General features: G+C 63.3%; 47 protein-coding genes and 3 pseudogenes (2 of these 50 only partly in view). 24 read left to right on the top strand and 26 right to left on the bottom strand.

Going from position 1 to position 57,505, the window contains the following annotated elements; all coding sequences use genetic code 11:
- Both ACZ2HM_RS24160 and ACZ2HM_RS24155 read left to right on the top strand, forming a co-directional pair.
- Positions 1-1,694 carry the 3' portion of a nitric-oxide reductase large subunit gene (locus ACZ2HM_RS24160; protein WP_030089516.1) on the top strand. It extends 574 nt beyond the left edge of the window, so only the last 1,694 of its 2,268 coding nucleotides appear in the window; its start codon lies off the left edge, out of view; its stop codon occupies positions 1,692-1,694.
- Between the two features lie 458 nt (positions 1,695-2,152).
- Positions 2,153-2,338 (top strand): annotated as a pseudogene (locus tag ACZ2HM_RS24155) (helix-turn-helix domain-containing protein); the annotation flags it as partial.
- 33 nt (positions 2,339-2,371) lie between these two features.
- Here the strand turns inward: ACZ2HM_RS24155 and tnpC are convergent.
- Genes tnpC through tnpA form a run of 3 tightly spaced genes read right to left on the bottom strand, consistent with a single transcriptional unit; the run spans position 2,372 to position 4,791 of the window.
- Positions 2,372-4,036, bottom strand: a complete 1,665-nt coding sequence (tnpC, locus tag ACZ2HM_RS24150; RefSeq protein WP_145204637.1) for an IS66 family transposase — start codon at positions 4,034-4,036, stop codon at positions 2,372-2,374.
- A 60-nt stretch (positions 4,037-4,096) separates the two neighbouring features.
- The gene (gene tnpB / locus ACZ2HM_RS24145; protein WP_145204634.1) at positions 4,097-4,438 is read right to left on the bottom strand and encodes an IS66 family insertion sequence element accessory protein TnpB; all 342 of its coding nucleotides are present in this window, start codon (positions 4,436-4,438) and stop codon (positions 4,097-4,099) included.
- Entirely contained in the window at positions 4,435-4,791 is a 357-nt protein-coding gene (tnpA, locus tag ACZ2HM_RS24140) for an IS66-like element accessory protein TnpA (RefSeq protein WP_145204632.1), read from the bottom strand. Before tnpA ends, tnpB begins: the two co-directional genes overlap by 4 nt.
- Positions 4,792-4,883: 92 nt before the next feature.
- On the opposite strand from tnpA, the pseudogene istA (ACZ2HM_RS24135) reads away from it, so the two are divergent.
- From istA (ACZ2HM_RS24135) to ACZ2HM_RS24120, 4 genes and pseudogenes are all read left to right on the top strand, one after another.
- Positions 4,884-6,227 (top strand): annotated as a pseudogene (gene istA / locus ACZ2HM_RS24135) (IS21-like element ISRsp3 family transposase); the annotation flags it as partial.
- Complete coding sequence (istB, locus tag ACZ2HM_RS24130) at positions 6,217-6,996, top strand: IS21-like element ISRsp3 family helper ATPase IstB (RefSeq protein ID WP_006955904.1); 780 nt, start codon at positions 6,217-6,219, stop codon at positions 6,994-6,996. The pseudogene istA (ACZ2HM_RS24135) and the gene istB (ACZ2HM_RS24130), both read left to right, overlap by 11 nt.
- Before the next feature lie 102 nt (positions 6,997-7,098).
- The gene (locus tag ACZ2HM_RS24125) at positions 7,099-7,506 is read left to right on the top strand and encodes a MarR family winged helix-turn-helix transcriptional regulator (RefSeq protein ID WP_458225890.1); all 408 of its coding nucleotides are present in this window, start codon (positions 7,099-7,101) and stop codon (positions 7,504-7,506) included.
- Positions 7,507-7,763: 257 nt separating this feature from the next.
- Entirely contained in the window at positions 7,764-8,918 is a 1,155-nt protein-coding gene (locus tag ACZ2HM_RS24120; protein WP_130754871.1) for a serine hydrolase domain-containing protein, read from the top strand.
- A gap of 88 nt (positions 8,919-9,006) precedes the next feature.
- On the opposite strand, the gene ACZ2HM_RS24115 is transcribed toward ACZ2HM_RS24120, so the two are convergent.
- The 3 genes from ACZ2HM_RS24115 to istA (ACZ2HM_RS24105) all read right to left on the bottom strand — a co-directional run bounded on the left by ACZ2HM_RS24115 (position 9,007) and on the right by istA (ACZ2HM_RS24105) (position 12,705).
- The gene (locus tag ACZ2HM_RS24115) at positions 9,007-10,191 is read right to left on the bottom strand and encodes an alpha/beta fold hydrolase (RefSeq protein ID WP_107917714.1); all 1,185 of its coding nucleotides are present in this window, start codon (positions 10,189-10,191) and stop codon (positions 9,007-9,009) included.
- 178 nt (positions 10,192-10,369) lie between these two features.
- The gene (gene istB, locus ACZ2HM_RS24110; protein ID WP_037556858.1) at positions 10,370-11,185 is read right to left on the bottom strand and encodes an IS21-like element helper ATPase IstB; all 816 of its coding nucleotides are present in this window, start codon (positions 11,183-11,185) and stop codon (positions 10,370-10,372) included.
- Between the two features lie 20 nt (positions 11,186-11,205).
- Positions 11,206-12,705, bottom strand: coding sequence for an IS21 family transposase (gene istA / locus ACZ2HM_RS24105; protein WP_184081891.1), 1,500 nt, complete (start codon positions 12,703-12,705; stop codon positions 11,206-11,208).
- Positions 12,706-12,973: 268 nt separating this feature from the next.
- Between istA (ACZ2HM_RS24105) and ACZ2HM_RS24100 the strand changes: the two genes are divergently transcribed.
- The 3 genes from ACZ2HM_RS24100 to ACZ2HM_RS24090 all read left to right on the top strand — a co-directional run bounded on the left by ACZ2HM_RS24100 (position 12,974) and on the right by ACZ2HM_RS24090 (position 17,301).
- Complete coding sequence (locus tag ACZ2HM_RS24100) at positions 12,974-13,216, top strand: helix-turn-helix transcriptional regulator (RefSeq protein WP_065847379.1); 243 nt, start codon at positions 12,974-12,976, stop codon at positions 13,214-13,216.
- Between the two features lie 166 nt (positions 13,217-13,382).
- A complete protein-coding gene (locus tag ACZ2HM_RS24095; protein WP_066859914.1) occupies positions 13,383-16,292 on the top strand; it encodes a Tn3 family transposase in 2,910 nt (969 codons plus the stop codon).
- Positions 16,293-16,434: 142 nt separating this feature from the next.
- Positions 16,435-17,301, top strand: coding sequence for a recombinase family protein (locus ACZ2HM_RS24090; RefSeq protein WP_006961816.1), 867 nt, complete (start codon positions 16,435-16,437; stop codon positions 17,299-17,301).
- Here the strand turns inward: ACZ2HM_RS24090 and ACZ2HM_RS24085 are convergent.
- Complete coding sequence (locus tag ACZ2HM_RS24085) at positions 17,268-17,582, bottom strand: hypothetical protein (protein ID WP_470427345.1); 315 nt, start codon at positions 17,580-17,582, stop codon at positions 17,268-17,270. The genes ACZ2HM_RS24090 and ACZ2HM_RS24085 overlap by 34 nt on opposite strands.
- Positions 17,583-17,832: 250 nt before the next feature.
- On the opposite strand from ACZ2HM_RS24085, the gene ACZ2HM_RS24080 reads away from it, so the two are divergent.
- Positions 17,833-20,568, top strand: coding sequence for a winged helix-turn-helix domain-containing protein (locus ACZ2HM_RS24080; RefSeq protein ID WP_095687538.1), 2,736 nt, complete (start codon positions 17,833-17,835; stop codon positions 20,566-20,568).
- A gap of 235 nt (positions 20,569-20,803) precedes the next feature.
- On the opposite strand, the gene ACZ2HM_RS24075 is transcribed toward ACZ2HM_RS24080, so the two are convergent.
- The 3 genes from ACZ2HM_RS24075 to istA (ACZ2HM_RS24065) all read right to left on the bottom strand — a co-directional run bounded on the left by ACZ2HM_RS24075 (position 20,804) and on the right by istA (ACZ2HM_RS24065) (position 25,890).
- On the bottom strand, positions 20,804-23,203 hold the full coding sequence (locus ACZ2HM_RS24075; protein ID WP_213177505.1) for a TonB-dependent receptor: 2,400 nt from the start codon (positions 23,201-23,203) through the stop codon (positions 20,804-20,806).
- Between the two features lie 351 nt (positions 23,204-23,554).
- Positions 23,555-24,370 (bottom strand): IS21-like element helper ATPase IstB, encoded by an 816-nt coding sequence (gene istB / locus ACZ2HM_RS24070; protein ID WP_037556858.1) that lies wholly within the window; start codon positions 24,368-24,370, stop codon positions 23,555-23,557.
- Between the two features lie 20 nt (positions 24,371-24,390).
- Positions 24,391-25,890, bottom strand: a complete 1,500-nt coding sequence (istA, locus tag ACZ2HM_RS24065) for an IS21 family transposase (protein WP_184081891.1) — start codon at positions 25,888-25,890, stop codon at positions 24,391-24,393.
- 33 nt (positions 25,891-25,923) lie between these two features.
- Between istA (ACZ2HM_RS24065) and ACZ2HM_RS24060 the strand changes: the two genes are divergently transcribed.
- A complete protein-coding gene (locus tag ACZ2HM_RS24060) occupies positions 25,924-26,208 on the top strand; it encodes a hypothetical protein (RefSeq protein WP_213503726.1) in 285 nt (94 codons plus the stop codon).
- A gap of 71 nt (positions 26,209-26,279) precedes the next feature.
- On the opposite strand, the gene ACZ2HM_RS24055 is transcribed toward ACZ2HM_RS24060, so the two are convergent.
- From ACZ2HM_RS24055 to ACZ2HM_RS24020, 8 genes and pseudogenes are all read right to left on the bottom strand, one after another.
- Positions 26,280-26,726 (bottom strand): hypothetical protein, encoded by a 447-nt coding sequence (locus ACZ2HM_RS24055; protein WP_217373608.1) that lies wholly within the window; start codon positions 26,724-26,726, stop codon positions 26,280-26,282.
- The gene (locus ACZ2HM_RS24050) at positions 26,689-26,976 is read right to left on the bottom strand and encodes a hypothetical protein (protein ID WP_213503728.1); all 288 of its coding nucleotides are present in this window, start codon (positions 26,974-26,976) and stop codon (positions 26,689-26,691) included. Before ACZ2HM_RS24050 ends, ACZ2HM_RS24055 begins: the two co-directional genes overlap by 38 nt.
- Before the next feature lie 41 nt (positions 26,977-27,017).
- Positions 27,018-27,695: a transglycosylase SLT domain-containing protein gene (locus tag ACZ2HM_RS24045; protein ID WP_341897538.1), complete on the bottom strand. Its 678-nt coding sequence runs from the start codon at positions 27,693-27,695 to the stop codon at positions 27,018-27,020.
- Positions 27,692-29,602, bottom strand: a complete 1,911-nt coding sequence (gene trbL / locus ACZ2HM_RS24040; RefSeq protein WP_341897540.1) for a P-type conjugative transfer protein TrbL — start codon at positions 29,600-29,602, stop codon at positions 27,692-27,694. Before trbL ends, ACZ2HM_RS24045 begins: the two co-directional genes overlap by 4 nt.
- 133 nt (positions 29,603-29,735) lie before the next feature.
- Positions 29,736-29,939 (bottom strand): flagellar basal body L-ring protein FlgH, encoded by a 204-nt coding sequence (locus ACZ2HM_RS24035; RefSeq protein ID WP_299103697.1) that lies wholly within the window; start codon positions 29,937-29,939, stop codon positions 29,736-29,738.
- Positions 29,940-29,963: 24 nt separating this feature from the next.
- Complete coding sequence (gene trbJ / locus ACZ2HM_RS24030; RefSeq protein WP_341897542.1) at positions 29,964-30,746, bottom strand: P-type conjugative transfer protein TrbJ; 783 nt, start codon at positions 30,744-30,746, stop codon at positions 29,964-29,966.
- 18 nt (positions 30,747-30,764) lie between these two features.
- Positions 30,765-31,268, bottom strand: a pseudogene (locus ACZ2HM_RS24025) (TrbI/VirB10 family protein); the annotation flags it as partial.
- A gap of 76 nt (positions 31,269-31,344) precedes the next feature.
- The gene (locus ACZ2HM_RS24020; protein ID WP_030541452.1) at positions 31,345-32,586 is read right to left on the bottom strand and encodes a site-specific integrase; all 1,242 of its coding nucleotides are present in this window, start codon (positions 32,584-32,586) and stop codon (positions 31,345-31,347) included.
- Between the two features lie 172 nt (positions 32,587-32,758).
- Here ACZ2HM_RS24020 and ACZ2HM_RS24015 point away from each other — a divergent pair, with 172 nt between their 5' ends.
- The gene (locus ACZ2HM_RS24015; protein ID WP_030538460.1) at positions 32,759-33,964 is read left to right on the top strand and encodes a MarR family transcriptional regulator; all 1,206 of its coding nucleotides are present in this window, start codon (positions 32,759-32,761) and stop codon (positions 33,962-33,964) included.
- 254 nt (positions 33,965-34,218) lie between these two features.
- Here ACZ2HM_RS24015 and ACZ2HM_RS24010 read toward each other — a convergent pair whose 3' ends face one another.
- Genes ACZ2HM_RS24010 through ACZ2HM_RS24000 form a run of 3 tightly spaced genes read right to left on the bottom strand, consistent with a single transcriptional unit; the run spans position 34,219 to position 37,984 of the window.
- Entirely contained in the window at positions 34,219-35,481 is a 1,263-nt protein-coding gene (locus tag ACZ2HM_RS24010; RefSeq protein WP_048575061.1) for a TniQ family protein, read from the bottom strand.
- Positions 35,478-36,314: a TniB family NTP-binding protein gene (locus ACZ2HM_RS24005; protein ID WP_030540651.1), complete on the bottom strand. Its 837-nt coding sequence runs from the start codon at positions 36,312-36,314 to the stop codon at positions 35,478-35,480. Before ACZ2HM_RS24005 ends, ACZ2HM_RS24010 begins: the two co-directional genes overlap by 4 nt.
- Entirely contained in the window at positions 36,311-37,984 is a 1,674-nt protein-coding gene (locus ACZ2HM_RS24000; RefSeq protein WP_030540650.1) for a Mu transposase C-terminal domain-containing protein, read from the bottom strand. Before ACZ2HM_RS24000 ends, ACZ2HM_RS24005 begins: the two co-directional genes overlap by 4 nt.
- A 151-nt stretch (positions 37,985-38,135) precedes the next feature.
- Between ACZ2HM_RS24000 and ACZ2HM_RS23995 the strand changes: the two genes are divergently transcribed.
- Together ACZ2HM_RS23995 and ACZ2HM_RS23990 are read left to right on the top strand one after the other, a co-directional pair.
- Positions 38,136-38,525, top strand: a complete 390-nt coding sequence (locus ACZ2HM_RS23995; protein WP_470427344.1) for a hypothetical protein — start codon at positions 38,136-38,138, stop codon at positions 38,523-38,525.
- A gap of 485 nt (positions 38,526-39,010) precedes the next feature.
- Positions 39,011-39,484: a hypothetical protein gene (locus ACZ2HM_RS23990; protein ID WP_137903204.1), complete on the top strand. Its 474-nt coding sequence runs from the start codon at positions 39,011-39,013 to the stop codon at positions 39,482-39,484.
- A 958-nt stretch (positions 39,485-40,442) separates the two neighbouring features.
- On the opposite strand, the gene ACZ2HM_RS23985 is transcribed toward ACZ2HM_RS23990, so the two are convergent.
- The 3 genes from ACZ2HM_RS23985 to ACZ2HM_RS23975 all read right to left on the bottom strand — a co-directional run bounded on the left by ACZ2HM_RS23985 (position 40,443) and on the right by ACZ2HM_RS23975 (position 43,905).
- The gene (locus tag ACZ2HM_RS23985) at positions 40,443-41,561 is read right to left on the bottom strand and encodes a replication initiator protein A (RefSeq protein WP_017183331.1); all 1,119 of its coding nucleotides are present in this window, start codon (positions 41,559-41,561) and stop codon (positions 40,443-40,445) included.
- 83 nt (positions 41,562-41,644) lie between these two features.
- Complete coding sequence (locus ACZ2HM_RS23980) at positions 41,645-42,712, bottom strand: ParB/RepB/Spo0J family partition protein (protein ID WP_017183332.1); 1,068 nt, start codon at positions 42,710-42,712, stop codon at positions 41,645-41,647.
- A complete protein-coding gene (locus ACZ2HM_RS23975; protein WP_017183333.1) occupies positions 42,709-43,905 on the bottom strand; it encodes an AAA family ATPase in 1,197 nt (398 codons plus the stop codon). Before ACZ2HM_RS23975 ends, ACZ2HM_RS23980 begins: the two co-directional genes overlap by 4 nt.
- 542 nt (positions 43,906-44,447) lie before the next feature.
- Between ACZ2HM_RS23975 and ACZ2HM_RS23970 the strand changes: the two genes are divergently transcribed.
- Positions 44,448-45,293 (top strand): DUF7146 domain-containing protein, encoded by an 846-nt coding sequence (locus tag ACZ2HM_RS23970; RefSeq protein WP_026002420.1) that lies wholly within the window; start codon positions 44,448-44,450, stop codon positions 45,291-45,293.
- Positions 45,294-45,333: 40 nt separating this feature from the next.
- Here ACZ2HM_RS23970 and ACZ2HM_RS23965 read toward each other — a convergent pair whose 3' ends face one another.
- Complete coding sequence (locus ACZ2HM_RS23965) at positions 45,334-45,600, bottom strand: hypothetical protein (RefSeq protein WP_017183335.1); 267 nt, start codon at positions 45,598-45,600, stop codon at positions 45,334-45,336.
- Between the two features lie 327 nt (positions 45,601-45,927).
- Between ACZ2HM_RS23965 and ACZ2HM_RS23960 the strand changes: the two genes are divergently transcribed.
- From ACZ2HM_RS23960 to ACZ2HM_RS23935, 6 genes are all read left to right on the top strand, one after another.
- On the top strand, positions 45,928-50,148 hold the full coding sequence (locus ACZ2HM_RS23960; protein ID WP_129927276.1) for a strawberry notch-like NTP hydrolase domain-containing protein: 4,221 nt from the start codon (positions 45,928-45,930) through the stop codon (positions 50,146-50,148).
- Between the two features lie 214 nt (positions 50,149-50,362).
- Positions 50,363-52,441, top strand: a complete 2,079-nt coding sequence (locus tag ACZ2HM_RS23955; protein ID WP_017183287.1) for a ParB/RepB/Spo0J family partition protein — start codon at positions 50,363-50,365, stop codon at positions 52,439-52,441.
- 84 nt (positions 52,442-52,525) lie between these two features.
- Positions 52,526-53,467 carry an ArdC family protein gene (locus ACZ2HM_RS23950; protein ID WP_145206801.1) on the top strand — a complete coding sequence of 314 codons (942 nt, stop codon included), beginning with the start codon at positions 52,526-52,528 and terminating at the stop codon, positions 53,465-53,467.
- A gap of 53 nt (positions 53,468-53,520) precedes the next feature.
- Positions 53,521-54,132: a DUF6927 domain-containing protein gene (locus ACZ2HM_RS23945; RefSeq protein ID WP_017183280.1), complete on the top strand. Its 612-nt coding sequence runs from the start codon at positions 53,521-53,523 to the stop codon at positions 54,130-54,132.
- Positions 54,133-54,172: 40 nt separating this feature from the next.
- On the top strand, positions 54,173-54,379 hold the full coding sequence (locus ACZ2HM_RS23940; RefSeq protein WP_017183279.1) for a hypothetical protein: 207 nt from the start codon (positions 54,173-54,175) through the stop codon (positions 54,377-54,379).
- Positions 54,376-54,882 (top strand): thermonuclease family protein, encoded by a 507-nt coding sequence (locus ACZ2HM_RS23935; protein ID WP_017183278.1) that lies wholly within the window; start codon positions 54,376-54,378, stop codon positions 54,880-54,882. Before ACZ2HM_RS23940 ends, ACZ2HM_RS23935 begins: the two co-directional genes overlap by 4 nt.
- Positions 54,883-55,154: 272 nt before the next feature.
- On the opposite strand, the gene ACZ2HM_RS23930 is transcribed toward ACZ2HM_RS23935, so the two are convergent.
- Positions 55,155-55,649, bottom strand: coding sequence for a hypothetical protein (locus ACZ2HM_RS23930; protein ID WP_017183276.1), 495 nt, complete (start codon positions 55,647-55,649; stop codon positions 55,155-55,157).
- A gap of 28 nt (positions 55,650-55,677) precedes the next feature.
- Here ACZ2HM_RS23930 and ACZ2HM_RS23925 point away from each other — a divergent pair, with 28 nt between their 5' ends.
- The 3 genes from ACZ2HM_RS23925 to ACZ2HM_RS23915 form a co-directional block, all read left to right on the top strand.
- A complete protein-coding gene (locus ACZ2HM_RS23925; RefSeq protein ID WP_017183275.1) occupies positions 55,678-56,712 on the top strand; it encodes a deazapurine DNA modification protein DpdA family protein in 1,035 nt (344 codons plus the stop codon).
- Positions 56,713-56,825: 113 nt separating this feature from the next.
- On the top strand, positions 56,826-57,128 hold the full coding sequence (locus tag ACZ2HM_RS23920) for a hypothetical protein (protein WP_017183274.1): 303 nt from the start codon (positions 56,826-56,828) through the stop codon (positions 57,126-57,128).
- Positions 57,129-57,274: 146 nt separating this feature from the next.
- Positions 57,275-57,505, top strand: the 5' portion of a protein-coding gene (locus ACZ2HM_RS23915; protein ID WP_081490916.1) for a DUF4262 domain-containing protein. 210 nt of this gene lie beyond the right edge of the window; the window shows 231 of its 441 coding nt (coding positions 1-231); the start codon lies at positions 57,275-57,277; its stop codon lies beyond the right edge, outside the window.

Here is a 57,505-nt window from a genome sequence, read left to right as displayed (position 1 = left end):
TCTTCTGGTGGACGGCCTGGGCGGCCACAACGGAACGACAAGGGCGGACGACAACGTATACGAACAACTGGCCGAGCGAGCCGCTGGTCGGGAATCGCCCACCATCAAGTACATTCATCTGGTCGGCCTTCAGCGTCACCTTCCTGCTTGCCGGCATCGCGCTGTTGGGTTGGCACCATGCGGTGACGCACGGACGAAGGGAGAAGGAGCACGACCTCCCCGCGAAAGATCCGCTGCGCGAGATCGCGGTGACGCCTTCGATGCGGGCGACAGCCAAATATTTCTGGGTCGTTCTCGCACTGTTTCTCGCGCAGATCATGCTGGGTGCAATGACGGCCCACTATCAGGTCGAGGGGCAGCTGGTTTATGGCTATGAAGCGGCCGAGATCCTGCCCTATTCGATCACCCGCACCTGGCACACGCAGCTTGCCGTGCTGTGGATCGCGACAGCCTGGCTGGGAACGGGCCTCTACATAGCTCCTGCGATCTCGGGCCATGAACCGAGGTTCCAGGCTCTGGGTGCCAACATCCTCTGGGCCTGCCTCCTGATTATCGTCGTGGGCTCCTTTGCCGGGCAATGGCTCGCGGTGATGCAGAAACTGGGACTGGAGAGGAACTTCTGGTTCGGACACCAGGGCTGGGAATATGTCGATATGGGGCGCTTCTGGCAGTGGTTTCTCTTCATCGGCCTGATGCTCTGGCTTGTGCTCGTCGGCCGGGCGCTCTGGCCTGCGCTCAAAGAGAAGTCCGAATCCCGCCACATCACGATGCTGTTTTTCCTATCCGCCGTAGCCATCGGACTCTTCTACGGTGCCGGGCTGTTCTGGAATGAGCATACAGCGCTCTCCATGATTGAATATTGGCGTTGGTGGGTGGTCCATCTGTGGGTCGAAGGCTTTTTCGAGGTGTTCGCCACCGCGGTCATCGCCTTCCTCTTCACGCGCCTCGGCCTCATTCCGACACCCACCGCCACGGTCGCCGTCTTGTTTGCCACGATCATCTTCATGGCAGGCGGAGTGCTGGGAACGTTGCACCATCTCTACTTCGCGGGAACCTCGATCGCGGTGCTGGCGCTTGGCGCGAGCTTCTCAGCGCTCGAGGTCGTGCCGCTCGCCTATATTGGCTTCGAAGCTTATGAACACTGGAAGCTGAGCAGCGCGACACCCTGGATGCAGCGTTATAAATGGCCCGTCATGTTCTTCCTCGCGGTATCCTTCTGGAATCTCGTCGGAGCAGGCCTGTTCGGCTTCCTCATCAATCCGCCGCTGTCGCTCTATTACATGCAGGGTCTCAATCTGACGCCGCTGCACGGACACACCGCATTGTTCGGCGTATACGGCATGTTGGGCGTCGGGCTCGTCCTGTTCTGCCTGCGTGGCATGTTGCCGAACCTGATCTGGAACGAAGGCGTGCTGAAGACGAGCTTTTGGTGCTTCAACATCGGCCTTGCGTTGATGGCGCTCCTGACCTTGCTGCCACTTGGTACGCTTCAGCTGATCGCCGCGATTGACAAGGGCTACTGGTACGCTCGCTCGGCCGAGTTCATGCAGCAACCGGTGGTCGATCTGCTGGTGTGGCTGAGGGTTCCTGGAGATATCGTCTTTTCTGCCGGGGCGGTAGCGCTCGCCTGGTTTGTCGCCAGTCTTTGGCTCAGACCCCGGTCTGACGACAGCGAGGCGCAAATTGCACAGTGATCGATCGAGGAGTCCGATGCCGCGCAGTCCCAGCCAACCCTTGCTCGTGGGCTAGCCACGTTCTGTCGACAAACGCCACACTTGGATGCGAGTTTCGGTGAACCTTTTGTCCATGCGCACCAAACTTCTGTTCGCAGGTCTGGCAGCCGGGTCGATGGCTGCTCTATCCTCGCCCGCGATTGCTCAGATGCCGCCCGGCTCACGGGACTGTTCATTCCAGTCGCTATCGCCGGAGGAAAAGTCTCGGTACCAATCCCGTTACCGGCGCCGCGTGCGCGTCGATGAGCAAGCTTTTCCCGATAAATGGCTGTATGAACAGGTGTGCATGACAGCCTCTGAGCGCAAAGCTGTTGAGTTGCACTGAGAAGTGACCCGGGAGGGTTATAAGTTTTCACTGAGAATTGACCCATGTTTTCCTCGCCCCTGGCTGACAGTCAGGAGGCATCGGAGTGATCGACATGGACCTACTCAGTGTGATCCGCCGCTGGCATTTTCGGCAAGGCATCCCCATTCGCGAGATCCGGCGGCGGACTGGATTATCGCGCAACACGATCCGCAAATATCTGCGCGATGACGCGGTGGAGCCGACGTTCAAGGTTCCCAAACGGCCGAGCAAGCTTGATCAGTTTGCAGAAAAACTGAGTAAGCATACGCCGAGTACCGCGGCGCAGTTTGGATCAGGCGGCGAGCGCGACTTGGGCGGCCTTCCAATTCCACGGGAGCAGTTCGTCGAGGCGGCTGACGGGATGGTCGGCGATGCGGGCGAGGACGTAGGCGAGCCATGCCTGCGGATCGACGTTGTTGAGTCGACAGGTCAGGATCAGCGAATAGGCGACCGCCGCCCGCTGGCCACCGCGATCCGAGCCGCAAAACAGCCACGACTTGCGCCCGAGAGGCACGCAGCGCAGTGAACGCTCGGCGGCGTTGTTTGAGAGACAGACCTTGCCATCGCTGAGGAAGCGGGTGAACGCGTCCCAGCGGCGCAGCATATAGTTGATGGCCTTGGCGAGGTCGTGGTTGCGCGAGATCCGGGCCAGCTGCGCGTTCAGCCATTTGTGGAGCTCGGCCATCAACGGCGCGCTGAGTTCCTGACGGACGGCGAGGCGCTCGGCCGGGCTCTTGCCATTGATGTCGCGCTCGATCGCGAACAGGGCGTCGAGCTTCTGCACGGCCTCGAGCGCGATCGGATAGACGATCGGCGCCTTCTTGCCGCGGCTCTTCTTGCGTGCCGCGCCCTCGACGTCGGCGAGCTCGAAAAACTTCCTCCGCGCGTGCGCGAAGCATCCCGCCTCGAGGATCGGCCCGGGCTGCCGGTTGGGCGCATAGAGCTCATTGTAGCCGCTATAGGCGTCGGCTTGCAGAATCCCTGACCAGGCCGTGAGGTGGCGCCGTGGATGGTCGCCGCATCGGTCGCGGGAATAGTAGAAGACGACCGAGGGCGGATCATTGCCCCCGAAGGGTCGATCGTCATGCACATAGTTCCATAATCGACCGGTGACGGTCTTGCCCTTGGCCATGACCGGCACGGTGGTATCGTCGCCGTGCAGGCGCTCGGCGGCGAAGGTGTGGCCCTCCATCAGGTGGAAGACTGGCATGAGCGCCTGACAGGCCGCACCGATCTGGTCAGCCAGTGTTGACACGCTGAGCGGCACGCCTTCGCTGGCGAAGCGCTCGGCCTGGCGGTGGAGCGGCTGATGCTGGCCGTACTTGTCGAACAGCAGCATGGCGAGGAAGCTGGGGCCAGCCCATCCGCGCGGGGTGACGTGGAAGGGTGCGGGCGGCTGCGTGATCTTCTCGCAATCCCGGCAGGCGAACTTCTCACGCACCGTCTGGATGACCTTCCACGAACGCGGGATCACCTCGAGCGTCTCGGTTATATCTTCGCCGAGCTTCGACAGGCGCCCGCCCCCACAAGCCGGGCACGAGCACGGCGCGGGCACGACGACGCGCTCGCGCGGCAGGTGGTCGGGAAATGGCTTCCTGACCGGCTTCCTGCGCTGGAAAGCGGAAACGGTTGCCGTCATTGCCGCGGCGGCTTCGGCGGCGAGTTCGTCCTCGGCCGCGTCGGCTTCGAGGTCTTCGAGCCGGAGCTCAAACTGCGCGAGCAGCCGCTCCGTGCGTTCGGCACTGGGGCCGAACTGCTCACGCCTCAGCTTGGCGTTCTGCAGCTTGAGGTGTGCGATCAGCGCTTCGGTGGCGCTCGCGAGGGCGCGGGCGTTGGCCAGCTCGGCCTCGACGCTTGCGGCGCGTTGCTCAGCCTCGTCAGCCCTCAGAAGCGCCGTTGCGAGGAGCGCCTTGAGCGCATCGGCGTCGTCCGGAAAGGGCGAAACGGCGGCTTCCATGAACGAAGTGAATCATCCCCAGGCCCCGAGGGCAAGCCGAAAATGCGCGGTCTTGTGAAGTTATCCGGCACTCTGCGGACGCCAGCTATACTGCGGGTTGCGCCAGTCGATCCCGTCGAGCAGGCAGGCCAATTGCGAACTCGTCAGCGACACCACGCCGTCCTTCGCGGAGGGCCAGATGAACTTACCCTTCTCGAGCCGCCGTGTGTACAGCGACATGGCAATCCCATCATGCCAGATAATCTTTATCAGCGATCCGGAGCGGCCCCGGAAGACCCAGAGATCGCCGGCGAACGGGTCCCTGGTGAAGTGCTGCTGGACCATCGCCGCCAGGCTCTGCATCCCGCGCCGCATATCGGTATGGCCCATCGCGATCCACACCCGCGCACCCGACGGGATCATCGCACCGCCCTCAGCGCAGCCGCTGCCAACGCCGGCGGCGTCGATGCCGAAATGCGCATCCGCCGACCATCGGTCAGCTCCAGCACGATCGCCGCTTCCGGCTCGGTCGGTGCGGTGGGGACCACGGCCGGCTCCGGCGTATTGTCGATCACCGCCGGGACGAACGCCTCTTGCACCCGGCGCAGAGCCGCACGACGCCACTGATAGATCAGGCTACGAGAGACGTCGTACCGCCGCGCAACGTGCTGGACCTTGGCACCAGGCGAAAACGCCTCACGAAGAATCTCGAGCCGTTCCTCATCCGACCAATCCCGGCGGCGAGCAGCCCCCGTCAACACCGTCACCTGCGTCATGGCTGTCCTTAAGCGCGTCCTTATGTGCGACCTTAAGGACGTCCTGCGCACTCCTCTGCGCTTCGGCAAGCGGGTCAGGCCGGACGGTTACAAAACTGACGACGTGGCTGCGGGTGGAATCTGGCAAGTCGCGCAAACAGAAGCGAACAGCCAAGCAGCTACATGCAGATCTGGTTAAGCTGGGCTACGAGGGATCATACAGCCGTGTTGCCGCCTTCGCCCGCTCGTGGAAGACCGAACGCCAATATGAAAAGCAAACCAGTGGGCGCGGCACATTCGTACCGCTGATCTTCCAGCCCGGTGAGGCCTTTCAGTTCGATTGGAGTGAAGATTACGCCCTTCTGAATGGCCGGCCTACCAAGCTGCAGGTGGCCCATACCAAGCTCTCCCACAGTCGGGCGTTCATCACGCGAGCCTATCTGCTGCAAACGCACGAGATGTTGTTCGACGCACTGACGCAGGCCTTCCGGGTGCTGGGCGGCGTGCCTCAGCGTGGAATATTCGACAATATGAAGACGGCTGTAGACCGGATCGGCCAGGGCAAAGTCCGACAGGTCAATGCGCGGTTCGCTGCCATGGCCAGCCACTACCTGTTCGAAACGGATTTTTGCAATCCGGCCTCAGGCTGGGAGAAAGGTCAGGTCGAGAAAAACGTTCAGGATGCGCGTCGACGGTTATGGCAGCCAATGCCCAACTTCCCAGATCTTGATGCCCTCAATGCCTGGTTGGAAGAGCGGTGCATCGCACAATGGGGAGAAATCCAGCATGGCGTCCTCCCCGGCACAGTTGCCGATGTGCACGCCGTTGAGATTATCAGCCTGATGCCGATGGGGCGGGCCTTCGATGGCTTTGTCGAACATACCAAGCGCGTGTCGCCGACCTGCCTGATCGCGTTCGAGCGCAATCGCTATAGCGTTCCTGCATCCTTTGCGAACCGGCCAGTGAGCCTGCGGGTCTATCCTGATCGGTTGGTCATCGCGGCCGAGGGGCAAATCTTGTGCGAGCACAACCGGATTATCGACCGTTCTCACCAGAAGCCGGGGCAGACGATCTATGACTGGCGGCACTATCTGGCAGTTGTTCAGCGCAAGCCTGGCGCTTTGCGCAATGGGGCGCCATTCCTCGAAATGCCCGAAGCCTTCCGGCAACTGCAGGGGCATCTGCTCAAGCGGCTCGGTGGTGACAGGGAGATGGTCGAAATCCTCGCCCTTGTTCTACAGCATAACGAACAGGCTGTGCTCAGCGCCGTCGAACTGGCCCTCGAAGCTGGGGTGCCGACCAAAACCCACATCCTCAATGTTCTGCACCGCCTGATCGATGGCAAGGCTCCACCGGCATCCCCAATCGATGCCCCGCAGGCCCTGCGCCTCGCCCAGGAGCCTGTTGCCGATGTCGAACGCTACGACACGCTGAGGGCGTTACGCCATGCGTCATGATCCGGCCAGCGCCGCTGTGGTTGTCATGCTACGTGGCCTCAAAATGTATGGCATGGCGCAAGCCGCTGGTGATCTGATCGAGCAGGGCGCGCCAGCCTTTGATGCTGCCGTTCCGATCCTCTCACAGCTTCTCAAGGCGGAGATGTCCGAGCGGGAGGTCAGGTCCATTGCTTACCAGATCAAGGCAGCCCGGTTCCCGGCCTACAAGGATCTGGCAGGCTTCGACTTTGCCGTCAGTGAGGTCAACGAGGCGCTCGTGCGTCAACTTCACCGTGGTGACTTTATGGATAGCGCCGACAACGTCGTACTGATCGGCGGACCAGGCACCGGCAAAAGCCACATCGCGACGGCTTTGGGCGTCCAGGCGGTTGAGCATCACCGCAAAAAGATCCGCTTCTTCTCCACCGTCGATCTGGTCAATGCGTTGGAGCAGGAAAAGGCCGCAAACAGAGCGGGCCAGTTGGCCGAGCGTCTGTTGCGCCTCGACCTCGTCATCCTTGATGAGCTGGGATATCTACCCTTCAGCCCTTCAGGCGGGGCCATGCTGTTCCATCTGCTCAGCAAACTCTATGAGCGGACCAGCGTTGTTATCACCACCAACCTGAGCTTCAGCGAGTGGTCCAGTATCTTTGGCGATGCCAAAATGACCACCGCCCTGCTGGATCGCCTCACGCATCATTGCCATATCCTTGAAACCGGCAATGACAGCTTCCGCTTCAGAGCCAGTTCCGCCGCCCCAAAATCCAGAAAGGACAAATCACCCGCTTGACCCTGCTCGTCGCAGGCAGCACATCATCCACGCCCACCCGGGTCACTTCTCAATGAAAATCCCGGGTCACTTCTCAGTGCAACTCAACACTTGTGGTACTTCTTGCGCGTCCTGTGGGACCAGGACGGCTTAACCCAGAAGGAACTGTCCGACCTTGTTGGAACGATGGAGCCGACCACGCTTTCGGCGATCGCTTCCATGGAGCAACGGGGAATCGTTGCCCGGGTCCGCAACGCGGCGGACAAGCGGAAGATCAACATCTTCCTCACCCCTTACGGTCACGAGCTGAAAAGGAAGCTTCTGCCCATTGGCATCGAAGTTGGGGATATCGCTAAGACCGGCATTTCGCGCCGCGAAGCGGATCTCCAGATCGCCCTATTGGGCGAGCTGCAGACCAATCTAGAAGCTGCGATTCGGAGCCTCTCCCCCGAGGAGCCCGACGCGAAGCCGGGTCGGCGGCGCCGAGAGGACCGAGGGGTCGCCGGCATCACTCATGAGGCAGGCGACTGATGCGATAGTGGGTGTCCTCGCCACCATGGATGCCCCACATCAATGTTGCGCGCCGATACTTACATCACTAATGGTTAGATAACTAAGGAACTGCACGGTGGCGGTCTGCGACGTGAAGGTTGCGTGGAGAGGTGTGCTGATGGTCAGGCCTTGCCTCCGACCGAATCGTCGTCGCTCTCCACCGCGCGGTTGATGACTGCAATCGCTTAGGTGCGGGCCGCGTCCGGTCTGCGAGAGTATCGGGAGAGTTTGAACTTATGAGTTCATCAGCCTTTAAAGGCGCGGATGTGTCCGATCGCCTGGATCGCGCGATAGACAATGCTCTCGCCGACAATCGTTTGGTGGGAACGGTCGTGATCGTCGCCCGGGGCGGCAAGATCGCCTATCGCCGCGCGGCGGGATTTGCAGACCGTGAATCGCAAAAGCCGATGCAAACGGATAGCATTTTCCGATTTGCATCGGTGACCAAACCCTTTGTCACCGCCGCCGTGATGCGCCTGATCGAGGATGGTGTTGTGAGGCTGGACGATCCAGTGACGCGCTTCCTGCCCGACTTTCAGCCGCGCCTGTCCGATGGATCGGTTCCGGTCATCTCGATCCGCCATCTGCTCACGCACACATCGGGGCTCGGCTATCCGTTTCAGGAAGGGAGCGATGGCCATTATCGTCGCCTCGACGTCTCCGACGGGTTGGATCAACCGGGATTGTCGCTATCCGAGAATCTTCGGCGCCTGGCTGCCGCCCCGCTTACCGCCGCACCGGGGTCGGGTTTTCGCTATTCCCTTGGCATGGATGTGATGGGAGGGGTGGTTGAGAGCGTTACCGGTGGTTCGCTACGCGATGCTGTGCGCAAACTGGTCACGGATCCGCTGGGTATCGTCGATACCGGCTTTGCCGTTGCGGATGTTGAGCGGCTCGCGACGAATTACTTCAACAGCGAATCCGTTCCCGTCCGCATCACGGACGGCATGGTAGTGCCTCTGGATGCCTTCAACGGGTCGCTAACGTTCGCGCCGAGCCGTATCCTGGATCCAAACTCCTATCCGTCAGGCGGGGGTGGGATGGTGGGGACTGCGGGCGACGTCCTGCACTTTCTGGAAACCATCCGGCTCGGGGGTGGTCCGATCCTGAAGCCTGAAACAGTCGAGATGATGGCGACCGATCAGCTCGGACCTCAGGCTGCGGCCTGGGGGCCGGGTTGGGGCTTCGGCTTCGGCTGGGCAGTGCTTGCAGATCCGCACGCCGTCCCGTCGCCGCAGTCTCCCGGAACGCTTCACTGGACCGGCGGATACGGCAATAGCTGGTTCATCGATCGTGCAAACGCGCTGACGGTCGTGGCCATGACCAACACGGCCTTTGAGGGTATGTCGGGGAAGTTCGTGTCCGACATCCGGGACGCCGTCTACAACTGATCCCCGCAAGGAATCCGCGACCGGCCGGCGTAAGCCGGCCGCGCCGCAGCGAAAATGCGGAGGCGCCGCGTCGATCGCGGCGGCCAGATCACAAATCGTTGCGGTGGCTCCAGTCGATGATCCCGTCGATACAAGCGCTGATATGTTCGGGCTGGCCCTGGTAGAAATGGGTCGCGCCCTTGATGCTCACAAATTCCTTGTTCGCAACGGTGAGCGCGTTGTGAATGATCGGATTATGGCTCGCGGGAACCGCGTCGTCCGCTTCATTCTCGATCTGCAGCACAGGGGTCCGATGGATCTTTGTCGCGTTAACGGCAGCCTTGGAGTTGGATAGGTCGTAGGACCATTGCGACAGCCACGAGCGCAGGGTTGAGAATCGCGCCAAACCAGCGGGTCCCACGTTCACCGTGCGTGGATTGCCAAGATAGGATGCCCCCGGCGCGCGTCCATTGGGGTCGATCGTCGGATCAATCCAGCGCACGTCGCACATCGTGCGGTGCGTGACGAAGGCGCGTTCGGTTTCGCCGTCGTTGCGACGACGGAGCGTGGCAAGCATTTCCTCGGCCCAGGCGGTAATTCTGCGATTGCGGGCCCGCTGCCTCTCGCGGAAGGCGGCGATGAAGTCAGCGGTGAATGGTGGTTTGTTCGGGCAGTCCGGACTATAGATATCGAATTCGAGATCGCGCGTGTCCGGGTCGAATTCGTCGATGACGGAGGGGTCAAGCCATTCGGTCAGCACTTCCGCCCGGCTGAGGTGGGCGGCGATTAAGACTATTCCGTCAACCCGCTGCAGCCGCGCTGCTGTCAGGTCATAAAGGTCGCCGGCGGGCGTGTGGGTGATTGTCGGATGTTCAGACTGGGCCGCATAAAACAGCGATAGCGAGCCGCCGCCCGACCATCCCACCAGGATCACCTTTTCATAACCCAGCGACTCGCGCGCGTGGCGCACCCACTGGCCCATGTCGTAGGCGACCTTTTCCATAATCAGCGCACTATCGTTTCTCGGGTAGCGACTCGACGCGCAAAGTACGTGCAACCCCGCATCGGCAAGCGCCTCAGGCATTGGGAGCAGCTGGAGCGTGGCTGTGGGGTGCATGAACAAATAGACCGCCTTAGATGGCCGCGCTCTCTGCCGGAACAGCTGGCCTTCCAGCTCGGTCGTGCCCTCGGCGCCCGCAAAACTGTAGGTCTCCGTCATCCCCGGTTGATCGCGGAAGCGAACGATTTCGGGAAGGCGATCCCATAGCGCCTTTGTCGGCAATCCTCTCTCCATGGCCATATCCTTAGTTATCCAACTATAATTGCGTATTACCGTACTCCAGTCAGGTGTCAACGGCGGTCGGATTCCAGGCCATGATGGCGGAGTAAAAGCAGGCCATTGAAGATGAGCGCGGATGATATGCAAAGGGCCCCGATCGGGGCCCTTTGCATATTTGCCGTTTTGCGGCGGGTCAGTCGGTGGCGTGGGCGGGAGTGGCCTGGTTTTGCTCCGCCCCGGCAGCGCGGCGGCGGTGGGCGGACTGCTTGAGGCGGTAGCTGTCGCCGTTCATGGTGAGGATGCTGACGTGGTGGGTGAGCCGGTCGAGCAGCGCTCCGGTGAGCCGCTCGGACCCCAGAACTTGGGTCCAGTCCTCGAACGGCAGGTTGGAGGTGACGATCGTCGATCCCCGCTCGTAACGCTGCGAGAAGGTTTCGAACAACAGTTCCGCGCCCGTGGGCGAGAGCGGAACGTAGCCCAGTTCGTCAACGATCAGCAGCTTCACGGCGGCAAGGTCGCGCTGCATCTTGAGCAACCGCTTTTCGTCGCGGGCTTCCATCAACTGGTTCACCAGCGCCGCGGCGGTGGTGAACGCGACGGTGAAGCCCTTCTGGCAGGCCGCCAGGCCCAGCGCGAGCGCGACGTGGGTCTTGCCGGTGCCGCTGTTACCCAGCGCGATGATGTTTTCCCGCCGCAGGATGTATTCGCAACGCGCCAGCTCCAGGACGAGCATCTTGTTGAGGCTGGGGATGGCCGTGAAGTCGAAGGTATCGAGGCTCTTCACCGCCGGGAACCGGGCGGCACGGATCCGGCGCTCGACCGTGCGGCGTTCCCGGTCGATCAGCTCCAGTTCGATGAGGCGCAGCAGGTAGCGGGTATGATCGACGCCATCACGCGCGCATTCCCGGGCCAGCTTCTCATACTCGCGCAGTACCGTCGGCAGCTTGAGCTGCTTGAGGTGATGCGTCAGCAGAACCTGAGGCGTGCCTGCCGTGGTGCCGGCCGGCATCTTGTCGTCCGTTGCCCTGCTCATGCTGCCAGTTCCGGCAGGAGCGTGGCATAGTCGGCGGCGCGGGTCGTCTTTACCTCCATCTTGGGTAGGTGCGGATAGGAGGCCAGATCGAGCCGGGCGGGTCTGCGCTCGATGCGCGCCAGCGCGATCTGCTTGACCGCATCGAAGCCGATCGCGCCGATATGGATCGCCTCGTTTATCGCCAAGGTGACCACCTCCATCGGGATGGCCTCCAGAAGACGCAGCACCTGGATGAACTCGCGTTTGCCCTTGTTGCCCATCCGCGCCTCCAGGAGGTGACGCAGATGCTGGAACACCTCGGGCAAGTCCCAGCCCTGCAACGCGGCAGCTTGGTCGAGTGCTCCTGGCTTGGTCTCGATCAGCGCCAGATAATGGAGCGGGTTCGCCACGAACATGGCCTCGCCATAGCAGCGCGGGTGACGGGCGATCTCCTCGCTGCCGCACAGGATGACGACCTGATCGACGAAGCCCTTCACCACCACGTCCTGGAAGCCGTAGCGGGTCGGAACCGAGTAGTCGTTGGTCCGGTAGCGCACCAATGCTGTCGACGATACGCGGGCGATCCGCGTCTCGCACGGCTCGAACGTCCCTGACGGCAAGGGACGCATCGCAGCCAGGTCGGCCACGAGCCGCTCGCCGATCGTCTGGCTGTGCCGTCCGGCCCGCTCTTCCTGCCGAGCGCGGCAGCGGCGTTCCAATTCCGCGTTAAAGTCGTCGTAGCTCGCCGCCTGCGGGATCGGCACCATGAAGTGTGTCCGCGCGTGCTTGACCAGCCCTTCGACCTTTCCCTTGTCATTGCCCTTGCCGGGGCGCCCGAAGCGATCGGTGAACAGGTAGTGGCTGACCAGTCCGGTGAAGGCCTGGGTGCGCTCGCGCTTGCCGTCACCGCAGATCTTCGCGACCGCGATCTTCGTGTTGTCGTACAGGATCGAGCACGGCACGGCGCCGAAGAACGCACATGCCGAAACGTGCCCGTCGAGGAAAGCCTCGGTCGTCTCCGCCGGATAGGCCTTCACGAAGCAGGCATCCGACTGAGGCAGGTCCATGCAGAAGAAATGCACCTTCTGCCGGACGCCGCCGATCACCCCCACCGCCTCGCCAAAATCCACCTGCGCGTGGCCCGGTGGATGCGCCAGCGGTACGAACGTCTCGCGGCTGCGCGCTCGGCACTGCCGAACGTAATCCTTCACCACCGTGTAGCCACCGCCATAGCCATGCTCGTCGCGCAAACGCTCGAATATCCGCTTGGCCGTGTGCCGCTGCTTCACCGGCGCTATCCGGTCCTCCGCCAGGATCCGGTCAATCACCGGCAGCAACGGCCCCAGCTTCGGCTTCGCCACCGGCTTCGTGCGCGTGTAGCCCGGCGGCAGCGAGAACCGGCACATCTTGGCAATCGTATCACGGCTCAGGCCAAAGACCTTCGCCGCCTCACGCTGACTGTTCCCTTCCACAAACACAAAACGGCGAACCGCTGCGTAGACCTCCACGGCAAACATCCCTGGCCGCTCCAAAAAGAGCAACCTTATCCAATGGCCGGTTTTTACACCGCCGCGCTCAGCAAAACGCCGGCGCTCCATTGGCCTGGTTTGTCACCGCCATGCACAAAGGCTGCATAAACTGCGAGGTTCTGCCTATCATAGGCGATGACCTGACCACTTGGCGCTACATTTAGCAGCACAAAAAACTCCAAATGTGATGTTTACTCATCAATTTGAAGACCATACGCCATGGCGCAATTAGCTGCAACCAGGCTCAACAAGGCTCATGTCGAGCCGGAAAACCCTTGCCCATAATTTGCGTGTTCTTCGCGCTGCGAGAGGTTTGTCACAGGAGGCGCTGGCAGATGCAGCAAAGGTTGATCGGACCTACATCAGCGCGCTCGAACGACAGAAATACAGCGTGACCATTGATCGGCTCGATGAGATTGCAAAGGAGCTTGGCGTCGAAACCTACGTCTTGCTGATGAAAGATCTGCCACCTGAAGCGCTAAGCGGTGACCGAGCATAGGGCTGCAGGCGATCAGCCAAGCGACCTCGTCAACGCAACAGCTTGGCCCAGTCGGCCCGAAGCTGCGATTTTGGTCATCTTGGAGAACACGTCGGGAACGGGCTGGTTGTTGTTGACGATCGCCCATGCGAGGAACGACGTTCCGCTCCGATAAGGGAGCGGCGTTATGAGCCTTGGCGTTTCGAGTGGGGATCTGATCGGCTCCTGGAGCCTGAGTTTTTCGGACATCGCGTTCGTGACCGGCAAAGCGGAGACGGCACGACTGGGATTGGCGGTTCAGCTTAGATTTTTCGCCGGGCATGGCTTCTTTGTGCCGGATCATGCGTCGATACCCTCCGACGGTGTCTTGTATCTGGCGGAGCAACTTGGTCTCGATGCCAAATCCGTGAACCACTATGATTTTTCCGGGCGCACCGCCCGCCGGCATTGCGCGGAGATTTTGCGGCATCTCGGGTTCCGCCGTATGACGCAGACGGATCGCAGGGCGTTGTCGAGGTGGATTTCCGACGATCTTTGTGCGGGCGGGCAGCCGATCAATGCCATGCTCGAGCATGTTTTCCTGTGGTGCCGCGACCGCCGTATCTATGGGCCGTCGCGCAAGGAGCTGGAACGCCTCGTCCGTTCGCAACGACACCTCTATCTGGAGGCCCTGTTGGCCCGAGTCCGCGATCGGCTTGCGCCGGATGCGGTCGCCTTGCTGGAAGCCTCGCTCGCCGATCCCGATGGCCCGACCGGCTTCAACACGATGAAGGGGGATGCAGGTCAGGCGACGCTCGAAAACATTCTTGGCGTGACCGCCAAACTCGCCTTTATCCAACGGCTTGCTCTTCCCCGAGATTTCCTATCGGTCACGGGCAAGGCATGGGTCGATCAGATCGTTCGCCGGGTTGCCGGCGAGAAAGCCTCGGAGATGCGCCGGCATGTACCGGCGCGCCAGCTCGGGCTCTATGCCGTTTATCTGATGGCGCGGGAAGCTCAGCTTACGGATGCGATGGTCGACCTGCTGATCGAGACGGTCCATAAGATCGGATCGCGCTCGAAACGCAAGGTGGTGGGCGATATCGCGAAAGACATCGAGCGGGTCTATGGCAAGGAGCGACTCCTGGTCGAGATTGCCAGCGCTTCGATCGACGATCCATCCGGGCGCATCTGCGATGTCATTTTCCCAATCGCCGGCAAGGACAAACTGGCGGCGATCATCAAGGAAAGCCAGGCAAAGGGCGCCTTGGATCGGCGGATCTACAAGGTGATGCGGAGGTCATGGGCCAATCATTATCGCCGTATGCTGCCAAGCCTGCTTTCGGCACTGGAGTTCCGGTCGAACAACGCCGTGTGGCGTCCGGTGCTGGCGGCCCTGGACTGGATCAGAAGCAAAGTGGATGATGGATGCCGCTACGTGCCGCCGCACGCAGTGCCGGTCGACGAGGTCATTCCGGCGAGATGGCGCAGTTCCGTCATTGATGAAGAGGGGCGCGTAAACCGGATCAGTTATGAGCTTTGTGTCCTCGCGCAACTGCGCGATCGCATCCGTTCTAAGGAAATCTGGGTTGTCGGGGCGGACCGATACCGCAATCCCGATGACGATCTTCCCAAGGACTTCGATGCGCGGCGAGAAGCATATTACACAGGATTGAACCTGACGGCGGATGCGCGTGCATTTTCAAGCGCCATCCGGGAAGAGCTTGCTCAGGAACTGTTGCTCCTCAATGCCAATATTCCCCGGAACGACAAGGTTCGGCTGCTGTGGCGCGGCGAGAACCGTATATCTCTCACCCCGTTCAAACCCTTGCCCGAACCCAGGGGTCTCGCCTCGATCAAGACCAAGATCGGCCAACGCTGGCCGATGACCGGGCTGCTCGACGTACTGAAGGAGGCTGCCCTTGATACGGGACTTCTCGAAGCGTTCGAAACATCGGCCTCGCGTGTTGCACTGCCGAAAACCGCGCTGGATCAACGTCTCCTGCTATGCCTCTACGGCCTGGGAACGAATGCCGGGCTCAAGCGGATCGCCGGCGCCACCCCCGATGTCAGCTATGAAGAGCTGCTGCATGTCCATCGCCGCTTCGTTCATGCCGCGGCGCTCAAGGAGGCGTGTGCCAGGGTTGCGAATGCGACCCTGGCAATCCGCAATGCTGCAGTCTGGGGGGACGCCGGCACGGCCTGTGCGTCAGATTCCACAAAGTTCGGAGCCTGGGATCGCAACCTGATGACGGAATGGCATGCGCGTTATGGTGGACGGGGCGTCATGATCTACTGGCATGTCGAACGACGCGCGACATGCGTCTATTCCCAGCTCAAGCGCTGCTCTTCCTCCGAGGTCGCCTCCATGATCGAGGGCGTGCTGCGCCATTGCACCGACATGGAAATCCAGCGACAATATGTTGATAGTCATGGCCAAAGCGCGGTTGGCTTTGCATTTTGCCGGCTTCTCGGATTTGAGCTTGCACCCCGCCTGAAAGCGATCGCTCGCCAGAAGCTGGCTCTTCCCGATGTCGGCATGCGAACGCGGCTTCCCCACTTGCAGCCGATCCTCTCCAGTCCGATCAACTGGGATGAGATCGAGCAGCAATATGACGAGATGGTCAAATATGCAGCCGCGATGCAGACAAAAACCGCCGACCCGGAGGCGATCCTGCGCCGGTTTAGCCGCTCCGAGGTGATGCACCCGACCTACAAGGCGTTGAGTGAGCTGGGCCGCGCGGTCAAGACGATCTTCCTGTGCCGGTATCTGCGCGAGGAGTCCTTCCGCCGCGAAATTCATGAAGGCCTGAATGTCGTTGAAAACTGGAACAGTGCCAATGGGTTCGTTTTCTTCGGCAAGGGCGGCGAGATCGCCACTAACCGCATCGATGAGCAGCAGCTCTCGGTCCTGGCGCTACATTTGCTGCAAGCGTCGCTTGTCTATGTGAACACCCGAATGCTTCAGAGCGTGCTGGTGGAACCGAAATGGACGGGCCGGATGACGCCGGATGATTATCGCGGCCTCACACCGCTGATTTACAGCCACGTCAATCCTTATGGCCGCTTCGACCTCGATCTGAATAGCCGGATCGATTTTGGGCGGCTTGCTGCCTGACCGGGGCCTTTCCGCTCGCACCATTTGGGTGCACCCGAACGTGACGATCGGAAGTGACATATACGACATGTCACAAAAGGGTGGTTCCGTCACCAATGTTACTGTACGAGGGCAAAGCCACCCTAATGTGACGGATTTGCCCATGACCCGCGTCGGCTACGCCCGCGTCAGCACCATCGACCAGGATCTCGACATCCAGGTTGCCCGGTTGAAGGCAGCGGGCTGTGAAATCCTCCGCTCCGAAACAGGCTCGGGCGCATCGCGCACTGGACGCACGGAGCTTGAGACGATCATGCAGTTCCTGCGCGCCGATGACGAACTCGTCGTCCTGCGTCTCGATCGGCTCGGTCGCTCCACACGCGATGTTCTCAATCTGGTTCATGAACTCGACCAGAAGGGAGCCTCATTGCGGGTGCTTGAGCCGGAGGTGACGACGGCCGGAAGCATGGGGCGGATGGTGATCACCATTCTGGGCATGGTCGCGGACATGGAACTGACGTTCATCAAGGACCGGCAGCGCGCCGGGATCGAGGCGGCGCGCGCCGAAGGCGTCTACAAAGGCCGGAAGAAAAACATCGATGACGATGAAATCCGACGCCGGATCACCGCCGGCGCGAGCAAGGCCAGCGTCGCGCGCGACCTCAAGATCTCAAGAATGACCGTCTATCGGGCGCTTGACGTCATTCCTTCAAGGATCGGGCTGCCGGAAAAGCCGCCTTCTGTCACCATCGCCCTGCATCTGACCATCGAGAACTTCAACAAGCATGGTCGTGGCAGAAAGCCCGCTCGCGAGCGCATTGAGGCGATGCTGGAGCGGGATTACCAGATGCAAAAGACCGGGAACTGCGATTACACGCTGACCGTCGCCTATGATCAGGGTGCCGATGGCGTCAGCCTCGATGATGAGATCGCATCTCTCCAGACAGAGATGTTCAACATCGCAGAGAGCTACAGGTGCTCGATCGAGACCGATGTTTACGAGATTGGAGGACAAGAGCGAGCCTGGTAGATCGCCATGTTCAATCTTTGTTCTTCAACATGGCCAAAATCGCAGCTTCGGGCCGACTGGGCCATGTAGGTGGACAGGAAGTCGCCCGGCTTGGGCACATGCGTCTCGTGGCCCAGCATCAGCCACGAGCGCCCGAAGATCATTTCCTGCTCCAGCTCGTAGATGCCGGCGTCGGTGTAGATGCGCGGATCGACGAACCCGCCGTCTTCGCTGAACAAGCCTTTGATCGCTTCCGGAGACCACGTCGGCGTGGGCGAGGCCTGGTTGGGATTTTTGAGCATGTGCATCCTCTCGACTTGCCGCGTCATCGGCTCTTCGCCGTCTGTGAAGGAACTCTGACAGGCCCGGGGGCGGGTCGCACCGACCCAAAGTATTGGTTTACAAACCCGACCGCGCTTTATTTGCGGGCGACCGGCTCACAGCCGTCGCAAAGAGAGGCGGCGCATAGCTTCACCTTTGGCGAGCGTGCCCCTATTGCCGCTCACGAGACAACGATGGCGCGAATGGCGTTGCGACGGGAGGTGAACCGCAGTGGATGGACAGGAAACGTCCGAAGATGAGGTCGATGCCGGCACGTCGACGACCAACGCGTTCCGCCTGGCCCCACCTCGCTATGCCTTCACCGCGGTCAGGAGCAAGGCGCTGGCGCTCCTTGAGGACAACGCCCTGCCCCGGCTCACCTTGGTCACGGCGCCGCCGGGATATGGGAAGACGGTCATGCTGGCCGAGCTGTTCCGCCTGCGCACCGCGGCAGGCCCGCCCTGTCTGTGGGTGGGCATCGATGCCTACGACAGCGGCCAGGCCTCTGCGATCGACGCTCTGGAGCAGCATCTTGGCCTCGATACCGCGAACGCCCCTCCGGTTTTTGACTATCGGCGCGGACCGTCCACCCGGCAGCGGATCGCGGCAATCGCGCGCGCCCTCGCCGCCTTGCCCGAGCCAGTGGCGATCTTCATCGACAACGCGGATCTAGGCGATGCAGACGCAAATCGGGAGCTGATCGACAGACTGGCTTTCGATGCCGGGTTCGATTGCCACCTGGTGGTCTCGTGCGCCACCGACGCGCCCTTTGATATGCGCCGCGCGATGATGGAGCTGCAGTTGCGGTCGATCGGTCCGGCCGAACTCGGCTTCGGACCCGAGGAGGTGGCGGCGCTGTTCGACGACGCCGGTATGCACGGCTACACGCCGCGTACGATCGCGCAGGTCCTCGCCCAGACCGAGGGCTGGCCGGCCGCGATCCGTCTAATCCAGGTCCTGGCATCCACCGGCAACGGCCCCGCCAGCCTGGACGCGCCCTTTCGCTTCGAGGGCCAGCGACTGGCCGATAGCCTGTTCGAAAACCTGATGAGCCGGTTGCCGGGGGAGCTTCAGCAATTCTTGGCTGAGATCGCGCCATTCGCCAGCTTCTCGCCCGAACTGCTGACATGGTCGGTTGAAGGCCCTCGCGCGGCCGGGTTCCTGGGCTACCTTGTGGACAGGAACATCCTGATCGTGACGCTGGGTGAAGAGGGCCAGTGGTTCCGCTTCCACGCGCTGTTCCGCCGCTACCTGTTGCGGATCGCCGACACGGTGGTGCCCGCCGAGCGCCGACAGCACGTCGCCCGGCGCGGGGCGCAGTGGCTGGAGCGCCAGGGCTTCATCGAGCCGGCGCTCGATCTTGCGGTGCAGGTCGAAGATTCGACATTGTCGGTCCGCTTGCTCGAGAAGCTGTCGTGGAGTCTGGTGCGCCGCAACGGCTACCTGCCCTCGTTCATCGCCTGGGCCGACAAGGTGACGCGCCTGGGCGGCATGCCGGGCACCGAAGCGAGCTTCTGGCTGGCGTGGGCGCTCGTCTTCGAACGCCGCTACGAAGACGCCTCGGCGGCAGTGTCCGACATGGAGGCGAAAATCGAGACGAGTTCGTCGTCAGATGCGCACAAGCGGCTCGCCCGCGCCAAAGCCGGCCTGGCAAGGATCGTGCTCAAGCTGCACATGGACGACATGCGCGCGCTGCAGGCGATCGTGCCCCAGTGGCTAGAGCACGCGTCCGACGCCGATCCGTTCGAACGCGGCGCGGCGGCGGGAACGCTCGCGTTGGCGCTTATGGTCGACAACCAATTCACCGCCGGGCGCAGCGCCGCACGCACGTCGATGTCCGCCGTTGCACCCACCACAAGCATCTACGGCCGGGCCTGGGCCTCCAACATCGCGGCGGCCATCGAGATTGCCGCTTGCGACATCGACAGCGTTGGCGACGTGCTGGACGATCTCGAAGCACAGATGCGGGCGAGCCGGAACGAGGACACGCTGATCGCCGCGGTGACCGCCTGCGTCAAAGCGCGCCTGCTCTACGAGCGTGGCGAACTGGCCACGGCTCTCGAACTTGCCGCGCAGGCGCTGCCGGTCGGCCGGACCTGCGGTTTGCTGGACTTCGTGTGGCTGGGACTGGAGGTGCTCCTCCCCGCCACCGTCCACGCGCAGGACGCGCCGCCGCCGATCGCCCTCGAGCAGTTGCGGCGCGTCGCCTCGGACTATCCCCGGCGGTTGACCAGCCTGCTCGATCTTGCGCTCATCCGGCTTCACTGCGCTGTCGGCGATCCGGCTCATGCGCAGGCGCTCGGCCGACGGGTCGGTATCTGGAGCCAGGATTGCCGATACATTACTCTGGACGACATCGTGCTTGAGAACGAGCGCACTGCGGCGGCGATGGCGGGCATCGCGCTGCTGACCGCGGCGGGCGAGCACAAGGCTGCCGGCGACTTGATCGAGCAGGAAACTGCGACAGCCAGGCGTGCAGGCCGTCGCGGTGCGATCATCGACCTGCATCTGGCGCAATGCGGGCTGCACATGACCAGCGGCGACGAGCGGCAGGCGACGCGCGCGCTGTCGCGAGCGCTGAACCATGCCGCGACCTGTGGCTCGGCACGGCCGTTTTACGAACAGCGCCTGCTCGTCACTAACGTGCTGCGCCATTCGCGGGTGAAGGACTTGGCGCTGGCCAGCGACGATGCGCGGGCCATGTACGACAAGGTGGTAGCGCTAGTCGGCGCGCAAGAACTGCCGGCGACAGGCGCGGCCATTCACTTGTCCGACCCGCTCACCCGCCGCGAACTGGAGCTGCTGCGGATGCTCGATGCGGGGCTCGACAATGCGCAGATGTCGGGATCGACCGGCATCTCGGTGCGCACCGTCAAATGGCACCTGCACAATCTCTACGCCAAGATGGGCGTGAAGAACCGCACCTCCGCCTTGGCGCGCGCGCGGAGCCTGCAACTGCTTCAATGATGAGGTTGGCGGATCAGGCAAACACGGACCGGCATGATGTCCGCCCTGATTGGCAGGCCATGCCTACCGCGCTGATAGCCAGACTCCGTTCTGCTCAGGAACGTGCGTCAAATCTCAAAAAGAATGCCTGCCGACTGCTAGGCAATCGGCAGGCCAGTGGGGTGGAAGCCGTGTGCGTCTCCAATGCGGAGTCCGCGAATTTTCGAAAGTAATCGCTCCGCCCGCTCGTGGTCGATCAGTAGCGGAAGCCGAGCGTCACGCCGTAAGTGCTCGGCATGCCTGCGATCGCCGTGATGGAGTCGATCGATCGCGAGACGTTGTTCAGGTAGTACTTGTTCGTGATGTTGCGGCCGAAGACCTCCGCACGCCAGCGGCCGTCCTGCAGCTCGATACCGCCACGCAGATCGACAAGCGCATAGCCGGGGATCTCGAACTGCGGCTCACGACCGAACAGCGCGTAGCTGTCCGAACGGTAGCTGACCGAGCCCCCGACGAACACTTCGGTGCCGACGCTGACTTCGCGGCGATACTCGATATCGCCGTTCAGCTGCCACTTGGGTGCGTTCGGAAGCTGCTCACCCTTGATGTCGACGGGACGCGACAGAGGCGTCGCGGTGACGAACGAGCGATCGACCTTGGCATCGACGTAAGTGCCCGAAGCCGTGACGCGCAGCCCTTCGAGCGGACGCGTCTCGATCGACAGTTCAGCGCCCTTGATGCTCGACTTGGGCACGTTCACCGAAGCGGGCAGGTTGCCGAAGGGGAACACGTCGACGAAGCCGGTGATCTGCTTGTTGCGATAGTCGTAGTAGAATGCCGCACCGGTGATCTGGGCAAGGCGGCTCAGGTTGGTCTTGAAACCGGCCTCGTACGCCAGCACCGATTCCTGCTGCACGCGGGTGATCTGCGAAGTGCGGATGAACGGCGCCGGCGTGAACGAGCCGCCCTTGAAGCCCTTGGTAACGTTGGCGTAGATCAGACTGGTCGAGCTCGGCTTGTAGCTGATGCCGCCGCGCCAGGACGTGTTGGTCTCGTCCAGGTCGGAATTGACGATATCGACCGGTCGAAAGTCGTCACCGAGAGTGACGCACGCGCCCGGCGCGATCGTGGTCGGCACGCCATTGAAGCCGGGCAGCTGGCTACGCAGCGCGGTCGAGAGGATGCCGAACGCGCTCGCCGCGTCTCCGGTGCCCTGGTCCGCGGTACAGCCCACGAAGTCGTTCTTCTGGTCCGTGTAGCGGACCGAGCCCTGGATGGTCAGTTCGGGCGTGATCTCGTACTCCGCGCTGCCAAAGGCGGCCTTGGTCTTGATCAACTGGTCGTTCTGCTGGCGCAGGCCGAAGAACGAACCGCCCGGGATCGGAGCCAGAACGGTGTTGGTGGCACTGCCGGGCTGGAACAGCGTCTCGTTAAGATTAGCGCGCTGGTAGTTTCCACCGACCATCAGGCGCAGCTTGTCGATCGTGGCAGCGACGCGCAGTTCCTGGTTGAAGATCTTGAAGTTCTGCATGCTGCGCGTCGCGATGTTGCGCACGGCCGAACCGTCGTTGTCAGTCGGGATCAAGCCCTTAAAGTCAATGTACGAAGACAGCGAGGTCAGGGTGACGTCCGAACTCAGGTCAATGTCGCCGCGCAGCGAGATCTGCTGGAAGCGATTGTCACGCTTCAGGCTGAAACCTGGATCCCAGTCGCCGGCGCGGTTGTTGTTCGGCGCGATCGGCGACGCGGAAAGCGCTGCCTCAAGCGGCGGGTTGGCGCCGGGGAACTGCGGTGCAAACCCCTTGAACTGCTGGATGGGAGAATCCGAGTTGTCGAGCCAGCCGTTAGCATTCAGCTCGAAGCGTACGGTGTCGGTGGGCTTCCAGTCCAGGATAACGCGGCCGGCAAAGTAGCTGCGCTGCCCAGCGGTGTCGTCGCGGGTGATGCTGTACTGATAATCCCCGCGATCCTCGGCTTGCGCCGCGATTCGGATGCCCAGCGTGCTGGTGATCGGGAAGCTGGCGAAACCCGAAAGTTTCTTCTCATTGAAACGGCCGTAAGTGGCGTTAAGGCCAGCCGAAAATTCATCAGTCGGCTTGGCAGCGATGTAGTTGACCGCACCGCCGGTCGAGTTCTGGCCAAACAGCGTACCCTGCGGGCCCTTGAGCACCTCGACCCGCTCCACGTCAAGCAAAGCGCCGTTGGTGAGAATGGAAAGCGGGAGCGGGATCTGGTCGACGTAGACGCTGACGGCGGGGCTCGAAGCGCTCGAGAAGTCGAAGAAGCTGATGCCGCGAATACCAAAGACGGGCGTACCGTATTGGCTTTCCTGGAAAGTAAAGCCGGGGGCAATCTTACCCAGATCGGCAGTACTGGTGATACCTGCACTCGCGAGTTGCTGACCCGAAGCTGCGGTGATCGACAACGGCACGTCGAGCAGACGCTGGTCGCGCTTCTGCGCCGTAACGATGATCTCTCCGTCTGCGACGGTGGCCTGGCGCGATGACGCCTGCGCCTCAGGCACGGGATTCACCGCGTTGTCGACCGGCGTGGCCACTTGAGCGTCGCCCGACACCTCTTGCGCGGCCACGGGCACAGACAGCGCCAGCGAGATCGCGGACACCGTGAACATCATCGAATTGTGCTTCGTCAGCATCATACCTCTCCTGCCAAGTTATTAGTCGACTACTTGTTGCAGTCGCTTCGATTGCCGAGTGGTACCATCTCACAACTATCGCAAACTTCGTCTGGTTCCGTGCTTGCTCAAGGGACAATCAGTCTTGAGCGCAAATCACTACCTAGCGACATCGGCGATGCTGTCAGCAAAGTACCTCTTCAGTCTTGCTGACCGATATGGTCTAATACAGCTGATGGTGTCAAGAGTGTCAACGGCGGTCGGATTCCAGGCCATGATGGCGGAGTAAAAGCAGGCCATTGAAGATGAGCGCGGATGATATGCAAAGGGCCCCGATCGGGGCCCTTTGCATATTTGCCGTTTTGCGGCGGGTCAGTCGGTGGCGTGGGCGGGAGTGGCCTGGTTTTGCTCCGCCCCGGCAGCGCGGCGGCGGTGGGCGGACTGCTTGAGGCGGTAGCTGTCGCCGTTCATGGTGAGGATGCTGACGTGGTGGGTGAGCCGGTCGAGCAGCGCTCCGGTGAGCCGCTCGGACCCCAGAACTTGGGTCCAGTCCTCGAACGGCAGGTTGGAGGTGACGATCGTCGATCCCCGCTCGTAACGCTGCGAGAAGGTTTCGAACAACAGTTCCGCGCCCGTGGGCGAGAGCGGAACGTAGCCCAGTTCGTCAACGATCAGCAGCTTCACGGCGGCAAGGTCGCGCTGCATCTTGAGCAACCGCTTTTCGTCGCGGGCTTCCATCAACTGGTTCACCAGCGCCGCGGCGGTGGTGAACGCGACGGTGAAGCCCTTCTGGCAGGCCGCCAGGCCCAGCGCGAGCGCGACGTGGGTCTTGCCGGTGCCGCTGTTACCCAGCGCGATGATGTTTTCCCGCCGCAGGATGTATTCGCAACGCGCCAGCTCCAGGACGAGCATCTTGTTGAGGCTGGGGATGGCCGTGAAGTCGAAGGTATCGAGGCTCTTCACCGCCGGGAACCGGGCGGCACGGATCCGGCGCTCGACCGTGCGGCGTTCCCGGTCGATCAGCTCCAGTTCGATGAGGCGCAGCAGGTAGCGGGTATGATCGACGCCATCACGCGCGCATTCCCGGGCCAGCTTCTCATACTCGCGCAGTACCGTCGGCAGCTTGAGCTGCTTGAGGTGATGCGTCAGCAGAACCTGAGGCGTGCCTGCCGTGGTGCCGGCCGGCATCTTGTCGTCCGTTGCCCTGCTCATGCTGCCAGTTCCGGCAGGAGCGTGGCATAGTCGGCGGCGCGGGTCGTCTTTACCTCCATCTTGGGTAGGTGCGGATAGGAGGCCAGATCGAGCCGGGCGGGTCTGCGCTCGATGCGCGCCAGCGCGATCTGCTTGACCGCATCGAAGCCGATCGCGCCGATATGGATCGCCTCGTTTATCGCCAAGGTGACCACCTCCATCGGGATGGCCTCCAGAAGACGCAGCACCTGGATGAACTCGCGTTTGCCCTTGTTGCCCATCCGCGCCTCCAGGAGGTGACGCAGATGCTGGAACACCTCGGGCAAGTCCCAGCCCTGCAACGCGGCAGCTTGGTCGAGTGCTCCTGGCTTGGTCTCGATCAGCGCCAGATAATGGAGCGGGTTCGCCACGAACATGGCCTCGCCATAGCAGCGCGGGTGACGGGCGATCTCCTCGCTGCCGCACAGGATGACGACCTGATCGACGAAGCCCTTCACCACCACGTCCTGGAAGCCGTAGCGGGTCGGAACCGAGTAGTCGTTGGTCCGGTAGCGCACCAATGCTGTCGACGATACGCGGGCGATCCGCGTCTCGCACGGCTCGAACGTCCCTGACGGCAAGGGACGCATCGCAGCCAGGTCGGCCACGAGCCGCTCGCCGATCGTCTGGCTGTGCCGTCCGGCCCGCTCTTCCTGCCGAGCGCGGCAGCGGCGTTCCAATTCCGCGTTAAAGTCGTCGTAGCTCGCCGCCTGCGGGATCGGCACCATGAAGTGTGTCCGCGCGTGCTTGACCAGCCCTTCGACCTTTCCCTTGTCATTGCCCTTGCCGGGGCGCCCGAAGCGATCGGTGAACAGGTAGTGGCTGACCAGTCCGGTGAAGGCCTGGGTGCGCTCGCGCTTGCCGTCACCGCAGATCTTCGCGACCGCGATCTTCGTGTTGTCGTACAGGATCGAGCACGGCACGGCGCCGAAGAACGCACATGCCGAAACGTGCCCGTCGAGGAAAGCCTCGGTCGTCTCCGCCGGATAGGCCTTCACGAAGCAGGCATCCGACTGAGGCAGGTCCATGCAGAAGAAATGCACCTTCTGCCGGACGCCGCCGATCACCCCCACCGCCTCGCCAAAATCCACCTGCGCGTGGCCCGGTGGATGCGCCAGCGGTACGAACGTCTCGCGGCTGCGCGCTCGGCACTGCCGAACGTAATCCTTCACCACCGTGTAGCCACCGCCATAGCCATGCTCGTCGCGCAAACGCTCGAATATCCGCTTGGCCGTGTGCCGCTGCTTCACCGGCGCTATCCGGTCCTCCGCCAGGATCCGGTCAATCACCGGCAGCAACGGCCCCAGCTTCGGCTTCGCCACCGGCTTCGTGCGCGTGTAGCCCGGCGGCAGCGAGAACCGGCACATCTTGGCAATCGTATCACGGCTCAGGCCAAAGACCTTCGCCGCCTCACGCTGACTGTTCCCTTCCACAAACACAAAACGGCGAACCGCTGCGTAGACCTCCACGGCAAACATCCCTGGCCGCTCCAAAAAGAGCAACCTTATCCAATGGCCGGTTTTTACACCGCCGCGCTCAGCAAAACGCCGGCGCTCCATTGGCCTGGTTTGTCACCGCCATGCACAGCCGTCACTTCGGCCACCACGGGCGTTTTCCACGGCCTCACCATTTCGGGAGGCGGGCTTTCCTGCTCTACCTCGTCTGACGTGCCGTTCACGATCATGAAGAACGGCAACGCTGCAACGTCGTTCTTTTTCAACTCGGTGAACTTCGGAAGCGGCTGCAACTACAACGCCAATCTCAACACGGGCGCTGCTTTGACCGTCACGCCCTAATCGAAGCTAACAGGGGGGCGGGGCAACCCGCCCCCTTCTGCCGCCCGCGCCGATCGCGACGGCAATTCGGTTCAAAAGGCCACACGAACCGATCCTGCATAGCCGGCACGCGCGATCGAGCGCGCCACCCAGCTATAGGACTGACAGTGGATTCCATCGCGGCGCGCGCGAGCCCACGCCAGATCAATCACGAGATCGCCCCACCGTTTAGCGACGTTTTCGATCGCGGCCGTGGCGCGGCGATCATAGGGCAAAAGCCAAACGACCTTGCCGACCTGGAGCTTGCCCCGGATCGCGTTGAGATTGTCGGCGAGGTGCGGATTGCCGGCATCATTCGCGCCGGCCGAGATCACGGCGCTACCATAGGAACCCGCAGGCGTCCGATCGAGGATCGCGGCCGAGCCGATCCCGGCCCTCGCTACGACCGTGCAGCGGTTGCCGAGCGCAGCCCGCACCGCAGCGGCCGTGCCGTCCGCGTGACTATCGCCAAGGATCAGGCAGGACGCGAGCAGCATCACCGAAATTCGCCTCTATTGCCGCCGCAAGCATGTCTTGCGCGGCTATTTCAGCCGACGCCGCTTCCAGATCGATTTGGAAATATTCGGTTGGAAGCGGCATCGTTCGCGCGATCAGAAAATAGCGCAGGACCGCATTAGCTCCCGGCGTTCGCGCCCAGCGCCGCAGTGCCGGCGTATCCTTGAATCCACCCGTCGAGAGCATTTCCAAGACCGCCCGATTGATATCGTGAGCGTCGAGGATCAGTGGCACGTCACCTTCCGTTGCGTGCGGGGGCCAAGAGCCGCCCACCGTCATTCCTCCACGGCCGCGATCGAGCGCGGGACGTATCCGGAGGGATTGTAGGAAACCACCCGGATCGGCGACGAATAGGGGTTCATGCTCCCGGCCTTCGGAGAGGCCCGAGGAGCGCGCTTCGCTACGGCCGCCACCCGAACAGGCGAGGCTTGGGGAGTCGGCCTCGCAGCGATGACAGGGGCGGTTGTGACCGGCGCATTATTCACCGTCGCGATCGTCTGAGGCGTCACGGTCAGAGTGTCATAGGTATGGAAGCGCGACGACAGCCAGCTACCCCATTGGCGTGCATAGACCATGATCGCCGCCCGATAAGGGGCGTTGTGGATCGGCGTTCGCGAGTGGTAATTCGCCACCCGCGTCCAGATATCGCCGCGATCGTTTTTGATGTGTCCGCGCAGCCGCCACGCCGCCAGATCGTAGGAATAGCAGCCCGGTTGCGCCACGTCCGCCGTCCCGATCCCGTAGCGCGCGAGCGTGCGAATATAGGCGGTGTTGAACTGCATCGAGCCGATATCATAGGTCGCGTTGGTGTTGCGGACCCATTGCCCCGGCTTGCCGCCTTCCTTTTGAGCGACGGCAAGGATGATGTTGGCAGGCACGCCATACTTGGCCGCCGCGCCGATCGAGCAGACGACCTTTTCATGGATCGCGGGCGGGATATCCGCTGGCATCATGGATTATTCCCCCGATTCACAAACTCGGAAACTTCATTGCTGGCGTCCACACGAGTTGAGGGGTTGCTACCCCGCTGACTTCCCGAGATCGCGTCGCCGCCAAACCCGCCGGGGTCCGCGCCGATCGCTTCCGAAGGGCCGCCGTCGCCATCGAGCGCGCCGCCGTCAGAGCCACCACCACCGAACGAGCCCGAACTACCGGACGAATAGGAGCCGATCGGCGAGGTTGTTGATCCATACGAGCCGAACTCGCCGCCGCCAGTGCCGCCCGAGCTTCCACCGCCACGCGATCCCCCGCGCGATCCCCCTGCCCCGGTTGCTGGCGTCAGGGTTTCGCCGCCGCCTTTCCGCCTCGCAGCCGCCGAGCCGGGGTTGCGGATTTCCGATGCGATTTGGCCGCCGACCGTTCCGGCGACACGCGCGCGAGCCGCGTCAGCTACAGCGCCCATTTTGTTTGAAGCGGTTCGCGCGATCCCACCGCCGAGGTTAGAAGCCATATCGGCCGCGAACAGAGCACCCGTCGCCAACGCGCTACGGCCCTGCGATCCGCCGCCGCCTTCTCCCGCGCCGCCGGCCCCGCCGCCGTCTTCACCCAGCGCAGCGGACGCTTGCGCCGCAGAGCCGGCTTCCGCCGTCGCGGCCACGACTTCTTCGGCTGACCCGGCCGCCGCGCCATCGGGCTCCCCGACCGCCCCGGCGATCCCGCCGCCGGTAGTGCCAGCCGGCGAGCCAGCGCCAGAGGTCGCAGTCTCAGCGCCGCCGCCTTCCGCCGTCGCGGCGCTACGTCCACCCCCGGCGTTGTCGTTCGCGCCACCAGCGCGACCGCCACCCATCGCCGAGGAAAGCGGAGAAGGGCCGCCACCGCCACCGCCACCGCCGCCACCGCCGCCGCCGCCGTCAGGTCCGAGACTACCGCTCCCGCTGGACCCGCCGCCGGACGAGGAACCGCCGCCCGAGCCCGAGAACATGCCGCCGCCGCTTGCCATGTTTTCCTGCGCCGACTTGAACGCGGCGCTTATCGCGCTTGCGCCGCCAGCGGCGTTCGCAGCCCCGGCCGCGAGCGCCGCGCCGCCAGTTGCCGCCGCCGCAACAGCCATGCCGCCCGCAGTCATCGCCGCGCCCGCGCCGAGCGACCCGACATTCGCAGCACCGCCGACACTCGCCCCGGTTATGATGCCGGCGACAATGCCGGGAATCTTATTGACCAGCGCCAACAGGATCACGCAGGCGACCATCATCGCCGCCAGTTCCTTGATCGTCGTCACTGACGACATGCTGGCGTGATATTGGTCAACAAACGTCTTTCCGATGCCGACGAGTAGAACCATCGCCATTAGTGACGCCGCCACGCCGAGCACCGTCTTGAAATAGTTGATCGCCATGTCCGAGGTCCAACGGGAACCCCCGAAACCAAGGAAGAAGATGCCGCCGAAAGCGAGTATCCATGCTGACACGAGCAGCAGGAGCATGTTGACCGCCACAAGGGCCAGCACCACGAGAATAATGCACGCGATGATGATCCCGACCGCAGAATCCACAGGCTCCCAAATCGAAGACTGATCGACCGTCGTGGAGACGATATCGAAACCGATATCGACAATGCTTCCCGGCGTTACAGGGCCTATGCTCGCTGCGTTGGAGCCTAGCTGTTGCAGAGATCGAATGATGGCGTCCGCGATCGAGGGGCCATTCGTCAGCAGGAAGAAATAGAAGCCGGTGAAGACCACAAACCGGATGAACTCGGAGAAAAACTCTCCAAGATCGGCGCGGCGTAGAGCCATGAGGCCCATCGTCCACACTAGGCTGATCGCCGCCAGACCCCAAAACAGGAACGAGGCTGCACTTGTCATCGCAGAGGACCAGCCACGGGCCGCCGCCGCGTAGCGATTCTGGATATCGGTGAACATGCCGCCGCCCTCAGTTTGGGCCAAGGCAGGCGTCGCTACCGTTAATGCTACCAACGTGCAGAGCCCCAACAGGGCCAGCTTATTGCGAGATACAACCATCGTTCCGGCCCTCAGTTATCCGAACTTCACTCGCTCATTTCGGCGTTGTGTATTCGTACTTCCCCGGCGGTGTTTTCTTATAAGACCCGCCGCGCGGATTCGGTTTTGGCTGGATCGGGGCTGGCGCGGTGACAGCAACGGGTTCGACCACTTCGGGTTTGGCACGCATCATCATCACGAGCAGGCCGAGGAGGATGACGATAACCGCCACCAAGAGACCCACGAGCTTCATATTCATTTCGTCATCCTCCTATCGGCGCGATCAGTTTGGCGTCGTATAGCCATAGGTGCCGGCCGCATCCTTTGTGTAAGAGCCAGAGCGTGCCTTTTCAGACGCCGCGACCCGCAGAGCCTTTTCGTCCATAGCGGCCTGCTGGACGGCCAGCGTGGCGGCCTGCTGCGCCATTAGCTGCTGGCGCAGGGCGAGAAGCTGGTTGGCCTGATTAGCGGCGAACTGGTTGGCATAGCCGAGGGCCTGCGCCTGCCCGTCCGCCGATTGGGCGTTGCGCTGCATCTGTTCGAGCGTCGCTGCTTCCTGCTTCAACTGCGTCTGTTGGTCACTGATACCCCGCAGCACATCGTCGTTTGACGCCATGAGAAGCTGTTGCTTGGCACGCTGATTGGTTTGAAGGGCGGCGCGCTGTGCAGCGGTGCAACCTGTCGCCGAAAAGCAGGCCGAGTTTCTGTAGTAATTCGGATTTTGAAATTGGCTCAGATAGGCGTCGATCCCGCCCGTCTGGCGTGTCAACGAGTTGAGCGTATTCGACGTATTTTGCAGCCCGTCGATGGTGCTTTGGGCTTGGCTCCACACGTAGGCCGCAGGAGCCAGCGTATTTTTGAGCATGTTCTGATATTGTTGAAGCTGGGTTTGGTACTGCTGAACCTGCTTCGCCACCTGTGCGACGCTCTGGACAGCCGTGATGGTGTTTTGCTTGACGCTCGCCACATCGACCACGGCGAACTGCGCGTAAGCGGGCGTTGTCATCGGGGCGGCGATGACGGCCAGCCCGAAGCCAATTTTAGCGGCTAAAATTACCTTTCGCATTGGACTCACTCCTTGGGGTTAATAGTCGAAAGCACGATACGGCTTTGAAAACGCGAGGTCTTTCGTGACCACGACGTTGAACCGGAAGCCGGGCCGGATCATCAACGTAGGGGAGATATTGAGGTTCTTTTGGATCATCATAGCGGTAGCTTGACCAAGCTGTTGCCCGAGGGCTTCGCTCAGGGCCGAGCTTGCGCTTTGACGGCTGTTGCCGTTGCTATCGAAGTTGGATTGGGGCTGACTGAGCGTTGCGCCCGCCGTCACGCCAGACATGAACAAGGCCGATCCGAAGATGCGCAGATAGTGATTATTCACCTTGTCCTTGAAGCCGCCATAGCCGGCGCTGTCCGAGCCGGGCATCGCGCCAATGTCCATCGCCTTGCCATCCGGAAAGACGATCCGCTGCCACGCGATCAGCACACGCGATTGTCCATATTGAACGTCAGCGGAGTAGGAGCCCACCAGCCGCGCGCCTTGCGGGATCAGGAGGTATTTGCCCGTCGCGCTGTCATAGACGTTCTGTTGTGAACGGACAAAGAACACTGCATCCGACACCCCACGCCAATTCACCTGACCGACAAAATTCTCTGCACCGGCGTTATTTCCTGACACCCTTCAACATACGCGCCGCCGCGTTGGACGACGGAGCGAGCTTGCGGCCGTAGCGGAGTGCAGTGGCGGTCGAGGTCCATCGCAATGCCTGCGCGATCGGTCCCGCATCCTCGCCATTGGCGAACAGATCCTGGGTCAGGCCGACGCGCAACGAATGCGTGCTCAGCGCATCGATCGCATGGTCGAGATCGGCGCCCATGAGATCGACCAGGCCCTGGTCGGCTGCGGCGAGCGCCGTGCGCTTGATGATCAGCCGCATCGCCGCCGGCGTCAGCGCGCGCTCGCCAATTCCGTAGGTCACCGTGGCCGCGCGCGCAGGCCGCGCCGCCATGCGTTCCCGATCGACCCGGGCATGATAGGCCAGATCCTCGATCGCGAGCGCCCGGCGCGCTTCGCGGGGTTTGGTCCGGATCACCGCTACGCGGCGGAACAAGGCGCCCGCGCGGATTGATGCGGCCTCGCGCCAAAGAGCGACACGCCGCATCGTGTCGGGCGACAGCCACACCCAGGCCCCTTGCCCTTCCTGGTCGGTTTTCGAGTGGGGCACCTCGAGCAGCCCCGATCCATCCTCTTGCGCTTCCATCAATTCGACGGCGACGGCCACCAGCTCCGATACGCGCAAACCCGCATCATAGCCGAGCGACAGGATCGCCGCGTCGCGCAGGCCAGCGACGTCGCGCCCACACGCCTCGAGCAGCACCGACAGCGTGAACCCCCTGACGGCTTCCCGCCCGATCCCTTCGCCGAGCCGCAACGGGCCGGCCTGGCGCTGCCGGACTCCGGCCCGACGCCGCAGCCCACGCAGCGCATCGCGGACCACGACGGCACCGACGGGGCATGGAACGTCGAGAAGGTGATGGGCCACCGCCAGCGAGGACAGGCGCCGGGACACGGTCGCCGGCTTGAGCCGCCGCGCCTCGCAATAGTCAATATAGGCGACAAGCCGCGCTTCGTCGGCGGGCAGGCCGATCCCGCCGCGCTCGGCCGAGAAGCGCGCGTAGCAATCGAGATCGACCGCGAGCGCCTTGATGCTGGCGGGCGCCCGCGCCTCGATGCTCTTCTGGAAGTTGAGTTCGACCAGGCTGGCGCCTTCGCCTGTCAGCTCCTGAAGCAACTCGACGAGCTGGACCGCGCGATCTTGCGCGGCGCCCGACCGCCGCTGGGGCAGCGGCGCCTCGCCGGGTGCCAGGATCGTCACGATCTCCGCGGAAACCGAGCGCTTGGGCATGGGCAGACGCTCTGTCTGTGCAGCGATCGACAGGACGGATTTGGCGCGCATACCGGGGGACTATAACCCCGATTTCGCCGAAGTCACTATCGATAACACTCTATTATCGATAGTGCAAAAAAGGGCGTGCTAGGGATGGTGCAGTTAAGGCAGTTTAGGTTACCCTTGCGACATGCCCGATTTTTGCGATCCATCGACCCGATTCCATCCGCTCCGATCGGACGAAGATGCGCCGATCGAAGACCTGATGACGGCAAGGGTGCGCGCGGCGCTCACCTGGGGCCAGCTGCAAGGCCGTTTAGCGCATGTGCCCGCGCAAGTTGCGCATCAATTCTGCGCCGCGCTCGCCCGCCTGCTCCTCGTCGAAGCGCTCACGGGTAGCGGCTTTTCCGGCGCGAACAGCTGGTTTTCCGCATGGTTTTCCGGCCTCCAGCCCGTGCCCGACGCCACCGCCCATGTCGCAGCCCCGCCCTCGCTGGTCGCCGACACGCTGCTCGCCGAGCTCTCGCTGTCGGCCTGGGCGCCGCTCGCCGACACGGCCATCCAAATCCGCGCCGCAGCGCATTTCCATCGCGGCGAGGGCGCCCCGCAAGGCGAGCGCGGCGATGCCCCCGCGTTCGCCGTAGCGGAAGCGGCGCGGCTCGCCGAGCCGCCCGCCGACGATCGCGCGGACGACTGGCCCCTCGCCGCGCTCGATCGCCTGCATCGGGCCGCGGCCGCCTCGCCGCATTTCGCGCCCACCGAGCGCAGCTACCAGCTGCTCCCCCTGCCCGCCGGGCCGGTCTCCTTCGAGCAGACGCGGACGGCCACGCCGCTGTGGGCGCTCGATCTCCTCGCCGGCGCCCTGATCGCGCGGAGCGCGCCAGCGACCAGGCCGCTGCCCCTGCCCGGAGCCGTGCGCGCCGAGGCGCTCAGACCCGAGCTCTGGTCCCGCGAGCGCGCCATTATCACGGCCGAGGCCGCCGGCGAAGCTGCGCAGCGGCTGAGCGACCAGCTCGATGCAGCCCATGCGAGCGTGCGCGAAGTGCATGAGGCGATGACCGTCCTGCGTTCGACCTCGCGCGCGCCGCTGCTCTACCGGCTGCTCGCGGGCTTCGGACCGCTGCGCCCGCTCCAGATCGAGAAGGCCCTTGGCGTTTCGAAAAACGGCGTGCGCGATCTCGTCGCCGCCCTCGTCAAAGCGGGCCTCGCCGAGCGGGCGGCGTACGAACATCACACGATCATCCGCGCCCTGCCCCGCGCGCGCCGTGCCACGCTGGCGGCCGAGGGTGAAAGCAGATCCGTTGAAACCAGCTCCGGCGCGACGTTCGCCGCGTTCGACGCGGCCATGGCCGATGTCGAGCGCGTGCTCGCCCGTATGGAGACGGCGCGCGAATGACCCCGGCAACACGGCAAGATAGGAAACCCCGGCAGAAACTTCAAATCGACGCGCCCGATACGGGACTCGCGCCGCCGTTTCAGGCCATGACCTGTCTTTGAACGATCAAAGGAAAGTTCGCGCAAAAGCCCCTGGGAGCGCAAAAAGGCGGTCTCGGATAGGAGGGGGCGCCCAGAGGCCGCCACCACGCCCTACGGGCCTCCTGAGGGCAAATTCGCGCGAAATGCCCAATGGGCGACCGTCGCCGTCCGGCTTTACCATCCGCGCCCATGACCCGGCAGATCGAGCAGGATGCGAAACCTGGGAGCGGCGAAGCAGGCGGCGAGCCGCGCCCGCCACAGATCGCCATTCGCGCTGCAAGCCGGCTCGGCGCAGCCGGCGGACATCGCCGCGCCCACCATCCCCGATGCTTGCAGGTAAAACAGCGCCTCCTGGAAACCACGGCGCTGCGCTGACATCGCCGCGCTCTCCGTCGCGGCGGCGTCTCGTACCGCGCGCGCCAGCGCCGCGCGGCGAGCCTTCAGCCCCTGCATCAAATGGGCACGGGGATAATTGCGCTTGGCCTGCTCGAGCTGCTCGCAGACCATGGTGAGCCGGCGACGCTCGCGGTCGAGCTGCCGCAGGCCGACCCTGGCGATCGCCTCCGCCAGATCCGATAATTGGGGTCCGACGCCGGAAGCCGCCTTTCGCGGCAGGCGTGCCGGCTGCGCATCGAAGCGGAAGATTTGCTCCCATCGCCCGGCTTTCAGCCCGTCACTGCTGTGGAGCGCCGCCAGCAGCAGATGACGCACCGGAGCGTAGTGGAAGCGGTTGCCGACCAGCGCCGCCCGGTACCGCTCCCAACCTACCCGGTCACCGGGGCGGGCGCCGCGGATTTGCTCCCGCGCAATCATCCCGTTCCACAGCACTCGGGTTTTGACGAAGGCAAACCGCGCCATTTGCGCGCGCGTGCGCGCGACCCGGGCCGCGAGCGCCCGCTCGGCGGCCTGCGTCCGCCCCAGGGCCCTGATCCCCGCAAGATCGGTCAGCAACAGCGCATGACGGTCGCAGAAGGTCGTCACGCGCAAGATCCAGCTCCGCTCGATCCGCCACGGCGCGCCGGACACCAGCCAGTCAAGCCAGCACTGGGCGCAGCCGATTGACCGCAGCGTCAGCGGCAACAGATCGCCGCGCCCACAGCCGACGAACGTCCTAGAAATCGCCTTCGCGGGCACCATCGTCGCCCACGCGAGCCGTTCTACCATCACCTGGCGGCGGTCCGGCACGCCAGCGACCGCCGGCGCCGGCGCGGCCAACCAAGCCGATGCGCGCGACGTGGCCGGTACGCGCGACGTGGCCGGTACGGGCGACACGGCCAGGTCGCGATCGGCGAGCGCCGCGTCGATGCCGAGATGGCGAAACAGCGCTTTGGGCGTGGTCTCATGACGCGCGGCCAGGCGGCGCAGCCAGGATTCGAAACATTCCTCGGGCAGCGGCCTCACCCGAAACGCCAGCGGCTCGATCTCCCGCCCGCTCATTCCGGGCTATAAGGCGTAAACAATTGCAGCGCCTCGGTGATATCGTCCTGGGTCACGAACCGGCGGTCATGCCGCCGCGCGACCTTTCCCGACCAGTGCAGGATGCGCTTGAAGTTCCCGGTGACCCCGCCGCTGGTCCGCCAGATGCGCTCGGCGAACGCGGGTTCGGCGAGATGGTCGGGCTCCTCCATCCCCATGCCGCGGGCCAGCGCGCGGATCAGGCGCTGCGCGGGCTCGCCCGGCTCCCATAACGGCAATTTGAGGATGATTGAGCGGTACGCCAGCTCGACATCGTCGGCGAAGATCTGCCGGGCGACATCGAGGCCCGCCACGACCAGCGGCACATTGCCCGCGCTCATCAGGAAGCGGAACGCATCGAGCGTATCGCGCCGCGCAACGCCGCTCGCGGTCAGGATCACATGGACATTGTCGATCGCGACCAGCCGCGTGCCCTGTTCGGCCAGCAGGTCGACGACCTTCAAATCGGCGGTTTTGTGCGTGTTCGTGCGGATCGGCCAGCCCTGTTTCCAGAGCAGGGCGAGGTTGATCTTGAGCGAGGTCGGACTCGAGGGAATGACCGTGCGCAGCACGGGCTGATAGCGCGCCTCGCCCCAATCGGCGGGCTCGGGAAAGGCTTCGGCAAGGCGGCGCTGCGCTTCGCGCAGGATCGAGGTTTTGCCCATGCCGGACTGTCCGGTGAGCACGATGCAGGTCGGGCGTTCCTCGGGATCGTCATGCGCGACATCGACGATCGTCTCGACCGCGTTCCGCGCTTCTTCGAAATCGATCCAGAAGGAGGGCGCCAGCGATGGCGCGGTCGCAGCGGCGCTCATGTCCGCTCCTGCAACCAGTCGTCTTCGCTGAGCTCGGCGACCGGTTTCCAGTCAATGGGCGGCTTTTCCGGCGCTTCGCCATACCGGAGGTCCGCGAGCGTCGTCCCCTCGCCTTCGCGGCGCTTTGCCTGGCGCCGCGCCGCCTTCGTGCGAACGCGGGCGCGGTGGATTTCCTGATTGGCGGCGGCCACCGCCCGCGCCGTCGCCGCGCGACCGCCATCGGCCTGGTAGGCCCGGCCTAGCGCCCGCACTCCTGCCCTGGCGGCCTCCCAATCCGCCTCCCAGACGTCGGGATAGTCGCCGACAACCGGCAATTCGACATAGCGGCCGTCGAGGTCGGCGTAGATATGCTGGATCGTCCGCTCATCCCAGCTGATCTCGACCCTTTGGCCGATCCTGGCGGCAAGCATCGGGTGCCAGTAATGGCGATATCTGATCTGGATACCCTTGGCATGGACCGTGAGCGACTTCGACGGCAGAAACTGGCGGAACAGTTCGCCCGCATCGACCGACACGGGCAGCAGCGGGCTGTGCTTCGCCGCCTCGCGCTCCCACATCTGGGCCGGACACAGGCCGCCCAGCGCGCTATGCGGCGCGTGATGATAGATCGCGATCTGGCACAGCAGCCAGCGCTCGAATTCCACAAGCGTCATCGCCGCGTCCGCCTCGGCATCATAGCCGTCGCGCGCCGCCACGTTCGATCCGGTCGCACCGGGCAAAAGCCGCAGTTTTCCAATCATCGTGCCGATCAGCCGCTCGATATGCCCGCCAAGATGGGCCGGCCCGGGCCTCCGCACATCGGGGCCAATCCCATTGCGGACGCAGGCGCGCCGGAAGGCTTCGGAGCGATGCGGTTTGGCCTGATCGGCATGCAAGCGCCGGAACAAACCGTGCATCGGATAGCTGACATCGACGCCCAGGTGGGCGAGGGCCGGCTCTTTGGGCAACACAGCGCTCGCAACCGCCCGTCCGCACCGGAATATCGAGGGGTCGCCGAAGCTGACATAGTAACCAAGAATGGACCGGGTCCAGATTTCGATGAGGAAGGTGATCCACGGTCTTCCGAGCTGTTCGCGCCGCAGACTATCGACCAGGATGACATCGCCCTTGGTGTGATCCATCTGAACCAGGTCGAGAAATCCCTCGCTTGCATATTCGCCGGGGTGCGGTTCATGGGCGCTCCGCGTCTTCGATCCCATCGTCGCTTTCGCCCAAACACGGCTCGGAATCTCAGCCAGAAGCCGCTCGATCGTCTTCTCGCTTGGGATCAGATCGGCGGGAAAGCGATGATCTCCGTTGTCCGCGTGCAACAGGCCCCAAATCTGCCGCGCCGCTTCCGCACGCGATGGCGGCACCATCTTGAGCGCAATTTCGTCGATCAACGTCTCGATGGCGGCCCTCACCTCGGGATCGATCCTGTGCGATCCAACAGCGGGTCCACGCGGTTTTGGAGCCAGCGTTTCCGCGACCGGATGCACCCGGAAGCGCGCGGCCAGTGTCCGTATCTGCCGCTCTTTAAGGCCGGTTGCCTCGGAAATCGCCTGAACCTGAGCCGCTGTCACCGGGCCGGAAAGCGATATATGTCGCCGGAAATGGGGGTAGAGAGCCAATCCCGCCTCAAGCGATTTGAGGCTCCGCCGGGGCGCTGGAGACGGCTTGCGCTCAATCACGGAACGGGCTCCCCAATGATTTTTGCTGTCCGCGAAATGTAGCTTATTTTGTCGAACACCGCGACGTGTATATTGCCCTAGACAGAATTACTCGCAGAGCATCCGATGTAATATATTGATATTACATGATATTATTGAAATGTAGCCTATTTTGTCGGCTGACATATGCAGAGACCTCGCCGATCGTTATAGCGGGAAGCGCGCGAGTTCACGTGCCCCGCAACTCTACGGCCTCCTCTCCGGCTTTGGCCCGCTGCGTTCGTCCCAGATCGAAGCCGTGCTGGGCGCCACCCGCCTCGGGGTGCGGACCATGCTTGCCGCCCTGTCGCAGGCAGGCGACCTGACCATCGAAACCCTGTCGGGGGTCAAGCTCTATTCGGTTACGCACACTCGGGCGCCCCTTGCGCCATCCGCGCTGACCGATGAACCGGGCCACTTTTCGAGTGAGGCGCTCGAGGACTATGATGCCGCGCTCGCGCAGATCGACGCCCTGCTGGCGCGCTACGACGATCGAGACGATCGATCGGACGGCGAAAGCTGAAATCCGGCGAAAATCGCGTCCCCGCAAATGCCCCTTACAGCGCCAAAACGACACTGAGCCAGGCACGACTATAGCAAGGGCCTCAAATCGCGCTGTACGGGCTTCTCAGGGCAAATTTACATGCCGAGCGCGCCACGCCGACCGTCATCCACCCAATTTTGCACCAATGAGCTGCCTATGAAGCCGAACAAGCCATGTCCGTAATCGCGCGCCGCATGGCGACCGATCGGACCGCCCCGTCGGGCGCACCGCACGCGCCAAGTCGCGCGCGGCCTTATCGAGGCGTGCCAGCGACGTCGCAAGCCTGTCATCGCGGCGAGACCCATCGGATGCCGGCATCACCGACAAGGGCAATTGATGCTCGTGACACCACAAGTTGGCGCTCGATATTCATTCCTTGCGATATGAAGCGACCGCCCTTCGGCTAGCATGCCGGACCAGCAGCATGCGCACCCATAGTGGCGCAGGGCGGGTGGCAACAACCAATGCGCGGGCCACGCGGAAAAACCGTCCATCACCGCAGCGCTGCCGATATTCACTGCCCATCCCAGCCCGGTAACGAGTTCGTCGATGGCCGCATGATGCCACGTCGGCAGGTCGAGCTTGCCGCGCGCCGGATCATAATCTTCCGGATCGGTATCGAAATCGAAATAGCGGAACAAGGTTCTGCGCGAGGTGTCGTGGCGCCGCGCGATCCGGTCAAGCCACGAATCGAAACACTCTTCAGGCTGGCGCTACCATCGTTGGAATTCGTCACCACCGGCCTTGCTATGATGCTCTCGCTTGTGTTGCAGCCTTCCGAGTTCGTTTCCCCTTCCCTCTTGAATCTCTTTCAAAGAGAGGAAGCGCCGCAGGCGGCGTTACTTCGTTTAGACTCTAAGGTTCAAAAGTTAGCCTGTGGACGGCTTGCCTGCGACTCACGGATTCATCACGAGTCGCGCGCATTGCCCCGTTCCTAAAATACCGTTCGGCCGTTCCCGAAGTACCTAGCTATCCGTTCCCATTGAACCGTGATTCGGTTCCCAAAGTACCGTGCTGCGTTCCTGAAATACCGTGCCTCGGCTCGTGCTGTCCTGTGAGTAAAATGCGTTTTACCGGGACCTATATACCGGAAAACAGGGTCTTTTCCAGCGTTCAGGCTATTTCAGATTGCCTCATTTGGCGGGCGGTTGCGTCCGCGGGTTAGCGGCTTACGGATCGATTCGGCGACCCCAGATTCGCAATAGCGACTCGCCACGGTATTTCAGGAACGCCGAGGTGCCCTCTGGGGTGCTTCGCCGCTGTAGGACATCGCCGTTTGGTTAAATCGATGGCGCGAGACTGGCTCATAGGTGCGTGCCGGCAGCGACTTCGTCCGGCCGTTCGGGCGCCCTCCTGGCCTTTGGACCGAATTCATCGGGCCGTACACGGTACTTGGGGAACGGCTATTCCAGTGGCCCCGCAACGGAGTTGGGCGCCGGCTCCGCCAGTGTGGGGCATTCTCACGGTATTTCAGGAACGGCCTTGCGCTCAGGGCCTTGCGCATCTGTTGGTCAACATGGAGAGGCCCCCTACCCGCCCGCTCGGCGTGGCTCCCGTGACCGTCGGGCGAGCCTGAACATTGACGTCGTGCAGCCTGATCCGGCCTCGGCGCGTCTTGCAGGCGTCTGGCGCGCGTTCCCAATATACCGATATCTTGCGGTCGCGCTCTGTTGTGCTGTTCTGCTTTCAGATTTCTGAGTGCCGGGCGCTGGACGTCTCACTGACCGTCGCCATTGCGAGGACCCTATTGCGATCACGGCGTACGGATCGGGCGGAGAATCCGCAGGTGAGGGTGGGCCGCCGGGCAGGGTGATTGGTCAGCCGCGATGCCGGCGGGTTTGACGCGGTACTACAGGAACGGTCGGTCGGGCAGTTCCACGGTCTGCGGCTGTTGACCTAGAGGGCAGGGCGCTGCTTGGAGCAGAACGTCGCGAATATCTGGGTGATGTTCTTGGCGTTGTAGGCGATCTCGCGTTGACGCAGGAACGCACGAAAGTCGCTGGCCACCAGGCCGTAGTCTCGCTGCGGGCTCGGTAGGTTGGCGCGAGCGATCGCGCCGAACGGTGTGTGCGCAATATGACCGTCAGGGAAGACGATCTCCCGTTCGTCGGCCGAAGCTTTGCTCAACACGGTTTTGGAAGCTGGCGCGGGGACCGGGGCAGGGGAGGGGGTTCCTACTGCCTCCTGGGACAGGTCTCGGCGGACCATGCGCAGGAAGGGTTCAGCGTCATCCCGCGATTCCAGCTCGAGCGAATAACCGGGTAGGGAATCCTCTTTCACGATCTTGGTCATCTCGAACTTGAACCGACGGTAGTCGCCTTCAGCGCCGGATTTCTCGAACAAGGTGGGCATGGAAATGGCAAATCCATCGGAACCAGCGCCGCCGGCATGCTTCCTGGCAACCCGATAGAGCCACCGCTCGCGTCCGCCCGTTAGCGAGAAATACGCAGGATCGATCGCGAGGACGCCGCCCTCCATGAGCACGCCGTCATAGAACCATTTGGCGAGGGTGATCCGCATGCCGCGGATATTGCCCGTGCGATCCTTCAGCTGGCTATAGCTATCGATCCAGGAGAATGTCGTTTCGACCGAGTCTCCCGAGCGGATGTTCGTCTTGACGGTCGTCGACTGCAGCCTGTCGAGCGCATTGCCGAGGAGATCATAGGCGCGCCCGCCAACTTCGCGCTTAAGCGTCCGGAGCATGTCATAGGGCACGACATGCAGGGTCTGGGGAATGTCGTTCGTTCCGCGGCGCTTGTGTTCGATGAGCACCGACGCGCAGTAGATGAGAATGTCGAGATCGTAGATCGTCGCCAGCCCATACTCCGAGTTCGCCGTGACATGCACGGTGATCTTCCGGTCGGGGCTTACATAATCGATCGGCTTCAGGCGCTTGCGCTTGGACAGAGAGAAGAACGGCCGCTCCATCGTCTCGCGCTGGTCCCGGAGGGGCAGCGTCGTGAGCTGAGGAAGAAAGAGGTCGACCTGACCGTCTTCGCGGGCGTTCTTTGGCATCGCATGTCCTGGGCGGAGTAAAACACGTTTTACTCTCATCTAACTGATTGTTTTACAAATATAATCCCTAAATCCGTCCGTCGTCACCGAGTGAATTTCGCAGCTTCCAAAACCGGCCGCAGGGTCTCGAGGATCTCATCGATCGAGGCCGCGCCGCGCGGATTGATATTGACCGTAATCCCCTTGGCCCTGGTGTCGACGAGGATCTGCCCGATCTGCGCACCGCCGGCCATCGTCAGAGCCGCCTTTGCCCTGCGAGCCGGTTGCGCCTTGGTCGGCTGCGCTGCGCCGGCAAGGCGTTCGCACACTTTGCTGCCTTCGATCCGGTCGGCACCGGCATTACGCAAGGCGGCCTGCTCAGCCGCGATCTCGATCGCCGCTGCAACGATGCCATCGCGATGCCGCTCGTCCTTCAGCAGAGGCGCCAGGCGCATGCCGTGACGAACCTTGATATCGCCTGGATCAGCAAAGGCGGAAACGACTTCGTCCGGGAGCTCCGAGAGCTGCAGGAGGTTGTGAAGGTTCTGCTTGGGGATCGCGAGCCGGTCAGCCATCTGCGTCCGGACACCGCCATAATAGGCATCGACGGCATGACGGTAGTTGCGCGCGCGTTCGAGATCGGTGACATCCTCCCGTTCGCGGTTTTCAAGGTCCGCTAGCCGGAAGGCACCTTCGTCGTCGAGCGTTTCGATCCGCGCCACCAACTCGATTTCCGAGTGGTTGTTGGCGTGGAGCCAGGACACGCAGAAATGGCGCCTCGTTCCGACGATGAGCTCGTAGGGCCGATCGCTATTGGGAGTCCGGCGAACGACCACCGGCTCGCGGTTCGTGCCTTCTTCCCGAATGGATTCGATCAACGAGGAACAACGATCGTAGCTGAGCGCCGCGTAATCGCGCGCGTTGCCGCGCCAGATCGAGCATTCCGAGGGCTTCAGGCGAATCGTGGGCCGTTTGACGGTGCGGGCGATCTCATCGAACGCGATGCCGCGCCGCTCCAAGAAGGACGGGGCAGCGGGCTCCTCGCCCGGCAATTCCTGGACCGCGAGGTCCTGGCCATCGTCTTTCGCAATCGGGGTTGGCACCGGCGTCGTGCCGATGCTCTCGATGGCGTTTGTCAGGAGACTCCGTCGCTTGCCGCCCGCGCTGCTCATGCCGCCTCCGTCAGCCGATCGGTGCCAAGCTGCGCCATCCGGGACGGCCACTGCTTGCAGATATCCTTCTCAATCTCCCGGAACACCATGTTCAGGTTGTCCCGACAACGCGTGTAGGTCTGGTGCGAGCCATAGGGCTTGTTTATCTCGTAGATCGACGACATTGAGAGCCCGGCGTTCTTGACCTCTTCGGAGAGGAGGATCGGTGTCGAGAGCATCTGCCCGGCATAGGTCTTTTCCATGACCTGCAACATCTGCGCTTCATTGGTGCGACTGGGCTGGAACATGGTGCAGACGATCCGGATGAACCCGTAGTCGATCGAAGAATCGAACTTCGACACCAGTTCCATGGCCTCACGGCAGGTCTGCATGAAATGAATGGTCGACAGATAGTCGAGCTGCCTCGCGGGAACGGGAATCAACAAGCCATCAGCCGCGGTCAGCGTGTTGACGCCGAGGAACCCCATTGCCGGGGGCGGATCGAGAATGACGACGTCATAGTCGTAGCGAACCTCTTCCAGCCCGATCCGCAGCATCCGGAAAGCCCCGGCGATGGCCGTCGGACCCTCCTCGATCGTCGCCGTCAACTCCCACTCGGTATCCTGCAATCCGAGGTTCGCCGGGCAGATGTCGATATTCGGCCAGCAGGTCCTCTGGATCGTCTTGCGGAGCGAATCGGCCTCGTCGATGCGCGGCGACAGGAAGTTTGATAGCGTGTGCGTTTCGTCGACCAGCGCTTCGAGATTGACGTCGAACATCACGCTCATGGAGGCCTGCGGATCGCAGTCGACCACTAGGACGCGGTATCCGCGCAGACCGAGATAATCCGCAAGATGCTTGGCGGTCGTGGTCTTGCTGACCCCGCCCTTGAAGTTCTGCGTGGCGAGCACGACCGCCCGTTCCTCGGGCAATTTGCCCATTTTGATACCCAGGGCCTCGCGAATCGCGATCAGGTCCTCAACGGTATAGAAACGGCGTCCATTGGCCGCCGTCTTGGGCGCGGGAAGCCGCCCGCGCGCTTCCGCTTTGGACAACGCCTCAGGCGTGCGGCCGAGAAATTCCGCGGCGACCGTAGCGCCCATGGAGATGTTCAAGGTCTTCCGGTCGGAGGGGTCGATCGCCGCCTGGCGAAGCACGCTTTTGGCATTCTCGCACGAGGTGATCATCGCGTCGAGAATCTGACCCGAAAGCATCGTGATGTCCCCCTTCTCAGCAATATTTGGCAGGGGTTCGTGAAAACGGACCCTGAAATGACCATAATTCGGGACAACTATGCCAAATTGAGGGTGGTTAGTCAAATTGGTGCCATTGCGGGTCAACGAGCCGGTACAGACCCGAGAACGGCTGAGTCTTTCAGGACGCGTCCAGCAGCCGAAATAACCCCAAAAATCTACACACGGCAGGCAATACTCACAAATGCCATGCGGCGCGGCGTATAGATTTCCGCGAGCCCCTATCCAAAGAAGACCGCAGCCACCAGCGATCCCAATCACGAACCTCGTCCGAATCGCGCAGGCCCAAGACGCGCAAATCGATGTCTTGCGACTCACCGTGGGGAAACGCCTGATCCTTGCACGCACGACATGAATTGAGGAGCGTGGTTCGATGGTTGAGCGCCTTTTTCGCCCAAGAGCCTGGCGTTCCGACATTCCACCATCCTCAATGCTGCCCATGTGCGATCTTTGGCGCTCTGAAAAAGGGGAGGGGGAGACCCGCTGGTGAAAGGAGCTGATCAATGGCTCTCACCGCGATACGACCAACCCAAGACCTCATCGATCTCGTCGGCAGCCTCGGAGGCAGCTGGCACGGTCGTACTGCCATGTGCCTTTGCCCCGCCCATGCCGACCGGGAACCAAGCCTGTCGATCAGGCAGGGGGATCGGGGAATCCTGGTGACCTGCTTTGCTGGCTGCAGCCGGGAGGACGTGCTTCGCGAGCTGCGCCGGATACCGATCAGCCGCCGTTTCGCCTACACCGACACGCCGACCACGGTCGCGGGCAATGCGCTACGTCTCTGGGACGAAGCCTTGCCGGTCGAAGGAACCCTGGCCGAGCGCTATCTGAGCGGCCGTATCTTGCTGCCGATCCCTGGCGACCTGCGTTTCCATCCGCGCTGCCCTTATCGACCGCGTCCCTGGACCACCTATCATCCAGCCCTACTCGTGGCCGTGCGGGAAGGTCGGACGCTTACGGCGGTGCAGCGGATCTTCCTCGTTCCGGAAACGGCGCGCTACCGCATGAAGTTGATGCTCGGCAGGCCGCTGCGGGGGGCATGGCAATGCGGCGGGACCCAGGAGGGCAGGCTTGCGCTCGCCGAAGGGTTCGAGACCGCACGCGCATTCACGCTGCTCAATGCGATTCCCTGCTGGGCGAGCCTTGGCGCGCGGCGCCTCAACCAGATCCTGCTACCGGAGCACGTCACCACGCTCGTTCTTGCGCAGGACAATGATGCTGAGGGTCGCCGAGCCGCCGATCTTGCCGAAGACGCCTATGCAAGGGCCGGTCTCGTGATCGAGCGGATGCCGCCGCCGCCCCGCATCAAGGATTGGGCACGCGTACTCGAGCTGAGCACATCCCTCTAACGCGCTCTGAACGAATGCCCGGTTGGCAAGCAGGCTGCCGCTATCTGTCATCGTTTTTCCGGCGCGCGTTTTGCCGGTCATGCGCGCGTCCCCCAGCGACAGTGACCGCGAAACACAGGATCAGCAGCAGGATCGAGACGACGATGATCGCGAAAATGACCATGATTACCTTCTTGCGGAACGCGTGGGAATGCAGGCGTGTGATGGTGTGCTCATCAGGCCGCGCGGCGCCCGCCCGATCGACGTGGCCAGCGCAGCCGGCGTAGGATCCCGACACCAGCACGCGGAGCGCGCGTGTCGGTGTCATCGCTGCTCCGCTCCTCTTTATCGAGAGATTGGGGATCGAACGGTGACGCGAACCGGCCAGGCAAGGCGAACTCCCACAGGACTGCCGTCCGATCGGCATGATCCATCGTTTGGCCCTATCCTTATACGAAACGCTTGCCTGCATCGTTAAGATGCGAGTTTTGATGTTTGAAACATCAATAACCTTGACGCGGCGCGCTGTTCGGCAGGGCGTCTGCCACCCTATGGGTGCAGCCGGCGCGGTCGGGCACCGCGGCGGAGAAGTCAAAGGGAAGGGGGAGCGAAGGATTGATGCTGCCGATGGGGCAGCCAGTCCGGAGACCCCACCATGTCCGATCTCTTCGATACCACCACCGCGGCCGAGCGCCGCGCGGCCACGATTCTCGTCGATCGTCTGCGTTCGACCGAGCCGATCACCCGCGCCGACCTCAACGCCGCGATGGTCGAGGGCTATGGCGGAACGGATGCCGATGGCCTCTGGACCCAGCGCGACAGCTTCGAAATCCTGGAGCACGTTCTCGCGCATTACCTCCAATTCAGGCCCTATCCGCTCGGCTCGCTGAGCGATGTCGCGGCGGCGTGCGACCTGCTCGACCGGTTGCCCACCCAGACCGTGCGCAGCGAGGACCAGATCGAATGGCAGCAATTCTCGACGCCCGTCGATCTCGCCGCGGTCGCGGTCCTGCTCGCCAATGTCCAGACCGGCGATGTCATTCTCGAACCCAGCGCCGGCAACGGTCTCCTCGTAGCACACTGCCGCGACTTCTCCGCGCTCCAGCTCAACGAATATGCGCCCGCCCGCCGCGCGCGGCTCGCCGACGTCTTTCCCGACGCGGTCGTCACCGGACATGACGGCGCCACGATCAACTCGACCCTCGCCGATGCGCCGCGCCCCAACCTCATCCTGATGAACCCGCCCTTTTCCCGCTCGGTAGGACTGGGCGCGGACGCCCACGCCGCGGTGCGCCATCTCCAGGCGGCGCTGCGGCGGCTGCAGATCGGCGGACGGCTGGTCGCGATCATGCCCGACTGGTTCGGGCCCAATGCGCGGATGCGCGATCTCTTCGAGACGACATTGCGCGACGTCAGCGTCCGGACATCCGTGCGTCTCGAGAAATGCTATCTCAAGCATGGCACGTCGATCGCCGTCAGGCTCTTTGTCATCGACAAGATGCCCGGCACAGCCATCCCCGCAACGATCCAGCGCAGCTCCATCCGCGAGCTCATCAGCGCTCTCACCATCCACGAACGCGGGCCCCTTGGCGCACCCTCGGCACCGGCACCAAAGCGGTCGAGCAGTCCTTCGCTGTTCCGAGCGATGAAAAGCGGCCGCGCTCAGCCCCGTCCGTATCATGCTCCCGTGCGCAACAACGTGCTGCCGGTCGACTATATGCCGCTCGACACGCCTGCGCCGCTGCTCGAACAGGTGGGCGTCTATCTTCCCTATCGTCCGAGCCGCATCGCTTTCGATGCCGCCGGCGAGCATCCGACCGCGCTGGTCGAATCCGTCGCGATGGGCTCGATCGCGGCACCTATCCCGGCCTATGTCCCCAATCTTCCCGAACGAACCGTATCGGAGCGCCTGCTCTCAGCCTCGCAGCTTGAGACCGTGGTCTATGCCGGCCACGCCTGGGATCAGTTCCTGCCGGGCAAGTTCAGGCCCGCCAAAGAGGGCGTCGGGCTCGAAGATGCCGAGGACGGCCGCGCCTATCGCAAAGGTTATTTCCTGGGTGATGGCACCGGGGCGGGGAAGGGGCGGCAGGTCGCGGCCTGTATTCTCGACAGCTGGCTCGCCGGACGCCGGCGCAACATCTGGATCTCGAAGAACGAGGCGCTGCTCGAAGACGCGCGCCGCGACTGGACCGCGCTGGGCGGCCTCGCCGCCGACATCCAGCCTCTCGCCAACTGGAAGATCGATCAGGCGATCCCGCTCGAACAGGGCGTGCTCTTCGTCACCTACCCGACGCTCCGCTCGGCGCGTGGCGATCATAGCCGGCTGCAGCAGATCATCGACTGGGCGGGAGAGGACTTCGAGGGCGTGATCGGCTTCGACGAAGCCCATGAGATGGGCGGGGTCGCCGGTGGCGAGGGCGCGCTGGGCAAGAAGGAAGGCTCGCAGCAGGGAATCTGCGGCGTGCTGCTCCAGAACCATCTTCCCGGCGCGCGCGTCCTCTATGCGTCGGCGACGGGGGCGTCCGACGTCAACAATCTCGCCTATGCGGTGCGGCTGGGCCTCTGGGGCCCGGAAACGGCCTTCAGCAATCGCGAGCAGTTCATCTCGGGCATCCGCAAGGGTGGCATTGCGGCGATGGAGCTGGTCGCGCGCGACCTCAAGGCGCTCGGACTCTACACGGCGAGGGCGCTCAGCTTCGCCGGCGTCGAATATGAGATTCTGCGCCACGAGCTCAGTTCCGAGCAGATCGCGATCTACGATGCCTATGCCGACGCCTGGGGCATCATTCACCGCAACATGGAACATGCGCTCGAACTGACGGCCGTGGTCGACGGGATCGAAAATGCGACCCTCAACAGCGGGGCCAAGGCGTCGGCGCGATCTCGCTTCGAATCCACCAAGCAGCGCTTCTTCGGCCAGCTTCTCCTCAGCATGAAGCTTCCGACCGTGATCGCTGCGGTGAAGGCGCACCTGGCCGGTGGACAATCGGTCGTTCTCCAGCTGGTGACGACCGCGGAATCGATCCTCGACCGGCGGCTGGGCGAGCTCTCGCCGGATGAGCGCGCGAACTTGGAAATTGATCTGAGTCCTCGGGAGTACATAATCGACTACCTCGAACGCGCCTTTCCGACCCGCCAGATGCGCGTTTTCAAGGACGACACCGGCACGCCGCGATCGCTGCCGATGGTGAGTGAGGACGGCCATCCGGTCTACAATCCCGAGGCGCAGGCAGCGCGCGACGCGCTTATCGAGAAGCTCTGCGCGATGCCGCCAATCAAGTCGGCGCTCGACGCGCTGCTCGAGCATTTCGGGCACGACAATGTCGCGGAGGTCACTGGCCGAACCAAAAGGCTCATCACCGCGAGCGATGGACGGCAGAAACTGGAGAACCGGTCGGCCCGCACGAGCCAAGCCGAAGCCGCGGCGTTCATGGCGGGCAAGAAGCGGATGCTCGTCTTTTCCGACGCCGGCGGCACCGGGCGCAGCTACCATGCCTCGCTCGACGTGGCGAACCAGGAGCAGCGCGTGCATCTGCTGCTGGAGCCGGGCTGGCGCGCCGACCGCGCGATCCAGGGGCTAGGCCGGACCCATCGCACGCATCAGGCCACCACGCCGCTGTTTCGCCCGGTGACCACCGACTGCAAGGGCGAGCTGCGCTTCACCAGTACGATCGCACGGCGTCTCGACAGCCTCGGGGCGCTCACGCGCGGCCAGCGCCAGACCGGCGGGCAGGGCCTGTTCGATCCCGCCGACAACCTCGAAAGCGAATATGCCTGCGCCGCGCTTCTCTCCTGGTTCGACCTGCTGGCTGCGGGCAAGCTCTCCAGCACCACACTCGACGATTTCCAGCATCGCACCGGCCTTGAACTGGCCAACGAGGACGGTGTCCTCAAGGACGAGATGCCACCGATCCAGCGCTGGCTCAATCGCATCCTCGCGCTGCCGATCGCGCTCCAGAACAGCATCTTCGACGAGTTCCTTTCCCTGATTGAAACGCGCGTGTCTGCCGCGCGCGAAGCGGGGCGCCTCGATGTCGGCGTCGAAACGATCCTGGTCGACAAGGCGACGCTGATCGATGACGTGGTGTTGCGCACAGACGCGCGCACCGGCGCCACCTCGCATCTGCTCACCATCGAGATCGCGCGGCGCCGAAATCCCGTCTCGCTCGAGCGCATCCTGCGGATCGCCGATGGCGACGGAAGCGCCGGCTTCATGATCAACCGCAAGTCGGGCAAGGCGGCGCTGCGGATGCGGGCGCGATCGCTCATGGAGGAGAAGGAGGGCACGCCGATCCCGCGCGTCGAGATGATGCGGCCGACGCGCAACGAATATATGCGCGAGGATGATCTCTACGAATCCTCCTGGGAGGAGGTCGACCGCGAAGCCTTTTGCACCGAATGGTCAGCGGAAGTCGAGATCGCACGCGAGACCGTCGACAGTGAGACCATCCGCCTCGCAACGGGCCTGCTCCTGCCGATCTGGTCGGCGCTGCCGAGCGATCACATGGCAGTCAACCGCATCGTCGACGGGGAAGGGCGGTCCTGGCTCGGGCGCCTGGTGTTCGACGATCATGTGCCCCAGCTTTTCACCAAGCTGGGCATCGATCGGTCCGAAACACTGCCGGCCGATGCCGTGGTCAGGGCGGTGACGGCCGGGCGCAGCATCGACGTCTCCCATCCGTTTCCGCTCACGATCAAGCGGTCGGTCGTCAACGGTTCACCGCGAATTGAGCTCGTCGGTTGCCCATATGACCGCTTGGCCTGGCTCAAATCCATCGGTTGCTTCACCGAAGTGATCCAGTACCGCACCCGCATCTTCGTGCCGATGGCCTCGGCTGAGACGCTTCTGGCCCAGATTTTCGCCGAGCCCGGATGACTACTACGCGCCCTTTGAATCCTCGACGAACGGTGTCGAGCCGATCCGAGTTGGCTAGGGGGATGCCCTTGTCTGGTCGTACCTGGCATCAGCGTCAAACGGACGCTCGGCTCCCGGCCGTGTCCGGGTCGTTGGAGTCCTGAAGCTCGAGAGAGGGAAGGGGGAAGCGAAGCTGGTGTTCGGGCTGATCCGGACGCCAGATGGAGCTCTTCCCATGACCACTTCCGTTAAGCTCGCGAAGCTCACGCTCTCGCCCATCAATGTCCGCAAGCGGCCCGACGACCTGCTCGAAATCCCCCAGATGGCGGCCGATATCGAGGCGCGGGGTGTCCTGCAGAACCTGCTGGTCACGCCGCTGAAGAAGCCGCGCGGTACCTTCGAGGTGTTCGACGGCGGGCGCCGCTTGCGCGGTCTGCGGATGCTCGTCGAGCGCGGCGTCATCGACCCCGAGACTTACGATGTTCCCGTCAAGGTCCTGGTCGGCGACGAAGCCACGCTGTCGGAGACCTCGACCGCGGCGAACTTTCATCAGCTGAAGATGACGCCGGCCGAGGAATGCCGCGCGTTCCAGTATTTCATCGGCCTCAAGGGCGACATCGACGGCGTTGCCAAGCGCTTCGGCCTGACCCGCCGGTTCGTCGAAGGTCGCCTGCGCCTCGCGACCCTGGCCGAGCCGATCTTCGAAGCGCTGAGCGAGGGCTCAATCACGCTCGACGTCGCCAAGGCCTATGCATCGACCGAGAACCAGGAGAAACAGCTCCTCGTCTGGAGCAGCTACGGCAGCAGCTATTCGAACGCGGACACCATCCGCCGCGTCATCGCCAACGAGACGATGAATTCGACCGATCCCGTCGCCATCCTGGTGGGCGAAGACCGCTACGCGGAAGCCGGCGGCAAGGTCGATCGCGATCTCTTCAGCGACAGCGGCGACAAGTGGGTCAATCCCGAGATCGCGCAGCGGCTCGCCGCGGACATCATGGAGGCGGAAGCCAAGCGCGTCGGCGAGGAACTCGGCCTTGGATGGATCCGCCCGATCGCGTCCAACTTCACGCACAGCGCCGCCGCTGGTCTTTATCGCGTCATCCTGCCTGCACCCGAACTCACCGAGGAGCAGGAGACCCGGCTCGAAGAAATCTCGGCGCGGCAACAGGCCATTTCCGAGGAGATGGCCGACGATTCCATCGGTGAGGATGCCTGCAAGGCCCTCGACCAGGAATATGACGCGCTCACCGACGAGGATTATGCGATCCGGAACGTGGCGCCCACGTTGCCCGATGAGCTGCGGCCGCAAGTCGGCGCTTTCCTCAAGCTCACGCCCAAGGGCGCAATGGTACTCGACACGGAATATTATAGCGAGGAGCCGGTGCGGGTCGGCGGCACCGAGGACGAGGCGAAGGAAGGCGAGGATAGCGTCACGATCGGTCGTCCCACCGGGGGAGGCCGGGAAGGCGCCGCTCCAGTCCCTCGTCCCGAGGCCGTGGCCCCCGGAGGCAAGCCGCTCAGCGCGCGCCTCTACGATGAGCTCGCCATGCAGCGCCGCGACGTCTTGGCCGCGACGCTGCTCAGCCATCCGGCGCTCGCGCTCGACTATGCGCTGTTCGTCATGATCGACGACCGCATGAGCAGCTCCGCCGCCTACGGCTCGACCATTCGCGCCCGCTCCCCTCAGGATCCGGTATCGGGCGAGCTGCCGTCGACGCGGGCCCGAGCCTATTTGGCCGAAGCCCATGACGGGCTCGACGCGGTCTGGACGGAGCACAGCAGCGAAGTCGAGCGGTTCGAGGCGTTCCGGGCGCTTGACGACGACGGCAAGGCGGCTTGGCTCGCCTATATCGTCGCGATGTCGCTCGAAGCGCCGAGCTACCGTGCCGATCAGTGCCCGCTTCAGAACCGTCTCGCGACGATCATGGGAGTCGACGTCGCAAGCTGGTGGCGGCCGACCTCGGAGAACTTCTTCGACCGCGTCAGCAAGGGCTCGATCCTGACCTTGCTCGCCGAAGTCGGCGGCGCCGCGCTGACCGCCCGTCACGCCACCATGAAGAAGACGGAGATCTCGCAGTCCTGCGCGAAGCTCTTCGCAGGTGAGGCGATCGTCGAGCCGGAAGTTCGGGATACGGCGCTCGCTTGGGTACCGAACGCGATGAGGTTCCGCGACCAGGTGGACGTCGACGATCTCGACCTCGAGGAGGGTGCCGGCGAACAGCCGGACGATGCCGAGACCGTCGACGCGGTTGAAGCGAGCGAAACGGGGCTCGAACCGCACGCTGACGAACAAGGCGCGCTCGCGGCCTGAAGCCTCGCCTTCTGGATGTCCTGACCGCCGGCGTGCTTTCCCGCGTCGGCGGTTCCTTTTCCTCTCCACTCGGGAGTCCCCGCCATGCCAGTCTCTCGGCGATCCAGCCGCGATGTTGCCGCGGAAATCACGGACCTCATCATCCGCAAGCTCGAGGAAGGCGTCCCACCGTGGTCGAGGCCGTGGCGCATAAGCGGCGGCGGCGGTCGGCCGCTCCGTCATTGCGGGACTCCGTACACGGGGATCAACACGCTCTATTTATGGGCGCTCGGAGACGCGATGGGATATCGTTCCCGGTTCTGGATGACCTATCGCCAGGCCGAGGCGCTCGGGGCCAATGTTCGGCGCGGCGAAACCGGCGCAATCTCGGTCTACTATTCCTCGTTCAAGAAGCTGGAGGAGCATCCCGAAACGGGCAAGGAGGTGGAGCGCAACATCCGCTTCCTTCGCCATTACATCGTCTTCAACGCCGACCAGATCGATGCGCTGCCCGCCTATTTCTATGCGCCAGACGAGCCGCAGATGCCGGTGGCGCCCTCCCTCCGCCAGGCGGCAATCGATGCTTTCTTCGCCGGCATCCCCGCCGATGTGCGCCATGGCGGCAACCAAGCCTACTTCACGCCGACCTTTGATTATATCCAGATGCCAAATCGGACATCGTTCCGCAGCATGGATCTGTACGCATCGACAAGGTGCCATGAGACAGTCCACTGGTCGGGCCATGCCGACAGACTCGCTCGCACCTTCGGCAAGCGCTTCGGCGACAAAGCCTATGCATTTGAAGAGCTTGTCGCCGAAATCGGGGCAGGGCTGTGCTGCGCCGATCTGGATCTCCCGAATATCCTACACGACAGCCACGCAAGCTATGTCGGACACTGGCTCGGCATCCTTCGCGGGGACAAGACCGCCATCATCCACGCGGCCGCCAAGGCCGAGCAGGCCTTTGCTTACCTGAAGAGCTTTGGTGGCGCAGCCGACGACAGCGTTCGGGACGAGCCAACGGCGGCGGCAGCTCTCGCCGCCTGATCGCCACGTCCGATCGATTTTCCATTCCACTCATATCGCGAAGGAGCACCACCATGGGCTGGCTCTACATGCCTCGCCAATCGCTCGGCGGACACGCATCCGCGAAATCCTATCTCGACGCTCAGTTCACCCATGAACGCCCGCAGGAGGAGGGCGGCTCGCGCGGGCTCAAGGTCCTGGCTTCGGCCTGCCCCGGAAACCGGGTCTATTACGCCGCGACCCAGGTGATGACGAACGGTGTCGGCGGCGAAATCTTCGCGATCGTCTGCCTCGTCCGATGGAACCCTCGCGACAAGGAGGGAATGATCCTCGGATACAAGGATATGGAGGAATCCATGGGTCCCTGTGAGGATGGATGTCCCGCGCATATCCTGGATCTCCTGACGGCGACCGACAACAAATACGCTCTCGACTGGCGGGAGCGTTGCCGGGCCAATCTCGCGAGGCGTGGACGCAAACTGTCGGACGGTGATCGCATCCGGCTCGAGGCGCCGGTGACTTTCTCGGACGGTCACGTCGGGCAGGAGTTCGTGGTGTCCAAGCGCAGGCGAAAGCTCCTCCTTCGCGATCCCACCAACGGTAGTTTCTACCGGATCAGCCGCCTCATGGAGCGCGCCTGGTCGGTCGTGCCCGTCACCAAGGTCCACAAGACGGTGTTCGCCTGAACCTCAATCGATATATCCTCGTGACGAAGGGGATCATTTTATGACCATCAGCATCGACAGGGACGGCCTCTCTCCCAAACGCGCGCTGCTCTGCAGCCGCGAGAACGCCATGCGCGTCGCTGGGCGCATCTTCGATCATTACCCAAGGAAAGTGAGCATTTTGCGCACGGCGGACCCGCTCCAGCCCTTTCGCGTATCCACCGATCCGTCGGCGCCGGGTTTCGTCGTCCTTGAAATGGTCGCATGACGCGCGTTCCGACCCTGGCTCTCCTGCTTATCGCCGCCTGCACGCCGAGCGATGCCGCCGAGGACACCTCCTTCAATGCTACCGCGCGGGCGCTTGATGGCGATACGGTCGCGGCCGATTTCCGGCTTCTCGGCGTTGACGCCTTCGAGCGACGGCAACTTTGCCAGAAGGCGGGCGCGTGCTGGGAGTGCGGGAAGGCGGCGCAGGATCTTGCCGCCCGCACCTTGCATGGCGGCGATGCCAATATCCGCCTGTCCTCGCCATCAAGCTACGGACGGCCGGTGGCCGTCGTCACGGTCAACGGTCGCGATCTCGGCGAAGTCATGATCGGCTCGGGACTCGCCATTCCCCAGCCCCAGTTCCTCAAGGCCGATCCCGATCGTGCCGCGCGCTATGCGGCAGTCTTCGCGGATGCCAAGCGCCGCGGCGCCGGAGCCTTCGGGGGCGAATGGATCGAACCCACCCAGTGGCGACGTGGGCGTCGTCTCACCTGCGAGCGATAGCGACGAGGAAATCGAGCGCGTCGGCCATCAGGGAAGCCGCCTGCGCCGAGACGCCCGCGATCATCTCGACCGCGAACATGCCGGCATTGAGCCCGAGGGCGATCAGCAGGACGCGTTCTCACCTCTCGTCCCGCGAACGCTCCTCGCCGCATCCGCCTCCGCAGCAATCACCGGCCATGGGCCAACCTCGATTCGACTGACGTAGCTCATTATCCACCCGACCCGGTCCGATGGGTCAAGCCAAGCCTCGATCTAGCGAGGCAAGCCCGGGTTCAGACACCGAGCTCCGGATCCGCCCACCACGAACGCCCCTGCCGGAAATCGTCCGCTGCCGACACCATCGGCCCATCGGGCTCGTCCGCGACATAGGGCGAGACGAGCGGCCGCGCCTTAATGCGGCGCCGATGGATGTCGCCGGCGATCCGGCCGCGCGCCTCCAGCAGCTCCTCGAGCCACATGAGATCGTCGATCATCTCGACGACACCGCGGCCCGCGAGGCAATAATAAATGCAGCGCTGGAAGTCGTCGCCCACCGGATTGCTGAGGATCGAGGCCAGCTTGCGCTTGCCGCCCGGCTCGCCCTCGTGAATCCAGCTCACCGCCTCGCGGAGCTCGCGGACCGAATAGAAAGCGTCCTCGATATGCATGCCGATGGCCGCATTGGCGATCATCCGGCGCGTCGGGCGGTTCTGCTCGTCGATCGCCGCATCGCGCAGCGTCACGTCCAGATCGAAATGGTCAAGATAGCGGGCGGTCGAAGCGGACACGGTGATTCTCCTTCATGAGGAACATTATATGAACGATCCGCTCCCAAAGAAAAGATCAATCACGGTCATGGTGGGTCTGCCACACCTCGCCGACGGCAAGCTGCTCGAGCGTGCCAGGCGGTTGCAGCAGCCGGTCCTCATCTCGGCGAACGCGCTCTCGCGCTGGACGAAGGAGCGCGGCTGGCGCAAGTGGGCGGGTTGGCGGATCAGCGCGCTCGCCAACGCCACCGGCCTCAAGAGCCTTAGCCTCGACAGCGCCGGCTTCAGCGCCATGGTGACCTATGGCGGCTATCCGTGGACAATCGACGATTACATTCGCCTCGCCGCGGCCTTTCCCTTCCAGTGGTGGGCGAGTCTGGACTACTGCGTCGAGCATCAGGTCGCGGGCGACCGCGACGAGGTGCTCGACCGGATCTCGCGCACCATTCGCGCCAATGTCGAGTGTCGCCTGCGCGCTGAAGATCAAGGCATCCTGACCAATTTCATGCCGGTGATCCAGGGACGACTGCCGTTCGACTACGAGCGCTGCGCCGACGCGCTTTCAGGCACGATCGAACGGGCCGGACTGGTCGGTGTCGGGTCGATGTGCCGGCGCCCGATCCACGGGCCCGAAGGCCTGATGGCGGTCGTCGATCATCTCGATCGCGTGCTACCGCCGGGCATCCGGCTCCACCTCTTCGGCGTGAAGGGCGAGGCCATCCCTTATCTTACGGTCTTCGCGCATCGGATCGCCTCGATCGACAGCCAAGCCTACGGCGTAGCGGCCAGGAATGCGGCGCGACGCGGCGGCATTGCGAAGAGCGACGCCATCGTGGCGGACCATATGGAACTCTGGGTCTGCTCCCAGCATGCGCGCATGCGCCAAGCGCAGCGCCAGCTTCCGATGCAGGTGCCTGTAGCTGAACCCGCGCGACCCGACGACCCATGGGAGGCGGCCATCGCGGAAGCGCGGCAGCAAATCCGCGAACTGATCGAATTTGGTGATCTCGATCATGACGAAACCACCGCTCCTTGGATCGAGCAATGGGCGGCTGACATTTATCGCGAACGCATGACGCGCTGAATGGTCCCGTCATCCTCAATCGCCAGAACCTGGAAGCGCGCATGAAAGGAGAGCGGGAAGGCGGGGACGACGAAACTGGGGCCTGAAGGCTCCTGCAGCCTTGGGGAACCCTCATGCACTTCGGAACGATCGTCACGCACCGGGCAACCGAACGCTCGAACCGCGCAGAAATCCGCAACCCCATCCTCGCGCTCCCCGCCATTGCGCGACTACGGGAACTCGATCCTGAAGTCCGTGTCGCCCTGCAGGAACTGCTGCTGGATCTGCAGCAGGACGCTAGGGCGCGCGCGGAGACGAGCTGGCGGCGGCGCAAGCCGCCGGTCGCAGCATATTGGGCAGCCTGCGGCGTCTATGCAGGCCACATCGCTCGCGCCATCGGGGCGGGCGTCGGCCGCCGGCGCGGAAAGCGAGCGTAAGTTGTCCAAAGCCCCTTAGGAGCTGTCCGGTTATTCCTCATGAAGCGCGTGGTAGCTGTCCAGGCAAGACCGACTGTGACGCCCGCTGTGACCTTCCGCTCACCTGATTGCAGCAGCTTCTAGCACTATTTCCCGGAGAAAATCGTATGATTGATCATCATGATACACCGTTGCTCCGCGCGGTCAGAGAGAGCGTCGATCGTTGCGGCCAAGGCGTCGTCGCGGTCGTAAACGGTGAAGGAACACCTTCTCAGGCCCACACTATCGGCAACGCCAATCGCGGCCTCCCCGAGCTTCTCGGGCTTGGCGCCTTCATGCCACAGCGCATTTTCACAATCCTTGCCCAGATCGGTCACGAAATGCGCAAGGCGGGAAAG

The organism is Sphingobium sp. KKT206, from assembly GCF_055640555.1.
Note: the sequence above shows the minus strand (reverse complement) of the source record. Positions and strands in the feature narration are given on the sequence as shown.

Bases quoted from the DNA above. Each gene is read 5' to 3' on its own strand.
- ACZ2HM_RS23985 (WP_017183331.1), bottom strand. From the start codon at position 41,561: ATGCCAAAGAACGCCCGCGAAGACGGTCAGGTCGACCTCTTTCTTCCT.
- ACZ2HM_RS24115 (WP_107917714.1), bottom strand. From the start codon at position 10,191: ATGGAGAGAGGATTGCCGACAAAGGCGCTATGGGATCGCCTTCCCGAA.
- tnpC (WP_145204637.1), bottom strand. From the start codon at position 4,036: ATGGAAGCCGCCGTTTCGCCCTTTCCGGACGACGCCGATGCGCTCAAG.
- trbL (WP_341897540.1), bottom strand. From the start codon at position 29,602: ATGTTCACCGATATCCAGAATCGCTACGCGGCGGCGGCCCGTGGCTGG.
- tnpB (WP_145204634.1), bottom strand. From the start codon at position 4,438: ATGATCCCGTCGGGTGCGCGGGTGTGGATCGCGATGGGCCATACCGAT.
- ACZ2HM_RS24060 (WP_213503726.1), top strand. From the start codon at position 25,924: ATGGCCGGTTTTTACACCGCCGCGCTCAGCAAAACGCCGGCGCTCCAT.
- ACZ2HM_RS23980 (WP_017183332.1), bottom strand. From the start codon at position 42,712: ATGAGCAGCGCGGGCGGCAAGCGACGGAGTCTCCTGACAAACGCCATC.
- ACZ2HM_RS24120 (WP_130754871.1), top strand. From the start codon at position 7,764: ATGAGTTCATCAGCCTTTAAAGGCGCGGATGTGTCCGATCGCCTGGAT.
- ACZ2HM_RS23950 (WP_145206801.1), top strand. From the start codon at position 52,526: ATGCCAGTCTCTCGGCGATCCAGCCGCGATGTTGCCGCGGAAATCACG.
- istB (WP_037556858.1), bottom strand. From the start codon at position 11,185: ATGCCGGCCGGCACCACGGCAGGCACGCCTCAGGTTCTGCTGACGCAT.
- ACZ2HM_RS23975 (WP_017183333.1), bottom strand. From the start codon at position 43,905: ATGCTTTCGGGTCAGATTCTCGACGCGATGATCACCTCGTGCGAGAAT.
- ACZ2HM_RS24005 (WP_030540651.1), bottom strand. From the start codon at position 36,314: ATGAGCGCCGCTGCGACCGCGCCATCGCTGGCGCCCTCCTTCTGGATC.
- istB (WP_037556858.1), bottom strand. From the start codon at position 24,370: ATGCCGGCCGGCACCACGGCAGGCACGCCTCAGGTTCTGCTGACGCAT.
- ACZ2HM_RS23920 (WP_017183274.1), top strand. From the start codon at position 56,826: ATGCACTTCGGAACGATCGTCACGCACCGGGCAACCGAACGCTCGAAC.
- istB (WP_006955904.1), top strand. From the start codon at position 6,217: ATGCGTCATGATCCGGCCAGCGCCGCTGTGGTTGTCATGCTACGTGGC.
- ACZ2HM_RS23970 (WP_026002420.1), top strand. From the start codon at position 44,448: ATGGCTCTCACCGCGATACGACCAACCCAAGACCTCATCGATCTCGTC.
- ACZ2HM_RS23990 (WP_137903204.1), top strand. From the start codon at position 39,011: ATGCGCGGGCCACGCGGAAAAACCGTCCATCACCGCAGCGCTGCCGAT.
- ACZ2HM_RS23965 (WP_017183335.1), bottom strand. From the start codon at position 45,600: ATGACACCGACACGCGCGCTCCGCGTGCTGGTGTCGGGATCCTACGCC.
- ACZ2HM_RS24010 (WP_048575061.1), bottom strand. From the start codon at position 35,481: ATGAGCGGGCGGGAGATCGAGCCGCTGGCGTTTCGGGTGAGGCCGCTG.
- ACZ2HM_RS24095 (WP_066859914.1), top strand. From the start codon at position 13,383: ATGAGCCTTGGCGTTTCGAGTGGGGATCTGATCGGCTCCTGGAGCCTG.
- tnpA (WP_145204632.1), bottom strand. From the start codon at position 4,791: ATGACGCAGGTGACGGTGTTGACGGGGGCTGCTCGCCGCCGGGATTGG.
- ACZ2HM_RS24035 (WP_299103697.1), bottom strand. From the start codon at position 29,939: ATGAATATGAAGCTCGTGGGTCTCTTGGTGGCGGTTATCGTCATCCTC.
- ACZ2HM_RS23940 (WP_017183279.1), top strand. From the start codon at position 54,173: ATGACCATCAGCATCGACAGGGACGGCCTCTCTCCCAAACGCGCGCTG.
- ACZ2HM_RS24090 (WP_006961816.1), top strand. From the start codon at position 16,435: ATGACCCGCGTCGGCTACGCCCGCGTCAGCACCATCGACCAGGATCTC.
- ACZ2HM_RS24100 (WP_065847379.1), top strand. From the start codon at position 12,974: ATGTCGAGCCGGAAAACCCTTGCCCATAATTTGCGTGTTCTTCGCGCT.
- ACZ2HM_RS24075 (WP_213177505.1), bottom strand. From the start codon at position 23,203: ATGCTGACGAAGCACAATTCGATGATGTTCACGGTGTCCGCGATCTCG.
- ACZ2HM_RS24045 (WP_341897538.1), bottom strand. From the start codon at position 27,695: ATGATGCCAGCGGATATCCCGCCCGCGATCCATGAAAAGGTCGTCTGC.
- istA (WP_184081891.1), bottom strand. From the start codon at position 12,705: ATGTTTGCCGTGGAGGTCTACGCAGCGGTTCGCCGTTTTGTGTTTGTG.
- ACZ2HM_RS24085 (WP_470427345.1), bottom strand. From the start codon at position 17,582: ATGCTCAAAAATCCCAACCAGGCCTCGCCCACGCCGACGTGGTCTCCG.
- ACZ2HM_RS23935 (WP_017183278.1), top strand. From the start codon at position 54,376: ATGACGCGCGTTCCGACCCTGGCTCTCCTGCTTATCGCCGCCTGCACG.
- ACZ2HM_RS23955 (WP_017183287.1), top strand. From the start codon at position 50,363: ATGACCACTTCCGTTAAGCTCGCGAAGCTCACGCTCTCGCCCATCAAT.
- ACZ2HM_RS23925 (WP_017183275.1), top strand. From the start codon at position 55,678: ATGAACGATCCGCTCCCAAAGAAAAGATCAATCACGGTCATGGTGGGT.
- ACZ2HM_RS23960 (WP_129927276.1), top strand. From the start codon at position 45,928: ATGTCCGATCTCTTCGATACCACCACCGCGGCCGAGCGCCGCGCGGCC.
- ACZ2HM_RS24020 (WP_030541452.1), bottom strand. From the start codon at position 32,586: ATGCCCAAGCGCTCGGTTTCCGCGGAGATCGTGACGATCCTGGCACCC.
- ACZ2HM_RS23945 (WP_017183280.1), top strand. From the start codon at position 53,521: ATGGGCTGGCTCTACATGCCTCGCCAATCGCTCGGCGGACACGCATCC.
- trbJ (WP_341897542.1), bottom strand. From the start codon at position 30,746: ATGCGAAAGGTAATTTTAGCCGCTAAAATTGGCTTCGGGCTGGCCGTC.
- ACZ2HM_RS24015 (WP_030538460.1), top strand. From the start codon at position 32,759: ATGCCCGATTTTTGCGATCCATCGACCCGATTCCATCCGCTCCGATCG.
- istA (WP_184081891.1), bottom strand. From the start codon at position 25,890: ATGTTTGCCGTGGAGGTCTACGCAGCGGTTCGCCGTTTTGTGTTTGTG.